The 57671-nt window shown below is 27.6% G+C and carries 54 protein-coding genes and 2 CRISPR repeat arrays (2 of these 56 only partly in view); of the genes, 13 read left to right on the top strand and 41 right to left on the bottom strand.

All coding sequences use genetic code 11. From position 1 onward, the window contains the following. The 12 genes from OC535_RS04600 to OC535_RS04545 form a co-directional block, all read right to left on the bottom strand. A protein-coding gene (locus tag OC535_RS04600; protein WP_227051706.1) for a TIGR02679 domain-containing protein crosses the window boundary here: on the bottom strand, positions 1-348 show its beginning. Its footprint begins 918 nt before the window's first position; the window shows 348 of its 1266 coding nt (coding positions 1-348); its start codon is at positions 346-348; its stop codon lies off the left edge, out of view. After that, positions 345-4352, bottom strand: a complete 4008-nt coding sequence (locus OC535_RS04595; protein ID WP_498823290.1) for a TIGR02680 family protein — start codon at positions 4350-4352, stop codon at positions 345-347. Before OC535_RS04595 ends, OC535_RS04600 begins: the two co-directional genes overlap by 4 nt. After that, entirely contained in the window at positions 4353-5477 is a 1125-nt protein-coding gene (locus OC535_RS04590) for a TIGR02678 family protein (RefSeq protein ID WP_227051710.1), read from the bottom strand. After that, a complete protein-coding gene (locus OC535_RS04585) occupies positions 5470-6957 on the bottom strand; it encodes a TIGR02677 family protein (RefSeq protein ID WP_498823289.1) in 1488 nt (495 codons plus the stop codon). Before OC535_RS04585 ends, OC535_RS04590 begins: the two co-directional genes overlap by 8 nt. 199 nt (positions 6958-7156) lie before the next feature. After that, positions 7157-7533: direct repeats of the CRISPR family, unit length 33 nt; unit sequence ATTTACATTCCATATAATGGTTAGATTATTAAT. Between the two features lie 163 nt (positions 7534-7696). After that, on the bottom strand, positions 7697-7975 hold the full coding sequence (cas2, locus tag OC535_RS04580) for a CRISPR-associated endonuclease Cas2 (RefSeq protein ID WP_227051714.1): 279 nt from the start codon (positions 7973-7975) through the stop codon (positions 7697-7699). Position 7976: 1 nt separating this feature from the next. Further along, positions 7977-8969: a type I-B CRISPR-associated endonuclease Cas1b gene (cas1b, locus tag OC535_RS04575; RefSeq protein ID WP_498823288.1), complete on the bottom strand. Its 993-nt coding sequence runs from the start codon at positions 8967-8969 to the stop codon at positions 7977-7979. A gap of 4 nt (positions 8970-8973) precedes the next feature. Continuing rightward, complete coding sequence (locus OC535_RS04570; protein WP_227051718.1) at positions 8974-9459, bottom strand: CRISPR-associated protein Cas4; 486 nt, start codon at positions 9457-9459, stop codon at positions 8974-8976. A 15-nt stretch (positions 9460-9474) separates the two neighbouring features. Beyond that, positions 9475-11622, bottom strand: coding sequence for a CRISPR-associated helicase Cas3' (cas3, locus tag OC535_RS04565; protein ID WP_227051725.1), 2148 nt, complete (start codon positions 11620-11622; stop codon positions 9475-9477). A 43-nt stretch (positions 11623-11665) separates the two neighbouring features. Next, positions 11666-12382: a type I-B CRISPR-associated protein Cas5b gene (gene cas5b, locus OC535_RS04560; RefSeq protein WP_227051728.1), complete on the bottom strand. Its 717-nt coding sequence runs from the start codon at positions 12380-12382 to the stop codon at positions 11666-11668. Further along, positions 12375-13247 carry a type I-B CRISPR-associated protein Cas7/Cst2/DevR gene (cas7i, locus tag OC535_RS04555; RefSeq protein ID WP_227051730.1) on the bottom strand — a complete coding sequence of 291 codons (873 nt, stop codon included), beginning with the start codon at positions 13245-13247 and terminating at the stop codon, positions 12375-12377. Before cas7i ends, cas5b begins: the two co-directional genes overlap by 8 nt. Beyond that, entirely contained in the window at positions 13240-14922 is a 1683-nt protein-coding gene (locus tag OC535_RS04550; protein ID WP_498823287.1) for a Cas8a1 family CRISPR/Cas system-associated protein, read from the bottom strand. The genes cas7i and OC535_RS04550 overlap by 8 nt, the downstream gene beginning before the upstream one ends. A 16-nt stretch (positions 14923-14938) precedes the next feature. Further along, on the bottom strand, positions 14939-15655 hold the full coding sequence (locus OC535_RS04545; protein WP_227051734.1) for a CRISPR-associated endoribonuclease Cas6: 717 nt from the start codon (positions 15653-15655) through the stop codon (positions 14939-14941). Positions 15656-16015: 360 nt separating this feature from the next. Next, positions 16016-16599: direct repeats of the CRISPR family, unit length 33 nt; unit sequence ATTTACATTCCATATAATGGTTAGATTATTAAC. A 392-nt stretch (positions 16600-16991) separates the two neighbouring features. On the opposite strand from OC535_RS04545, the gene OC535_RS04540 reads away from it, so the two are divergent. After that, a complete protein-coding gene (locus tag OC535_RS04540; protein WP_227051736.1) occupies positions 16992-17702 on the top strand; it encodes a hypothetical protein in 711 nt (236 codons plus the stop codon). A gap of 76 nt (positions 17703-17778) precedes the next feature. Here the strand turns inward: OC535_RS04540 and OC535_RS04535 are convergent, their stop codons facing one another. From OC535_RS04535 to OC535_RS04475, 13 genes are all read right to left on the bottom strand, one after another. Beyond that, positions 17779-18795, bottom strand: coding sequence for a hypothetical protein (locus OC535_RS04535; RefSeq protein ID WP_498823286.1), 1017 nt, complete (start codon positions 18793-18795; stop codon positions 17779-17781). Positions 18796-18877: 82 nt separating this feature from the next. Then, positions 18878-19813, bottom strand: a complete 936-nt coding sequence (locus tag OC535_RS04530; RefSeq protein ID WP_227051740.1) for a type I phosphomannose isomerase catalytic subunit — start codon at positions 19811-19813, stop codon at positions 18878-18880. Further along, positions 19794-20489 carry a deoxyribose-phosphate aldolase gene (deoC, locus tag OC535_RS04525; RefSeq protein ID WP_227051741.1) on the bottom strand — a complete coding sequence of 232 codons (696 nt, stop codon included), beginning with the start codon at positions 20487-20489 and terminating at the stop codon, positions 19794-19796. Before deoC ends, OC535_RS04530 begins: the two co-directional genes overlap by 20 nt. Before the next feature lie 58 nt (positions 20490-20547). Further along, positions 20548-21420 (bottom strand): SDR family oxidoreductase, encoded by an 873-nt coding sequence (locus OC535_RS04520; protein WP_227051743.1) that lies wholly within the window; start codon positions 21418-21420, stop codon positions 20548-20550. A 92-nt stretch (positions 21421-21512) separates the two neighbouring features. Beyond that, positions 21513-22256 carry a GntR family transcriptional regulator gene (locus OC535_RS04515; protein ID WP_227051744.1) on the bottom strand — a complete coding sequence of 248 codons (744 nt, stop codon included), beginning with the start codon at positions 22254-22256 and terminating at the stop codon, positions 21513-21515. Between the two features lie 75 nt (positions 22257-22331). After that, positions 22332-22601, bottom strand: a complete 270-nt coding sequence (locus tag OC535_RS04510) for a hypothetical protein (RefSeq protein WP_227051745.1) — start codon at positions 22599-22601, stop codon at positions 22332-22334. 626 nt (positions 22602-23227) lie between these two features. Continuing rightward, a complete protein-coding gene (locus tag OC535_RS04505; protein WP_498823285.1) occupies positions 23228-23509 on the bottom strand; it encodes a hypothetical protein in 282 nt (93 codons plus the stop codon). Between the two features lie 474 nt (positions 23510-23983). Continuing rightward, a complete protein-coding gene (locus OC535_RS04500; protein ID WP_227051750.1) occupies positions 23984-24868 on the bottom strand; it encodes a hypothetical protein in 885 nt (294 codons plus the stop codon). A gap of 318 nt (positions 24869-25186) precedes the next feature. Next, positions 25187-26131, bottom strand: a complete 945-nt coding sequence (locus OC535_RS04495; RefSeq protein WP_498823284.1) for a GTP-binding protein — start codon at positions 26129-26131, stop codon at positions 25187-25189. Positions 26132-26363: 232 nt separating this feature from the next. Continuing rightward, positions 26364-27701 carry a uracil-xanthine permease family protein gene (locus tag OC535_RS04490; RefSeq protein ID WP_498823283.1) on the bottom strand — a complete coding sequence of 446 codons (1338 nt, stop codon included), beginning with the start codon at positions 27699-27701 and terminating at the stop codon, positions 26364-26366. A gap of 26 nt (positions 27702-27727) precedes the next feature. Next, complete coding sequence (locus tag OC535_RS04485) at positions 27728-28306, bottom strand: xanthine phosphoribosyltransferase (protein ID WP_227051760.1); 579 nt, start codon at positions 28304-28306, stop codon at positions 27728-27730. A gap of 253 nt (positions 28307-28559) precedes the next feature. Further along, positions 28560-30194, bottom strand: coding sequence for an ATP-dependent DNA helicase (locus tag OC535_RS04480; RefSeq protein WP_498823282.1), 1635 nt, complete (start codon positions 30192-30194; stop codon positions 28560-28562). Positions 30195-30908: 714 nt separating this feature from the next. Further along, on the bottom strand, positions 30909-31250 hold the full coding sequence (locus OC535_RS04475; protein ID WP_498823281.1) for a hypothetical protein: 342 nt from the start codon (positions 31248-31250) through the stop codon (positions 30909-30911). A 174-nt stretch (positions 31251-31424) separates the two neighbouring features. Here OC535_RS04475 and OC535_RS04470 point away from each other — a divergent pair, with 174 nt between their 5' ends. Further along, positions 31425-32666, top strand: a complete 1242-nt coding sequence (locus tag OC535_RS04470; protein WP_498822983.1) for an IS256 family transposase — start codon at positions 31425-31427, stop codon at positions 32664-32666. Positions 32667-32841: 175 nt separating this feature from the next. Here OC535_RS04470 and OC535_RS04465 read toward each other — a convergent pair whose 3' ends face one another. From OC535_RS04465 to OC535_RS04445, 5 genes are all read right to left on the bottom strand, one after another. Beyond that, on the bottom strand, positions 32842-33519 hold the full coding sequence (locus OC535_RS04465; protein ID WP_498823280.1) for a hypothetical protein: 678 nt from the start codon (positions 33517-33519) through the stop codon (positions 32842-32844). 115 nt (positions 33520-33634) lie between these two features. Continuing rightward, entirely contained in the window at positions 33635-34768 is a 1134-nt protein-coding gene (locus OC535_RS04460; protein ID WP_498823279.1) for a hypothetical protein, read from the bottom strand. Positions 34769-34799: 31 nt separating this feature from the next. Next, a complete protein-coding gene (locus OC535_RS04455; RefSeq protein ID WP_498823278.1) occupies positions 34800-35387 on the bottom strand; it encodes a hypothetical protein in 588 nt (195 codons plus the stop codon). Between the two features lie 68 nt (positions 35388-35455). Then, positions 35456-36820 (bottom strand): SIR2 family protein, encoded by a 1365-nt coding sequence (locus OC535_RS04450; RefSeq protein ID WP_498823277.1) that lies wholly within the window; start codon positions 36818-36820, stop codon positions 35456-35458. A gap of 137 nt (positions 36821-36957) precedes the next feature. Next, the gene (locus OC535_RS04445; RefSeq protein ID WP_498823276.1) at positions 36958-37218 is read right to left on the bottom strand and encodes a DUF6664 family protein; all 261 of its coding nucleotides are present in this window, start codon (positions 37216-37218) and stop codon (positions 36958-36960) included. Here OC535_RS04445 and OC535_RS04440 point away from each other — a divergent pair. The 8 genes from OC535_RS04440 to OC535_RS04405 all read left to right on the top strand — a co-directional run bounded on the left by OC535_RS04440 (position 37197) and on the right by OC535_RS04405 (position 41634). Beyond that, a complete protein-coding gene (locus OC535_RS04440; RefSeq protein ID WP_498823275.1) occupies positions 37197-37571 on the top strand; it encodes an IS66 family transposase in 375 nt (124 codons plus the stop codon). The two genes, OC535_RS04445 and OC535_RS04440, sit on opposite strands and share 22 nt — an antisense overlap. Before the next feature lie 210 nt (positions 37572-37781). After that, the gene (locus tag OC535_RS04435; protein ID WP_498823274.1) at positions 37782-38903 is read left to right on the top strand and encodes a DUF4062 domain-containing protein; all 1122 of its coding nucleotides are present in this window, start codon (positions 37782-37784) and stop codon (positions 38901-38903) included. A 259-nt stretch (positions 38904-39162) separates the two neighbouring features. Beyond that, entirely contained in the window at positions 39163-39453 is a 291-nt protein-coding gene (locus OC535_RS04430) for a transposase (protein WP_498823273.1), read from the top strand. Continuing rightward, positions 39450-40112, top strand: coding sequence for an IS3 family transposase (locus tag OC535_RS04425; protein ID WP_498823382.1), 663 nt, complete (start codon positions 39450-39452; stop codon positions 40110-40112). Before OC535_RS04430 ends, OC535_RS04425 begins: the two co-directional genes overlap by 4 nt. A gap of 33 nt (positions 40113-40145) precedes the next feature. Then, positions 40146-40346, top strand: coding sequence for a hypothetical protein (locus OC535_RS04420; protein ID WP_498823272.1), 201 nt, complete (start codon positions 40146-40148; stop codon positions 40344-40346). A gap of 98 nt (positions 40347-40444) precedes the next feature. Next, a complete protein-coding gene (locus OC535_RS04415) occupies positions 40445-40747 on the top strand; it encodes a transposase (RefSeq protein ID WP_498823271.1) in 303 nt (100 codons plus the stop codon). Between the two features lie 17 nt (positions 40748-40764). Then, positions 40765-41520 carry an IS3 family transposase gene (locus OC535_RS04410; protein WP_498823270.1) on the top strand — a complete coding sequence of 252 codons (756 nt, stop codon included), beginning with the start codon at positions 40765-40767 and terminating at the stop codon, positions 41518-41520. A 6-nt stretch (positions 41521-41526) separates the two neighbouring features. Then, a complete protein-coding gene (locus OC535_RS04405; RefSeq protein ID WP_498823381.1) occupies positions 41527-41634 on the top strand; it encodes an IS3 family transposase in 108 nt (35 codons plus the stop codon). Here the strand turns inward: OC535_RS04405 and OC535_RS04400 are convergent. Next, positions 41631-41762, bottom strand: coding sequence for a hypothetical protein (locus tag OC535_RS04400; protein ID WP_498823269.1), 132 nt, complete (start codon positions 41760-41762; stop codon positions 41631-41633). The two genes, OC535_RS04405 and OC535_RS04400, sit on opposite strands and share 4 nt — an antisense overlap. Before the next feature lie 66 nt (positions 41763-41828). Between OC535_RS04400 and tnpB the strand changes: the two genes are divergently transcribed. Beyond that, positions 41829-42176, top strand: coding sequence for an IS66 family insertion sequence element accessory protein TnpB (tnpB, locus tag OC535_RS04395; protein ID WP_498823268.1), 348 nt, complete (start codon positions 41829-41831; stop codon positions 42174-42176). A gap of 66 nt (positions 42177-42242) precedes the next feature. Then, positions 42243-43805 (top strand): IS66 family transposase, encoded by a 1563-nt coding sequence (gene tnpC, locus OC535_RS04390; RefSeq protein ID WP_498823267.1) that lies wholly within the window; start codon positions 42243-42245, stop codon positions 43803-43805. A 71-nt stretch (positions 43806-43876) separates the two neighbouring features. Here the strand turns inward: tnpC and OC535_RS04385 are convergent, their stop codons facing one another. From OC535_RS04385 to OC535_RS04340, 10 genes are all read right to left on the bottom strand, one after another. Beyond that, positions 43877-45472 (bottom strand): hypothetical protein, encoded by a 1596-nt coding sequence (locus OC535_RS04385; RefSeq protein ID WP_498823266.1) that lies wholly within the window; start codon positions 45470-45472, stop codon positions 43877-43879. A gap of 10 nt (positions 45473-45482) precedes the next feature. Further along, positions 45483-48473, bottom strand: coding sequence for a restriction endonuclease (locus tag OC535_RS04380; RefSeq protein ID WP_498823265.1), 2991 nt, complete (start codon positions 48471-48473; stop codon positions 45483-45485). Between the two features lie 14 nt (positions 48474-48487). Continuing rightward, a complete protein-coding gene (locus OC535_RS04375; protein WP_498823264.1) occupies positions 48488-50089 on the bottom strand; it encodes a site-specific DNA-methyltransferase in 1602 nt (533 codons plus the stop codon). 58 nt (positions 50090-50147) lie between these two features. Beyond that, positions 50148-50423 (bottom strand): hypothetical protein, encoded by a 276-nt coding sequence (locus OC535_RS04370; protein ID WP_498823263.1) that lies wholly within the window; start codon positions 50421-50423, stop codon positions 50148-50150. Between the two features lie 2 nt (positions 50424-50425). Then, on the bottom strand, positions 50426-51367 hold the full coding sequence (locus OC535_RS04365; protein ID WP_498823262.1) for a DUF2971 domain-containing protein: 942 nt from the start codon (positions 51365-51367) through the stop codon (positions 50426-50428). Further along, complete coding sequence (locus OC535_RS04360; protein ID WP_498823261.1) at positions 51368-52087, bottom strand: DUF4391 domain-containing protein; 720 nt, start codon at positions 52085-52087, stop codon at positions 51368-51370. Further along, positions 52087-55314, bottom strand: coding sequence for a helicase-related protein (locus OC535_RS04355; protein ID WP_498823260.1), 3228 nt, complete (start codon positions 55312-55314; stop codon positions 52087-52089). The genes OC535_RS04360 and OC535_RS04355 overlap by 1 nt, the downstream gene beginning before the upstream one ends. A gap of 16 nt (positions 55315-55330) precedes the next feature. Beyond that, the gene (locus tag OC535_RS04350) at positions 55331-55543 is read right to left on the bottom strand and encodes a helix-turn-helix domain-containing protein (protein ID WP_498823259.1); all 213 of its coding nucleotides are present in this window, start codon (positions 55541-55543) and stop codon (positions 55331-55333) included. A gap of 128 nt (positions 55544-55671) precedes the next feature. Next, positions 55672-55800, bottom strand: coding sequence for a hypothetical protein (locus OC535_RS04345; protein ID WP_498823258.1), 129 nt, complete (start codon positions 55798-55800; stop codon positions 55672-55674). 453 nt (positions 55801-56253) lie between these two features. Next, entirely contained in the window at positions 56254-56472 is a 219-nt protein-coding gene (locus OC535_RS04340) for a hypothetical protein (protein WP_498823257.1), read from the bottom strand. A gap of 1091 nt (positions 56473-57563) precedes the next feature. Between OC535_RS04340 and OC535_RS04335 the strand changes: the two genes are divergently transcribed. Next, on the top strand, positions 57564-57671 hold the start of the coding sequence (locus OC535_RS04335) for a hypothetical protein (RefSeq protein WP_498823256.1). The gene runs 483 nt beyond the window's last position; 108 of the gene's 591 nt are visible here — the first part of the coding sequence; its start codon is at positions 57564-57566; its stop codon lies beyond the right edge, outside the window.

Genomic DNA, 57671 nt, shown 5'->3' with positions numbered 1-57671 from the left:
ATCAGCTTTAAATTGGTTAAATTGCTGGTCATGATGAGTCTTAATTTCTTTTTTAGAATAAATTTTTTGATTTTTTAAAATTTCAATAGCAGTTAGAAAATCAGCTTCCTCAAATTTTGTTGTCTTTAATCTTTGTTTAAACTGGTGATATGTAATTTCAAGTTTTCCCTGAGATAAATCACAACCTAAAAAACCACTTAAACAATGTTTTTCATTTTCATTTAAATCTAATAAACAAATTTTACCACCAAAACGCCCATGACTTTGATATTTACTTATCCAAGCATCAACAAATCTTTGAAAGCCAGTATCATTTAGATATTTAGCAAGTTCTTCGTCTATTTTCACAAAAATTTCACCTTTTTCTTATGTCCATTCCAAATATAAGCTACAACAGTTACAAAAGGAGCATTATTTGGTCTAAATAATTCATATATTGCTAGTGATGGACATGATGGATAGTCACCCCATAAAGATTGTGAATTCATTATATAATCGAAATCAAATTTAGTTATTAAAGCAAACATATTATCAATATTGTTTTCGTCAACACCTGCAAAAGCTTCATCCAAGGCAATTAAAATTGGTGCATCATCACGTGCACCTTCAAATTTTGCAGCAACTGCTGAAAATAACGGTACATACATCGATAAAGCCTTTTCTCCACCGCTATAAGCATAGAATACATGTGATGTTAATTCTTTACGATTTTCATTAGGCTTTTTAGCATATAAAGTAAAATCAAACCATTCACGATAATCCATAACTTCTTTCATTAACTGGTGAAATGATGCTGTAGTATTTTCATCTTGACTCATCTTTCTTGCTGAGGCAATCTTTGAACGGAAATGATTTGATATTTTTTGGCGATCACTTTCTTTTAAAATGCGATAATCTTTTTCCAACAATTCTACTAATTTAGAAGTATCTAGTTGTTGATCATCAATTGCCTTACGACTTTTCCATTTCAAACTTAATTGTAAACCACTACTAGTATTCATCTCATCCATATATTTTTGCATTTTTTCAACCCAGCGCCGACTTATTTGAATTTTTTCACGAATTTTCTTTCCAATTGTATTAACAAGAATCTCTTCAAAAATATGTCGATCTTCTTCCACAATCAACATTTCCTGCATCTCAATATTTTCTTGTAATACTACTAATAAGTCTAAAAAAGCAATCTTTTTACCTTGATTAATAGCTTTTAAAATTAAACGATTAGAAATATCTTCAACACTATGACATAAATCAACACTTTCTTGAACAACATTATATTGTGAAAGATAAGTAGTTTGTTCAAAATAGACTCTTTGTAGATCATTTTGATATTCAGCCATATTTTTTCTTATTCCAAATTGCTGTGACAAAGTTCTTAATTGTTTCATTAAATCTTTTTCAGTTAATTTTTCTTTGAAAATAAATTTATAATCTAATTCCTGCATTAAAATATCTTTATAAATTTTCGTAATTTCATCTTGTTTGACTTTCTCTAACTGTTCAATATTTAATGATTCTTCTAAATGTTTAATATCTTGTTTATAAGCTATGATTTTATCATTAAATTCTTGAGCTTGTTGATATAATTCGTTTAAGCGTTCTTGAATCAAAGTTGTTTTTTCAACAATATCACTATATCCTGCTTCATCTAATTGTTTTTGTAGTGAAGCTTTTTTACTTTGAGCTATTTCAATTTTTTGTTGATATGAGTCTATTTCGTATTTAAGTTCATCTAAATCAATCGTCAATTGCTCAAAGTTATCTTGTTCTAAATTTTTTAATTCAAGATTTTGTAATAATTTTGTATATCCATCTTTGAATTTTTCAAAATATATTTGATAATCTTGAAGATCTTTTTTACGTTCAATAAATGCTTCTTTTTGATTTGGTAAGTTCATTTGCATGGCAAAATCATTTAATTTTACATAAATACTTTTTACTTTTTCTTTTTCAACTAATAATTCTTTTTCAATCTCCTCTAGCTGTTTTTGTAAACTTATACAACTTGATCTTAACTTTTCAACCTGATCAAATTTAGTATTAAGTTTTTTTTCATCAATAAAACTATCATGTTCTTGATCAAGCAGTTCAAGATGTTCTTGGTATTTTTGTTGATTAATAAGCAGATTATTTTTAAAAATTTCTTTTTCTTTAATTTGTTTATCTAAATTTTCAATCATTTCTTGTTTTAATCTCATTCTACGCTTATAACCAATATATTTAGCTTTTATATTATTAGCTAAACTACCTTCAATGATTCCTGATTGAAAATAGCGATTAGTTAAAGTAATCTGTTTTGTGTTTTCTATTTTTAGCGACGTTAAAATATTTATCAATGATTCTTGTGTAATAGCATCATGAAAATAAACAGCTTCTAATGTATCAAGGGGTTTTGAAGTCCATAAATAATAGTCATGACATCCAGCTGGAGCCTCTAGTACTATTTGTTTATCATCTTGATGGACAACTAAAGCATCTAAAATATTCATTTGATTTAAAATTTCTTCAATTCGATTTTTTTCACTTTCTTCCATTTGATCGTCAAAATTTAATAATTGATAAAAAGGAATATAAGCAATATTATGTTCTTGAAGATACTGACGGTTTAAGATTTTTTCAGATGTTTTTTCGGGTTCCAAATCTTTTAACTCAACCCACTTATCTTTTTCCTTTTTTAAATCTATTATCTTTTCTTCAATTAATTTGATTTGATTAGATAGTGATAGTATTTGTTTAGTATAATTTGTTAACATCTGTTGATATCTATCATTGATCATTGTTTTTATTACAAAATAATCATGAGTTTCTTCATAATCTAAAAGATGATTTCTAAGTGTTTCCATTTCTTGATTTGATAGTTTTATCATTTGATTGGTTTCATTGTATCGATGATAAAATTCAAGATATTCTTCAATAGTTTGATGATATTCATTTTCTGCTTTTTCAATTTCTGAATTTATTTTATCAATTTCAATTTGATAGTTACTTTGTCGTTGTTTATAAAAATCTAATTTTAATTTTTGTGTATCATATTCATGCCATTTTTTTATTCCTGTTTCTATTGTATCTAGTTCTTTTTTCAAAACTTGACGAGTATAAGAAAATTCAAATTCTGTTTTTTGATTTTTAAAACAATCTTTAAGTGCAATATGTTCACTTAATGAAATATTTTCATTAATAAATTCCATTTCAGTTAAAGCATTTTGACAATTGTTTTCTTCTTCATCAATGTTATCCTGATATTGCTTAATTCTTTTTTTAGAAGCAAAATAGTTATTATCTTTTTGTTCAAATGCATTATTTTTCTTTTCTAACTGTGTGGAAAATTCTTTAACATCTTGACCTAATTTTTCAATATCAATTAACCATTTTTCAATATCATTATCTTTTAATACAAGTAATTCATTATTTTTTACTTCTGTTTCAACTTGATTACTTTTTAATTGTTGTTCTAAATTGTTAATATCTTGAAGAATATTATCTTTTTTAATACTTTTATCTTTAATTGTTTGATCAATTGCCGTTAGTTTTTGAAATTCAATAACATATTTATGCCATTTTTCTAATAAGAATGCCCGATTGTAAGTTTGATATGCTTGTTCAAGTTTTTTAGCTGCTGTTAAACTTTGTTTTAGACTCTCTAATTTATCTTGTAATGTATCCATATTTATGATTGCTTCACTCATTGGCCGGAGCTCTTCATCACTTAAAGGTTGTAATGATTTACCAAGAATTTCATTAATTCTTTGTGGTGATAAAGAATTACTTAATTTAGGAGAACGAAGCTGTAATAATAAACTTATTGCATCGCTATAATCGTCGAGACTTTCAAATCCAAATAAAGCCTGATTAACCCGCTTCATATAATCACGTTGTGATGTAATTAATTGTTCACCGATAAGATTTTTTAATTGTTTTTCAGTTAAAGTATAATGATTTTCCATCAGTGAAAAATCAATATTAATCCGGCGATTATCTTCAATTACAAAATACCAGGATTGTAACGTTTTTCCTTTTCGCGCTCGAAGTCCCATTCCAATTGTCTTGTAAAGCTCGCTATCCTGGCGTTTAAACTCTAAATAAAGATATCCAATCCGCTCTTGACGATCACTATTTTCATCAATCAAATATGTATCCATTTTCCTAGACCTAGTACCAAAAGGGTCTAATCTTTCACTACTTTTATTTCCATCTAACAATAATGGTATAAAGCTTTGCATCGTAACTGATTTACCACTTCCATTACTGCCTCTTAAAAGCATATGTCCATTTTCAAATTCAAAAACTTCATTTTCATAACACCAAAAATCCACTAACCCCATTCTATTCATGTGCCAGCGACTTACACTCATCTATTTTACCTCCTCATCAAATTCTCCTACTAACTTTGCTATAACAGGATAAATAAAAACTTTTTTGTCTTCTTCTTTTGCAAATCCAATTTCAATTAAACGATCATAGACAATTTGAACTAATTGATCAATATTCTTTTGACGATATGTTGAGGGTAAATACTGATGATGTTTTTGAATTACAATCTTGATTCGTTTTAAAATTCGTTCAATATCATCACTATATATTTCCTGATCATTAATTTTATAATCATTATTCTTGATTCCTTTTCTAAATTGACTACAACAAATAACAACTAATTCATCTAAAGCATTATTTTTAGGAAACATTTTACCAATTTTTACTTCATCATCTAAAATAAGATATGCACTTGACTGATATACTTGTAAATCACAAGGAAAAAGTTGATTAAAATCGTTTTGAATTCTTTTACGATAATGTCTAATGTATGAAAAATCATCATTCAATTCATCATTTTCACGATATATTCCACATGATAATAATAATCTTCGGTAAATTCTCTGTCTTCTAACTATCCCACGATCTTGATTATTTTCATCGATCCACTCATTTTGCATAAATTCATTAGGTTCTTCCCACTCAAAAATATCTGATGCAAAATTACGCATAAAATATCTTGACAATCCAGTGTTTTCAAACAAAGCTTCAACCTGCTGATCTTGAATAAAGCTATCTGTATTTCCATCATCTTGAACTATTAGCTGTTCTTTCATACAAAACTTTAATACATTGACTAACATCTTTCGATGAGTAAACTTCAGCCAATATTCTTCATTGACTCCAAGTTGTAATTGAACAAATTCTGTTAAATGGGATAAAATAAATTGTTCTTCAACTTCACGATCTTCTAAAAAAATCAAAATATAACAAAAAATCTGATATTCTTTAATATCCTGGAATTCTGTTATTCCCATCCATGATTCTGGTTTTCCAGGAATTTTATCTAATCTAATATATTGAGGATGAGAGACTAGAGAATATCCTGCTTTATCTTTAAATAAATTTCTTAATTCTTTTATATTATCTTTTATTTTATAATAACGATCTCGATCATCACGTTTTAATACCCATCGCTTGGATAAAAGAACTTCAATATTATTCATTTGCTCTCTCCTTAAAAACTATCTTAAAAGCAGGCATTTCAAAATCACCATCCTGACATTTTAAAACACAGCTTTTATTTTCACAACTTTTGTCAATATAATATAAATCTCCATAATCATTTTTAGCCACCAAAGATTTTTGTGCTAATCCTTTTGATAACCATGATAATAAAATTTTTCTAGTGATTGCATCAATTTCTGATAATTTAGAAAAATCTATTTCATTGTTAATAATTAATTTTTCAATTTGCTCTTTTTGTTTTGTTAATTCATTTTCCAATTCTATTTTTTGAATTTTTCTTTCGATTGTATAATCCTTTGCTGGTTTTCTAACATATTTTTTTCTAATAATTCTAGAATGAGGATCAAAACGAATAAACGAAGGTGCTTCTTGATATACTCCAGCATTAATATCCTCACTTATCCGAGGCTGAATATGCATTAAATGTAAACTATCTGCTACTCCAAAAACATATGCGCTCATACAATGCGCCTCATTAATATCTTTGCATTTCCCAAAAACTCTAGCTATATGCAAATATTGCTCTTTTCGATTAGAACCTCGGTTTATCATTTCTGATATTTGTTGTGCGTACCTAGTCATTTTACGAATAATTTCATTTGTAATGTCATAGAGTTTATCCATTTCGCTATTTCCATTTTGACCACAAAACCAATAATGAAGACTTTGCCATTTTTCTTTAAAATTATTATAAACATCTTCATAAACTAACTGACGATCAATGCGTGGTATAGAAACCTCATATTTAGCAGCTTGTTCAAAAATAATTTCTAAATCAGCATCTTTGATTTGTAATAAAATACCCGAAATTAAAGTACCTTTATCTTGCATGATCATAACAAAAGTTCGTAAATACATAATAATTTTATCTTTATAAACTAAAAAATCAGTTGTTTTCATTAATTCTTCGGCTTTAGCACTATTAAGAGTTTTAATATAATCCTGATAATTTTGATTTAGTCTCACAAAATCATTCATCAATAACTGTAACCAGCCATTTATATCAACTGCTTTTTGATCTTTGATTTTAGAAATTTCTAATAATTGTTTATATATTCTTTCTAATAACGTTGGTTCTAACGAAGCCCCAACGTTTTCTAAGTTTTCAAGCTCTAATACTAATCTTTCAATTCTTACTGTATATTCACTTAATTGATAACGATATTTTTTATTTTTAAAATCTTCAATAGTACGAACTTTATTACTATCCTGAATAGCTGTTAAATTACCCCAATTAACTAACATTTGAAGATCCTGTTGACATTGCTCAATTGTATATTCCTGGTATCCATCTAATTGATGGATTATTTCATAAACATCTTCTTTATGTAACCAATAATGTATTTTTTCATATTCTAAAAGAAAAAATCTGATGATTAATCGATACCGATCAACATTTTCAGCTCTTAAATAGTTTACTTCATATATTGGTTTTGTAAGTTTATCATATATTTCCATAACTTTTCCCTCTAATTTTAATACCTAGATTATAGCAAATCTCGACCACTTATACTAGAGTAACTAAATTAAATTTAGTTAAATTTAGTTATTATATATTATAATTATAAAATAAAAATTAATGATTAAAAATAGTGTTCCATACAATGGCTAGATTATTAATACTATCTAATTTTATTTTTAGCTTTATTCGAGCAATATTTACATTCCATATAATGGTTAGATTATTAATTTTATACAAAATATAGATATACGGATCTTTGGTTTATTTACATTCCATATAATGGTTAGATTATTAATCTTGTATCAATTTTCACTGCTTCTAATCGTTTGCTTATTTACATTCCATATAATGGTTAGATTATTAATGATAGAAGTATCTTCTGTAATTTCGATATCTGTGTAATTTACATTCCATATAATGGTTAGATTATTAATCTTGGCTCCCATATTGTACGCGTTGTGAGCCCCAGTATTTACATTCCATATAATGGTTAGATTATTAATTTTCTTTCATATCTGTTACAATGTTATAAGCTCCCTATTTACATTCCATATAATGGTTAGATTATTAATCCGTTAAAACAATAAATTATTAGAAAAACTATGTAATAAGTATATCACTTTTCCTTTATTTAAACTACTTATATACAAAAATACAAAATTAATTACTATATTTTCAAAATATTTCTGTCGATTCCTGGGTATTTTTACAGAATGGAGATCGACTAAAATCAATTTATAGAAATTGATCATCATCTTCTAACCTTTTTGTTATAAACTCCTTTTTCATCCAAATATTATTTCTTCCATAAAAAACTAGACATGAATCTATATCTTTTAATAAATATTTATTCAATTCTGTTGTTAAAGAGATATATTGTGCTCTATCTAATTCACCTTCAAATACAGAATTTTGGATATGTTTAAGATATTTTTTACATGTTTTAAAAACATATCTCTGTCTTTTAGCATAATTTTCTTCTTGTTTTATATCATATACTATTATTAAATACATATTACCACCATATTTTAAATCCGTCATACACTTTTTCATCAATTAAATGTTTGATAAGTTTGTATAGTTCTAATCGAATTAAATGCTTATAAGATACATTGCGATTTAAATCTTTATGTTTAATTGATCTTGTTAATGTATTTTCTAATGCTTTTATAATAATTTTTGTTGTTGATTCTTTCATTCTATAATAGCCATCATCATCTTTATAAAAATTATCTTCATTAATCATATTCTTATTTAATAATGAAAATATAGTTCTATCAACAATTAGAGGTTTAAAAACTTCTGAAATATCTAAACAAAGAGAAAATCTTTTATCTGATGGCTCATGTAAATAACTAATAGTAGGATTTAATTGCGTTTTATATATTTCTGATAAAGTCTTTGTATAAATAATGGTATTCATAAAAGATATAAGCGTATTAATTAAATTGTCTGGGGGTCTTTTAACTCTTTTTTCAAATTCAATTTTCTGATTAATGATAATCGGCCAAGCTTCATAATATACTTTTCTTATATTTCCTTCTAAGCCCATTAACTGTTCTATATCTTTAGTTAAAATAATTTGTTTTCTAAAAAATTCTATTTTATTTATATATCCTGATAAATCTTTATCACGATTATTATAATATTTTAAATTTCTTAAAATATTATAACTAGCTGCTTCAATAAATTTTTGTGCTATAAATAATCGTTCGTTCAAATCTTGATATTTTTCTACTTGTTTAACTAATAAATTTCCTGATACTAATGTTTCTTTAGGATAAAAAGAACCAATATAAAAATCATAATAATTATAAAAATGTAAACATATTTTCTTTTGTGATAGAAAAGATAATAATGTTGTATTAATAGATACTGTTCCAAATATATAAATGTCATAAACACGTTCAATTGGTATGTATTTTTTATTTTCATTATTTATTAATATAAGTGAATCATCCTTGCGATGAAGTTCTCCACCAGAAAAAATATAATATGACTGTTCCATATTTTTAAATATAGCACAATTCAAAATATGCGCATTTCTTACAAAATTTTTGATTAATTGTTTGAGGTGGAATAACTTTATTACAAATTTCTTTGATATTTTCAAGCTGTCTTTCAATAGTTTTTATATCTTTTTCTTCTAAAATTACTATTTCTTTTAAATTTTCTTTAGGTATTAGTAATTCACCATGAGCATCTACATTTTTATGTTTTAATATATATAAATAATATTTTAATTGTTCAATTGCCATGTCTTTTTTTGCCGAGCTTTTTTTAATTTCACAAATTACATTATCTCTAACAATATCAATACAAACCAAATCATCTAAATATAAATGTTTTTTATCACGTTTATAACTTTCCTCATCAATAATTTTACCAATCATTACATTTTCATTCGTATCTTCCATTACTATATCTTTTGTATAAAACCATAATTTACGATTACACAAAAAACTATATGAATACATAGTTCCATTTATTCGTTTCATTCATTTCATTTCCTTTCATATATACTGTTCCTCCTCATCTTGTTTTTTACCAATTATTAAACCATTACCTAATAGCATTAATTCATCAAAATCATATAAAGAACTTGTTTTATAAATATTCATTCCATCAATTAAACTAGTATGGTCAAACCATTTGTATTCTTTTAGCGATTTATATATAACATAATTAATACAATACTCATCTAATTCTTGTAATAATTTAAACTTCTTTATATTATCTTTTTTTAAACTGTTTTCCTTTATTTGATCAATTAATTCTTCTAAATTATATCGTTCATATATAATGTCTGGAATTAATTTAACACTATGAATATTTCTAAATTTATCATTTGAATATTCTAAGCTGCATGTTAATGGATGAATATTTTCTAGATTTTTTAATTTAATAGTATATGCTTGAAAATAATTTGTATCTTTGATCTCATCTTTTTTATATATTTGATCCATACAATTTATCTTATCTTCTTCTGTGAAGATTTTTTCATTATATTCATCTAAATATCTTAATGTTCTTTCAAAAATCTCTTTATCATATACACTTCCAATTCCATTTTTTTCAGTATACACATAAACATTTGTTTTTTTCTGTATATTTTCTCTATTTCTAAAAACTCTTCCCATTCTTTGAATTAGACTATCAATTGATGATAAATAGGTATATAAAATATCAAAATCAATATCTAAGCTTGCTTCAACAATTTGTGTAGAAATACATATACCAGGATTATTCCTTTTAGCAAAATTTATAATTTGCTCTTCTAATAAATTACGATGTTTTTTTATAAAACGTGCATGTAGTAAATAAACATTAACTGTACTATCAGCTAACAAGTTATATACATTTTGAGCTTTAGCTACAGTATTACATATAACCAAAACTTTTTGATATTTACCTGCCTCTTTAATATATTCTATATCCTCTATTAAATCTTTATTTATTACTTTTATTTTATGACGATTGAGATTATCATTTGTAAAAGTTTCAAACTTTATATTACAATCTTTTAAATCATTTAATACAAATTTTGGTAATGTTGCTGTAATAATTGCAAATTTACCACCAATTTTATGAATCAAGTTAAGTGAATAAACAATAGTAGCTAAAAGCTCTGGTGAATATGATTGTAATTCATCGATAATAACTTTGCTATAATGCATTGTTGCTAATAAATGTTCTGTGCCAAAAGATTTATATGCAAATTTAAAAATTTGATCAATAGTGCAAACAGTCAATGGATAAGATAGATTTTTTGCAAATTGATAATTTAACGTATCATCTTCTTTTTCTTGATAGTTTCTATTTTCTTCATAAAATTGATAACAATCACTATGTAAAATTGCAACATTTTTTAAATATTTCTTTTTAATTCGATCATAGATAGAATTAGCTGATACTTTCATTGGTAGTGTAAAAAATCCTTTTTCTTCATTTAGCCATAACAAAGCACCTTCTGTTTTACCACTACCTGTACTCCCTATCACAATAATATTTTTATCACTATTATTTTTCATAAACTCTTGTAATGGTCTAAGACTATCAAATTCTTTTATAATATTATTGCATATAGATTGTTCTGGCTTAAATTCGACTGGTAAGTTTCCACTTGCATTCCAATCGCATTTGTTTAGTATTCCTTTAACTAAGGCATATTGGTACCAAAATTTAATATCCATATTATAGTTAAACTCATGATTATAAATATCAATTAAATTTGTTGTTTGTAATTTAACTTCTTTTTGAAAATAAATATTAGCGTTTTTTTGTAAATATTTCATACTATAATCTTTTATTTCAATATCTTTAAAGTCATCTCTTCGATGATGATAATAAATAGCATTTAAAACAACCTTAAACATCTCTTTATTTTTAATTTGTTCTTTATAATCTTTCCAATTAATTAATAATATACTTAAATATCCATGAGGAATTTGTTTTTCTGTTTTTTTATTATTTATACAATCTTGAAAAACTTGATTTATTTTACCAATATCATGATAATGACAAGCCATTTTAATCATTTTAATTTCATCATCATTAAAATATTCATTTTTTAAATCTAATAAATCATTAAATTTATCTTCTACCATTTTGGTATGTTCATCTAATTTTATTTTAGGTGCTGATTTTGCATAAAATTCCATTTTTTTTCCTACCTTTTTTAATAAAAAGCTCCTTTTTGGAGCTTTACGCTAAAAATATAGTATAACCATTTTGATCACATACAATTAAATGCCTATTTTCTCTAACTATAGCACCTTGGGGTATAAGCTTAACAGGTACTCGATTAATCCAAACTCTTTTTCCATTCTTTTTAATTGCATATTCTTTAGATAAATTATATTGAGTTGATGCGTTGGGACCAAAATCAACTTCATCAAGATATTTCATCGGAACATACTGATCAAACTGGATATTTATCTCGTCAACTTCTTTTAAATCAACTATCTTAACTTCATCAATATTCAGTAAGTCTTCATGCCTACCCAAAGATAAATAATATTTAGGATATTTTAAACCTTTATATACAATCTCAAAATCATCATCATTAGGGATAATATGTATGACTAATTCAAGTTTTGATATTAATTCACTATGAGCAATTCCTTTAACAATACCATATCTCATATCATCTAATTCAAACCATATATTATGTCTTGAAGCCTCATATTTTGTATTTTGATTAAATGCATAACGAGTATATAAATCAGAAATATGTGGTCCAGCATTCCCTTGAATACTAATTTTCATATCATGATATTCTTTAAAACCACATGCAGTATGAATCATTCCAATAACAGTAGAATAAGGTGGTAATGGATAAGTTTCTTTAATCAATAGTGATGTAGGCTTTTTAAAATTAACCAATTCTTGTTTACACTTAATACGTATAGCTTTATTCATAAGTTTTTTTCATATCCGCTATAATAGATTCAAAAGCTTCCCCAACACTACTTGCATCTAATTGTGATTGAATCTTGTCTTCATTTGCAAAAATTCCTTTGATTAAACCAGTTTTAACAAACTTAGCATCTTCACCCATCATAGAAATAATACTTTTTATAGAATCGGTATTGATTTTACCATCATTTAAAGAAATTGCATTAGAAAAGAACGGATTTTTTCTTGTAAACACACCACCAACAACAAATAATGGTGATAAATTTTCTCTTCTTCCTTTAATATCACGATACAAAAACATTACCGTCCTCAACAAATTTTCAACCCGCAAAATTTTTTCTTCTTTTGGTAAAGAGATTTCACCATCTTCTCCAACTCGATCTAAGTCAACCGTAATTGTATAAGCATAAAACGATTTATGAATTTCACTTTGAGCAATTGCATTATTATTAACCCCAATTCGTTTCGCCAAACCCATATTAGTCAAAAAATCCAAATCAGAATTAAATGTTTCTAAAGATACGGCATTACTCAATCTTACAACAGCACAACGAGATGATGAACCACCTGCATTATTATCTTTTTTTGAAAATGTTTTCATATAACCAAATAAATCAACCTCAGGATATTTATCAATAGAAGCATCAGCTGCAAACTGTACTACACCAGATTCATTTGAAACTGGTGTATTATCCCAGCCTAATTGTTGAATAATATTATATCGTAATGCTTGTCTTGAAATATAAGTATACTGATTGTTATCACCTCTTGAATATTTTTTCAATACTGTTAAATTTCCTATTCCTTCACCAAAATTTGCACTCTCAGCAGCAAAAATCATTGTTAAAGTTAAGCCATTTCTATTCATTTATTTCTCCCTCACTTTCTTTAGGATCATAATAAGATCCCTTTAATCCCAACAAAAATGCATATGCAATATCTTTTCCTTTTTCTTTATCATTTTTTATTGATGCAATTGATGATGGCATCTTTAAATTTAAAGTTATATACATCCGTAAAATAATATCAACAAATTTATCTCTATTATCAACACGTAATGCATTTGTAAGCTGATAAAACATTCCTCTATAATTTTCATCAACATCAATTTTATCATATTGTGGCAATTTTCTTCTTAATGAAGCTCCATCTTTAGTCACTCTATATAAATAATTCATATTTTCACCTCTATTAACTATATATTGAATATTTAATATTTTTCTTGCGTAAGCAATATAATAATTATTTTTAGAATTTATTAAACTTTGTTTTATTAATAAAATAATCACATCATACAAATTCAATTTATTCATTAATCGCTTAAGTATTTCTTCAAATAGATTAATAAATTCTTCATTTATTTTAATCACATTAATTGATATAAAATAATTTAATTCTTTTGTCACTTTTGAATTTGATAAAATTTCAATTAAAAAATCATCCATTATATCAAATTCATACTTTACCTCATCATTCTGTATCCTTCTAGTAATAACTTGAATATTTTTATACTGCGCTGTACGTTCTTTACAAAGCCTATTATATTGGATCATTTGATAAATTTTATAATATTTTCCTTCTAATTTTTCATTTTCTCTAATTTCATTTATATTATTCAGTCCATATATTGAATTTTCACTACATAAATTATCAATACTATCATTTTCATTAAAAAATAAAAAATCCTGATTATATTTAATAAAACCTAACGGGGTCAAAGCATATAAAAATGTACATATTGGGCATAAATTCATATCTACATTAAAATTATATAGTGCTGATTTTTTTCTAGCTAAATCATCTGCAAAATCTTTCATAAATGAAATTGGAACGCCTTTTTTAATTGGTTCACCGCATTCAATACATTGATCTTTCATCTTACTAATATCTTGATCAAGATAATTCAGTAACGGTAAAACAAAATCATCATTAAAGCATTTCTTCATATCTTTTTTAGCATTATTTCTTAGCAAAAAACTTCTTTCCCAAAATTTATTAATAAATTTGTAAATTATATTTTTAAAACAGAGTGTTTCATGAACAATAGGCTGTGCTAAAAATTTTTGAAGTCGCATTAAATTATTATAAGCACCTGTATCAATATCCTGATTTTTAAACATTTTACTAACAGCCTCATAATAAATCTCAACATCATCAATTTTTTCTTTAATAATATCTATTCCTGTTTCAAAACTTGCAGAGCCTAATTTTTCAGACACAAATTTAAGATTATTTTGCCATTCATCTATAGCATTTGATTCAACTAATACATCATATTTTTCAATTAAATAGCTAATTTTTTTATTAATAGTAAACAAAACAGTATCATTATAAAATCTATTTATCATACTATTAAAATACAATTGTGTTAAATCTACTTTTTTTAAATACTCTCTTTTTATACTTAATTTATTTGCATCAATAAAATAATGTTCACCTTCAATAGCATTTTCATCATCTTTTAACAATGTTACAAAACCCACTATACCTGCATTTTTTAGAAAATCACCTGTTAATATTTGGATAAAATCATCATTTTGCACTAACACTCCCTCCTCTCTAACCAACAATTTTAAATTTACCCAATCCTGCGGCTCGTCTACTACCAATACCAGTTTGTAATAATACTGATATAATGTTTGGATCACCTACTATTTTTAAATATCCTAGAGTTGCTGTAGCTTTATGTCTAAATAAATTTGTTACTGTTTTTTTACCTTTTACTATAGATATCTTTAAATCAAAATCTGTATAACCTAAATCTAAAAGCATTTGTTTAGTGATTTTGTTTAACACATCTTCAAAACAATTATTATCAATTCCAAGATATTTATCTTGACCTGTATATGCATACCGAACAACCAATGGACTTTCCATTTTAACTATAACTTCATTATCCAAAACTTTATTAAGTTTTTTCATTGAAACCTTTACTAACTTCATAGAATTTCTATTCATTGAAAAACTTGATCTATTATTTTTATAATTTATAAATGCATTATAAAATGCTAATAATTCAGAAAAATCTGCATCAGTAAACTCTACAGAAATTGTATTATTAGCCAAATACACTAATCCATCTTTATATTGTATAGAACGCATTTTAACACAATAAGTATATTGTCTGACTTTTCTGTTTTTCAATTCATATAACTTTTCATATAAAATTTCATTATCTGTTTGTAAAGCATGTTTGATCCAACTTGCAACTATGATATTAATCTTATCTGGAATAATATTATTTTCTAAAATAAAATCTAATTTGATACTATACACTTTTTCACCACCTTTCTTATGCTATATCTAAATTTTATAATTAATTTTGTCAAAAATCAATCATAAATAATAAATACGGTTTATAAAATACTAAAAATAAATTTATAAATTATTTTTTTACTTTTTTTCTTAAAAATTTATGATAAAATAAGGAGGTCAACGGAATGTAAATTATTTTTTATTTATGATTTCTTAATAATCTAACCGTGACTCGGAATGCTATACATTATATCTTTAATACATTATCTTGATGATAACAAGATAATGTATTTTTCTTATAAGCTACTTTCTTTTCAACATATTATAACTTTAAAATTATAAACCATTACATAATTTTTATAACCTATAGATAAAGCACTAATTTACATTCCATATAATGGTTAGATTATTAACACTAATTTCATTTTTACTTCTGTAAATACTACCTACATTTACATTCCATATAATGGTTAGATTATTAACCTTGATACTTGCTATATAAAAGCCATTGCTTTGATATTTACATTCCATATAATGGTTAGATTATTAACTAGCAGCTGCTACTGGTACAGCGTAGAATTCGATGAATTTACATTCCATATAATGGTTAGATTATTAACTTTGTAACATTGCCTTTGGCACCTTTTTTAACAGTATTTACATTCCATATAATGGTTAGATTATTAACTTTGTAACATTGCCTTTGGCACCTTTTTTAACAGTATTTACATTCCATATAATGGTTAGATTATTAACGCCCTAAGTTTGAATTTTACATATTTATTGTTAATAATTTACATTCCATATAATGGTTAGATTATTAACTATCTTTTTCCTGATCATGCAGCGCCGGATAAAGATAATTTACATTCCATATAATGGTTAGATTATTAACCTGTAATGTAGACACTTCTTGTTTCAATTTTAATAATATTTACATTCCATATAATGGTTAGATTATTAACCCCGTAAAATTGTAATTTACTTTACCAATTACATAATAAGTATAACATTTAAATTAAATTTAAACTATTAAATATAGTAATTTTGTAAAAAATACAAATACAATTATATTATTTACCTAAATCAATCTGTCGAACTTGTACTATTTTTACATAATAACAATCGACAGACAATATTTATATCTACGTTTAAATAACAATTAAGTATTTTAAAAGTATAAAATATGTTTATAAATATTAAAACAATATTAATACCATTATACCACACAATTTGACAGTTAATAGTAATTAGCCTACAATTACAATTAATTATAATTGATAAAAAAATAATTATAATGGAGACTTTTAGAAGCGTTTACACTATTTTCATAAAAAGGAAGGGATGGATAAAAAGAATGAATCGAATTAGAGTTTTTACAAGTGGTTTATTGTTTTTATTTTCAATTTATTGTCTTATTAATGATCCTAATCTACCGTTTTCTCTTCCTCCATGGATATATATAATTGCAACAATATACTTTGCTATATTTCCTATTAAAGATATGATTGCTTCATGTAATTCAACATTGTATAAGGGTCGCCAATTTTCTAAAAACTATGAACCTGAAACTAATCTTGATAAAATTTATTTTGAAAAAATAAAAAAAGAATATAACAGAAGAGCTCTTCATGCACTTCTATTCTGGATTATATTTTTATTAATTCCTGGTTTTCTTTATTTAACTGGTAAAATTGATCGAATTTGGATATTCTTATTCTTTGCATTATCTAATTTTTCTGTATTTTTTGCAATCTTTGGATGGTGTCCATTTAATTCTATCTTTATTAAACCAGATTGCTGTATGGAATGCCGAATATATAATTGGGATTCATTTTTTCAATACAGCTTTCTTGTTTTCATACCTTGCTTCTACACAATAATTTTATTTTGTTTAGGGATGCTTTCAATGATAGAATGGGAATATATGCATTATAAATACCCTGAACATTTTTATAAAATTAGTAATAGACATATTAGCTGTAAAAATTGTGATCTTGATGCTTGTCGGAAACATAAAAAGAAATTATTTCACAAAACTCTTAAATCTGAATGGAAAGATGACTAATAATGAAAAAATACAGGAAATATTTATATTATTATAATAAAATAAAACAAGCATTTTTTGTGCTTGTTTATAATCTTTATAGATAATCAGAATAACTCTTATTTGTAGTTTTCAAAATATATATTGCTTTTATTCCTTGGTTTTGAATATCATCCATAATTTCCTGATCAGTTAGTGATTGAAGATACACGTAAGCTGTATCACCATCAAAATAAACTGCATAGTTAACATCTGGATCATTTTTTTGTACAATATTATAACAGTTTTCCATCTCACGTTTTTCAAATGTAATTGTTGTGTTAGATTCATATCCTTTTCTTTCAATATTATATATACCAAAATCAGCAGATAAAGAATCTTCACTTATTTTTAAAAAGGTTATCAATGAAAATCCTTTTGCATTGATATCTATTTCTGAATAATAATCAGTAGTAGTTGATGTTTCTTCACTAATATTATCTAATGCTGGAATGTCAAGATCTTTTGATAATTCTGGTAAATTAATAAAATCATATTCACGGTAATATAGATTGAATTCTTGTTGAAAATCATTAATTAAAGTAAGATATGCATCCATTGCTTCCTTTAATAAAGGAACGTTATCATATGTTATTTTATTATCATTTCCAATCTGTAATTTTCCTTTAGCTTCTTTGCCATCATGATAATTTTCATTTTGATATTCTTCATAACTATATGTGATTTCATATTCGTGATATGATTCATCAACTGATTTAATTGTTACAGTTTGATCATAACGATTATAATCTTCAGTTTGACTTTTTTTGTAAATATATGAAATTGTTTTAGTGTTATTTAGATTTTGTAAAGAAAACATAGTTGTCTTGGTTGTATTTTCTTCTTCAAAAACCTCACGAATTGTCAAAGATCTATGTTCTTCATCTTCAACTTGAGATTTATCCTGTACTCCAATTTGCCAATGTCCTTTGTTATAGCTATTGTTTTCTAATTTATCTTCTAATACATTTATAGTAGCTGACCAAAAATCTTTATTTTTTTCTTCGCTATTACTACAGCCTGTTATGCCTAATAGCATTATCATAGCTAATAATGCTATTTTTTTAATTTTCATAATACCTAGATACCTCCTTGCATTATATTATAACTAGATATTATGAGATTAACAAGCTTATAAAATTTCTATAAATAAAGTTTTAATCAACATAGCTTATGATTATTCTTGTTTTTCCTTTAAAAGTAATTGCTGAACAATCAGCAGGAACTAAAATATTTTCTGTATAACGAAAATCTATAATTTGATTATCGTAAATTATTTGGCAATCATTAGAAACATTAGTTAAACAATAAAATGTTTCCCCATTTGGATAAAGAGTATATTCACCATTTATATCAATTAACTTTATTGTAAATTCTTTTCTTTGGTATACTATTGTTTCTTGCTGATTTTTAAATGGAAATGAAAATTTTTGGCCCTTCTTTGAAAAATCAACCACATCAAAACATTTATCTAAATGAAGTTCTCTTTCATTACCGTTTGCATCCTTACGATGAAAGTCATAGAAACGATATGTTACATCACTATTTTGACTGATTTCTAATCCTAATAGACCTCCCCCAAAAGCATGTAACTGCCCTGATTCAATACAAATAAAATCTCCTTCATTCATCTCTATTCTATTGACATAATTTTCGATTTTTCCATCTTTAATAGCCTGTTTAATGAGTTGTCTATCATCAGTGGTTGTTCCTGCAATTAAATTACTATTAGGATTTGCTTTTAAAATATACCAGGCTTCTACTTTTCCTTCGTCATTTTCATGTTTACGTGCGTAATTATCATCAGGATGGACCTGAATCGATAATGACTCTTTTGCATCTAAAAATGAGATTCTCAACATTTGATTTCTTTTCTTTTTTCCTAAAATTTGTTTAGGATATAAATCTAGCAAATTTGATAAAGTTTGCCCTTTATATTTACCATTAGCAATAAGATTATCTGCATGTGGATGCGCACTTATTTCCCAACTTGATCCAATTATTTCATTCTCACCACGAATCCTAGCAAACCTTGTGTTTCCCCAAACGGTTTCTACATAAATTGGTTCAAATTTAAACGGATACATGCTCATCATCAAATCCTTTCAAAATAGCAAATGATGAACTTGTCCCAATTCGAGTGGCGCCAGCTTCAATCATTTTTTTACATGTTGCCCAATCTCTTATTCCTCCTGCTGCTTTAACTTGAACCTCATCACCAACTACTTCTTTCATTAATTTAACATCTTCTACTAGTGCTCCACCAGTTCCAAAACCAGTACTAGTTTTTATAAAATCTGGTTTTACTACTTTAGCAATTTCAGCTAATTTTTTTATTTCGTCTTTTTCTAAATAACAGTTTTCAAAAATCACCTTTGATAAAACATCATTTTCTTTACAAAGAGCTACAACACTTTCCATTTCTTTTTGGATGTAATCCCAGTCTTTCATTTTAACCTTTCCAATATTTACTACATAGTCGATTTCATCAGCACCATCAACAATTGCCTTCTTTGTTTCTGCTAATTTTACTTCTAAAATAGTTTGTCCTAAAGGAAATGAAATTGCTGCACCAACATGAACTGAGGAATCTTTTAATTGTTCTTTACAAAAACGAACTGGAGCACTATTGATTGCTACCATGGCAGCATTAATTTCTTTTGCTTCTTTACATAATTTAATAAAATCTTCTTTAGTTGCATAAGCTTTTAAAAATGTATGGTCAAACATTCTAGCTAATTGTTCTCTTGTTAAATCTTCAATTTTCATTTTTATTTTATCTAATCAACTTAGAGATAAATCCAAGTTTATTTCCTTTCTATATTTTTTATTTAATAATTCCAAATTCTTCTAAACAATTTTTAATTGCTTCTTTTGATGAAGCAAAAATTAAACCAGCTTGAGTAGCTTTTGTTGTATCTAAACGTAAATCTCGGGGATTATCTTTAGTATAATGACTATCATCACTAATTAATTTATCTTCAATGATCTGTTGATCAACATTTAATAATTCCATAATATACTTTACTACATCATAACGTCCTAAATCATTGACAGACCCAAAATGATATATTCCATATGGTAAAGAAAATAATTTTTCTAAGTTAATACATATTTCTTTAATATCGCTCATTCCTCGATATTCATAGTGAGTAGTTGTAATTGTTTTACCCTGGATTAAACTTTGAACTGTATCCCATAAAATATTACTTCCTGAAACACAATTTCTTTCTGGTAAACCAAATAGCCATGTAAAACGGACAATCCAGCATTCTTGAATAATAGCAGGTAGTTTATTTTCTACTTCTAACTTATTTTCTCCATAGACAGTATTTGGGCATGGCTCACTTTCTTCATTGTATGGTCCTGCTTCTTTTGAACCATTAAAAATTTGTTCAGTAGAAATAAAAACTAATTTAGCATTAATTTTCTTGCATGCTTTAGCCACATTTATTGCTCCATCAACATTAACAGCTCTTGCCCTTTGAGGATGTTCAATGCAATATTGTTGATTAGGAATTGCTGCTGCATGAATAACATAATCTGGTCTCTCTTTTAATAAATATTCATTGACCACTTTTTCATTTGTTACATCTAATTCTTTTGATCCAGGCGTTAAAACCTGATACTTCCTTTCCCACATTTTTTGAAAGCGGGAACCAAAAAAACCTTTTCCACCAGTTATAACGATTTTTTTCATCTTTACACTCCTTTGTTATATTGTAATTACAATATAACATTGTTTTTAAATAAAATCAATAGAATAAAAAAAATCTATCTCAAAGATAGATTCTAATCATTTAATTGTAAATCAATTTGGAATTGAGCAATGGCTCCATTATATCTAGCAAGCGAATATTCAACTGGTTTTCCATTTTTATCTTTTCCAATCGTTTGACTATATAATATCGGTTCTCCAGTTTCTATCTCCAAGTAAGTAGCAACTTCTTTGCTACTTTTACTAGCTTTGATTATTCTTCTAACACTTTCTACAGGCTGTCCTATTTTTTTCATTGACTCATATAAAGATTCTTTTTCTAAATCATAAGCAAATAAATCTTTATAATTATCATATGGTATGTATGTATCGATATAAACTAAAGGTGTGTTATCACTATAACGTAACCTTATCAAATGAATTAATTTGTCTGTCTTTAACACTTCGCTAGCTTTTTGATCTTTAATAATTTCAAATTGTAAAACTTTTGTTTTAACTTCCATATCTTCAGCACTTAATTCATTATAATAATTGGTTAATTCTGATAAAAACTTACTTAAAACTTTAGGCTTTGTTACTACCGTTCCTTTTGATCTTTTTCTTTGAATATAACCTTTAGTTGATAATTCTTTATATGCTTGACGAATTGTTGGTCTACTAATTTTAAGAAGCTTTACAAGTTCATCTTCTGGAGGTAAACGATCTCCTTCTACAAGTTTGTTTTCTTTAATTAGTTTTTCAATATAAGTATATAATTGATAGTATAAAGGAATAGCTGAATTTTTATCAATAATATTACTTTGAAATAAATCATTCATCTTATTTACCTCCTATTGTTATTACAATTTTACTATATTTTTAATAATTAAACAAACTCAATTTAATAAATTCTTTTATTTATTAAAAGGATTTTGATCAAATTTTAAATAATCTAACGCTTCTATTCCAAATGTAGCTTTCATAAAACTGTTACCATCATAACTATTATTTAAAAAATTAATCTCATTCCATTTAATCATTGTCTTCAATGGTAGAAACCAATATTGATTACTTAATGATAAACCATAATTATTCATTATTAATTTATTAATATTGTCTTGTTTTAGAGTATCTAATAAATATTTTAAATTATCACGAAAAGAAGAAATTTTTCGATCATTCAATCATTTATACATTACTTTATCAATTAAATCAGTAGCACAGCTTTTTAATGATAAAGGAGCATAAGCAAGATTAATTACCTCTTTTATACCTAAATATGATTATATTCAAAAACTAAAACTTCTTTATTATTCATCAATGTAAATAACAACTTCCCCACCTCCTAATACATATAACATTCTTTAAAATATTTTTAACTATGCTAAATAATAATTATAATTCCTCTTTGCATACGATTAATATAATATGATAAACAAATTAATGATTATTCTGCTTCTAACATCTCTAAATAGAAATCTAATCGCTTATGCCAATATATTATTTTTCACATGATACTCATCAAATGCATTATAATAAGCAACTCGATCTGCAAATTTAATATCAATTGGCAGATATCCTACTTTCATCAACACCAGATTCACCAATAACCTTCCTGCTTTTCCATTTCGTTAATAAAAAGATAAACTCCTTTAAATTCAATATGAAAACGTGCTAATCGTGTAACTATATGTTCTTAACTATTTTGACAACTTTCCAGTAATTGTTCCATTTTCGGTTGAATCAAATACGGCTGAACTAGCTCATGGTTTGCTCCCATTATTCTTACAGGTACCCGTCTACAAACACCTCAATCATCTCTTTTATCAGCTAACACTAAATAATTTATTTGTTTAATAACGCGCTCTAAAATTGGTGTACTTTCTTTTACCAACTCTCTTACAAAATCAAAAGCTTCTTTATGTCCTACGGCCTCCATATGATCGTTGAGCGATTTTTTATCAATCGTCAATCCCCGCAATACCATATCTGTTTCCCAAAAAGTAAGAGTATTACCTTCAATTGCATTGGAATTATAAGTGTATTCAACGACAAACTCCTCAGCAAATTGCTCAATCTCACCTTCTGTCAAAGGTCTTCTAGCATCAAGCTCAATTTTTTTCTATCAATAATATCCCATATATTTTCTGTTGTTTTAATTCGGCAATCTTTCGGCTTCTTCGCATCTATAGGAATTTTCCAACTACGTCCTTCACGAATAACGCCTGATATTTTCCTTTGAGAGCACAATGTACGTACTCTCCTATCTGAAATCCCCCATTTTTTTTAAAGTATGTTTAACTGTAATGTACACAAATTTATACCTCTCTTTACAACATAGTATATCTTCTTATCGGAACAATACAAAAACAAGAATCAAATTATTAACTAACTTTTTCATTCATCTTTCTACATTTACAACAAAGCCTAAATATCCTGGCTATATGGCATTTTTTCTACTTATCGTAATATATGTGCTTACTTGAAATCAAGGTATATTAAAATAAATTTTATGAAAAAAAAGAAATAATATTTCTATTATTTCCCTTTTTGTCTAATTATATAATTATTTAATTAATTGTAAAGTTTCTGTATTAGTTGAAAACTTAGTTAAAAAATCATCATACCACTTTTTCATTTCTTGCATTTCAGCATATTGTTCAAGTGTTGGTGTTCCCTGTAAGATTGTATCATCACTGTACTGATAAACAATTAATGTTTCTCCATTAGCTGAATAACCACATGTTCCTTGACTTGGAATATACATATAACCAGTCTTATTATCAAGATCAAATTCAGCATCTAAAACCATACATAAATTATTCATAACAACTATTTGATAAGCTTCGTTCGAACTAATAATTTGTCGCCCAAGACTATCTTTTTCATAGTTATAACCATTTTTCTGAATCGTTTCTAGTACTTTACTTGCTTCTGCTTTAGCATCTTTAATTAAATTAGTACGTGTTTCCTCATTAAAATATCTTACAGCCCATTGACCAAATAAGTCTGCTGACAATCCCAATCCTTCAAAATTTTCTTGATATGCTTCATAAGCCTCTTTTCGTCCTTTATCACTAAATTCTTCAAGATCATCTTCATCTACAGCAAATTCACCATCTTGTAATCGAAGATATAGCCATTGACCACCTACATCTTTGTTTGGTTTTACCTCAATACTTTTAATATCTTCAGCAGACAAAATTTTATTCACATAATAATCTTTTGGAGTTTCTTCAATATCAAAAATCACACTAAAACTCATATCAGCAAAACTAAACTTCCAAAATAATCCAATATTATCAAAACCATTATCTTTTAAATCATTTTCTTTAACAATTTTTTCAACATCATCAATTGTTTTAGCCATTTCAACCTTTTTATTATCACCGCACGCAGTTAAACTAAGACACATAATACATACTAATAATACTTTAATAAATTTTTTCATCATAATATCCTTTCCCTCTTTATCAATTAACTAATTATATTTGTTTAAATCTAAATATAGCTTTTTATTAACAAAATATTTTTATTTTCCCTTTATTCCATTTATCTAATTTTAGATATAACAAAATTAATTATTTGATAACATATTATTTATTTACTAATGCTTTTTTAGAATAATTTCCCTTTCATTTTTACTCTAAAATCAATATTATATTACGATTTAATAATTCTATAATCACCCTTTCTAGTCTTGATACTGGATAACTCTAATATTATTATGTCATATTATTAATATGCATGCAACTACAATATTATTTAATTAGACTTTCTGCTTATTCCAATAATTCTCTATATTTTTTTCTCTTAATCCTTCGCCTATAACAATTATAATATCTTGCCCTACTTTGATTGGTTTAATAGAAATATCATGATGTGTTGCATTTAATTCAATCCATTCATTATTTGATAATTGCATAAATCCCTTGATTCTAAATATTTTTCCACATGAAGCATCATTCATTAACTTTTTAACTGTATCATATAATCTCTCTTTGGATATATGCACATTCATAAAATAAAGAGATGTGAATGCTTTACTTTGTTCAAAACTCAACTTCACATAATTTTCAGATACATATCCACAAGATAATATATCATTAAAATCTTCTTCAATCATATTATCCCAATTTTTACATATAATTTCATTTTTAAGCTGTCGCTTACATTGAACATTCTTTAATGCATCATTTATATGATCAATTGTATTTTTAATGTCATCTTTTGATGCTTCCTGACTTCTACTTAAAATAATACGACCTGCACTAGCTACCTGTGATGCCAATAAATAATCGGATTCTTTAGATAAATTATTTTCCAATTTAGCATCTACAATTGCCATAACATTACCTATTTCATACCATTTATCTAGTGGTTCTTCATAAAGAACATCAAAAAATTCATCTACATCATATATACCTGATGGTTCAATTAAAATGCGATCATAACCTAACATTCCCATTGAAATCAACTTAGTTTTAAATCTTCTTCGATGAGTTTCTTGATCACATCCTCCAGATATCATCTCTAGTTCACATTTATCCCCCATCACATCTTGAAGAAGCATCATATCAACATTAACAGCTCCAAAGTCATTTTCAATGATACCTATTTTATAACCTTTTTCGATTAGATAATTAGCATATTTTTTTATAAATGTAGTTTTGCCTGAGCCTAAAAATCCCGTAATTAAATCTATTTTTATCATTGTTGTGTCCTTTCATAAATTTAGTATTTAAAATTATTCTTAATCCTTTTTTAGTTTAAACCTTCTTTATCAAAATAACAATGATTATACTAAACCCTTGTTATTTTTAGTATATATTTTGATAAAAAAAGATTCCCATTCTTTTGTTATAGATTTTTTTAAATAACTATTTCACATTTATTACAACAGCATAAAAGTGTCATTGGAAATGACACTTTTAAATTATTTTAAACTACTGATTTTCTGTTGCCACTGGTGCTGCTTCCATATTTTTTGGTAATACAAGATTAAGAATGATTGCCACCAGAAATACTACCGCAACACAATTTTCAGCAAAAATATTTTGAATCAATTGTGGGAAAATATTAAATATCTCAGGAACTTGAGTGAAACCAATACCAGTACTTAAAGATAGGGCTGCTATTGTTATATTTCTTTGCGAATAACCACATTTACTGATCATCTGTAATCCACTTACGACAATAGTTCCAAACATCATAATCGTACAACCGCCTAATACAGCATCTGGTAAAGTTGCAAGCAGGACCCCAAATACTGGAAATACTCCTGCAAGAATCATAATTAAGGCCCCTAATGCAATAGTAAAACGATTGACAACTTTTGTCATTGCTACAAGTCCAACATTTTGGCTAAATGATGTAATTGGTAAGCACCCAAAAACAGAAGACAAAGCACTAATAAAACCATCACATGCAAGAGAACCAGAAATTTCCTTTGTAGTAACATCTCGGTTAAGACCAGAAGTCGCTAGTGCAGATGTATCACCTATAGTTTCTGTAGCTGATACTAAGAAAATAAGCACTACAGATAAAATAGCATCAGCATTAAATTCTGGTTTAAATGGCATTATTGATGGTAAGGCAATAATAGAAGCATCCTTAAACCCTGAAAAATCTACTACTCCCATGCAAGCAGCTACAATATATCCTACTACTAGTCCAAATAGAACCGACAATTGCTTCCAATAGGATTTTGCAAAAATATTAAATAGAATACAGCAAAGTAATGTTATTGTTCCAAGAATCCAGTTTGTCGCAGAACCAAAGTTACTACTTCCACTACCTCCACCAAAAGAAGCGGCCCCTACTGATAAAAGAGAAAATCCAATAGCAGTAACAACGCTGGCTGATACAATTGGCGTAATCAGCTTGATCCAGTATTTTGCAAATAATCCTAAAATACCTTCAATAATTCCACCAACTAAAACTGCACCAACAATTGCATTATATCCATATGTTGGTCCTAAATAACAAAAAACAGAAACAAATGTAAAACTAATTCCCATAACTATAGGAAGTCCTGAACCAATTTTCCAGAGAGGAAAGAGTTGAATCAAGGTTCCAATTCCAGCTATAATCATGGCACTTTGAATCAACATAGCACTATCTTTAGAATCAAGTCCACTGGCTCCTGCTACAATGATAATCGGTGCAATATTAGCTACAAACATCGCTAATATATGCTGTAGACCAAATGGAATTGCCTTACCAACAGGAACTTTTCCATCAAGCTTATAAATATTATCAACACTTCCTGATTTATTACTCATAATATTTCATACCTTTCTTTTATATTTTACTTTCTAAAAATAATTTTTCCCGTTTTAGGATCCATACTTTCTACGATAGCAAGAGATTCTAAACGATATCCAAGATTTCTAATTACCCGTCCCCCTGACTGGAATCCTTTTTCAATCGCAATACCGATTCCTTCTACTGAAGCTCCAGCTTGTGATACAATAGAAATCAATCCCTGTAAAGCACAGCCATTTGCTAGAAAGTCATCAATAATTAAAACATGGTCATCAGGGCCTAAAAACTTTTTAGAAACAATGACTTGATTTTTACATTTATGTGTAAAAGATTCAACTTCAGCTATATACATATCGCCTTCAATATTAATACTTTTTGATTTCTTAGCAAAAACAACTGGTGCATTAAAATATTCAGATGCAATACATGCAATTCCTATTCCTGATGCTTCGATAGTCAATATTTTATTGATATGTACATCAGCAAAACGCTTTTTCCATTCCTCTCCCATCTGTTTAAAAAGCTCAATATCCATCTGATGATTTAAAAAACTATCAACCTTAAGAACGTTTCCCTCTTTTACAATACCATCTTTTTGTATTCTTTCTTCTAAACAATTCATCCTTTTCCACCCCTTTAATATGTTCATAAATGCATAAAATATTAAATTTGTAATTTAACATTTTATTGAATATTTGAATTAACAGTATAAGTAAAAAATAATTTCTTATATTCTATTGCACAAAAAATAGTATCAAATTGATATTATCATTTCAACAATTTTCTATTTAAAATGACATAAATTTAAATAGAATTATAAAATATCTGTATTTAATAATACTTCAATTAATTTCATTTTAATTAGTATTTTTGTATTAATAATCAATTGATAAACAGCCTGATTTCTTTATATTTTGTACAAGTTCTTTCAATTCACTTGGAAAGTCTTTATCATCCATGGTTAAAACTTTCTTGCCTAACTGATAAATAATTTCTTTTTGTTTTAAAAAATAATCAGTTTGGTAAAACTTTTTTACTTCTTGACTGCAAATCAAATTTTCTTGCCTCATTTGATTAATTAAACAAAAACAATCTAGAGATTTTACACGACTTAATGCTACATACAATTGTCCACAATCAAATGAATAGGGAATCAAATTTACTTTTTCGTATGTTTGGCCCTGGCTTTTATGTATTGTTATAGCATAAGCTAATTTTAATGGGATTTGTAAAAATGAGCCAATTTTCTTTTTACTAAGTTTATGATCTTCAATTTCACCATCATCATTTTTTGTAAGAATATAATCTTCTATTACCCATTCGTAATAACCGAATTTAACTTTTACATGATTTTTATCTAAACAAACCGTGACACTTTCTTTATCTAATTTTTCAATTTTTCCAAATGATCCATTTTGATAAAGATTCTCTTCTGTATCATTGATCAACACCATCACTCTTGCACCTACTTTTAAACGTAATTCATCTTGTGTTGGTTTATCACTATCTTTGACATCACCGATTATTATTGATTTATAAACTTTTGCTTGAGAAGGAATTTTATTTAATCTTTCATGATTAATTTTATTAGCAACTTTATTAGTTGCAGTTAAAATAATGCCATCATCTATCATTTGATGTTTTGCATGACGATTAAAATAAGCAATACCAGATACATCACCAACCCGAATTTTATTAAGTTCATAAACAAATTCTGGATTACTTTGCCTTACTACTTCTTTTAATTCGATCATATGAAAATCCAAATCTTTCCAATTTGTAGACTCAAAAGCATACCCATTATTATATTCAGGATACAGTTTCTCTAAAACTTTTTTATCATTAAGTTTCGTAACAGGTGGTAGTTGAAAGAAATCACCTACAACAACTATCTGTTTTCTTGCTAAACATTTTTCCTCTGCTTTCATTATAGTTCTTACAACAAAATCAAATAAATCAATACGACACATACTAATTTCATCAATAATGATAATGTCACTTTCTTTAACAACCTGAGGAACTCTTTTAATATTATGAACAACTTGCGGTTCTGGTGACGCTTGAAAGCAACGATGAATAGTTACACCTTTAATGTTGATGGCAGCAATTCCTGTAGGAGCACAAACTAAAACATTTTTTCCTTGTTTTTCCACTGTTTCAATAAACTTTTTAAGTACAAATGATTTACCTGTTCCTGCCCCTCCTGTTAAAAAAATATTTTCTTTCGACATCATATACTCATATGCTTTTTTTTGATCGTTAGTCAATGAATAATTAGATTGTTTTAATGATTTTGGTTTTATCTGCTTTACTGATTCAAGACAGTTTATTTTTTGAGACTTTTCAGCTTTTATCTTATTTTCACCATTTAAATATTTTTTTGCTTCATCTTCAAAAATAAAACTTTTATACTCTGCTCCCTTATATTTATCTACTTGAACTTTACATTCTTCCCATGATTGATATATTCCCGTTTTTCTTCCTTTTTTTACAGCATAATATTTTCCCATAATAATCTCACCCTCCTTGATAACAGTAAAATTGAAAATAACTCTAAAATTATGCAATTATTTTTAATTTTTAAACATTAACAAAAAATATGCTTTATTTATCAATATTGTAAAGATTTAATCTATTATTCTCTTTTTTTGTATTTATTACATTGTCTCATTTCTTATCTTGTTTGTAAGCGTCAAATATGGTACTATGTCAAGAAAGGAACTTGTTTATCATCCTGCAAGATATGAAGTTATTGAACATGTTCAGTATGTCTATACCTGTGGCAGACGAAAAGTATTTTTATCATATCTTTAAAATTCCTTGTATTTGCTGTATTTCCTTGATTTATCGGCTTTTCCTGTCGTTTGTAATTTCCCTTTGTTCTTGGCATATCGTAGTCTAAATTGGCATATCTTTTACCTCAAAAGTAGTAAAAAAAGTAGTAAATTGAGAGTAATTATATCATTTTACTACTCAGCTTTTGCCATCCGTTCTAACTCCTCTTTCGCATCATCGTAACCGATGTGCGTATAGGTATTCAATGTTACTCCAATATCAGAATGTCCCATAAGGTACTGAAGTGTTTTCGGATTCAATGGCGGCTTCAAACAGATGCACGGTATCTGTCGGCACTCTCGAAGATAATCCCCTCGGCGATACATTCCTGTATGAGAGAATAATCAATGCCACGCCCGAAAAGATACTCCGTCACCCTGTCGCAGTTCTTATTCTTTGGCGGCAGAAGAAGCACTTTCGACTCGCCTTTTTTCACGGTAGGGGGCGACGGTTTCCAGTCCGCCATCGTCCTGCCCCGTGAGGATTTCCACGGCTTCCACAAAGCCGTATTCTTTGACTTTCATCAGATAGTCAAGGGCAGAATAGTCGCCGAAGCCCCTCGACCACCAGTACCATTTACCATTGGAAATCTTTAGGCTGTCATGCTCGGCGGTACAGTACACGTTTGTTGTGCCTTTGACCTTTACCAGATTGCTCGGCTCATAGCTTCTAAGATAGGGTGACAAGTCTATCTGCCTTGCCCGCTCAAGCACGTCTGGGTCAATCTGCACATAGGGTCTGCTGCTTCTCAATAAATAAAATCACCTCCCGAAAATGAAATACGCCGAGGGATTTTCGTTAATGAAGGGAGTGTAAAATAAAGTGTGTAAGTAAGTAATATGTGTTATATTACTGCTACACACTTTTCTTATTATCAAAATTAAAAATATGGAGGTTAATGAAATATGGCAAGAATAAAAAGAGATCCAAAAACAGTAGCTTTGGCTCAACAAATTATTGATACTTATAATCCACAATCAGCACAGGATATGGATGAAGCTTTAAAAGATATTTTTGGACCATTATTTGAATCAATGCTTCAGGGAGAAATGAACAACCATCTTGGTTATGCATCTAACAGTAAAGAAGAAAAAAAGACATTAAACAGAAGAAATGGTTATTCTCCTAAAAAAATAAAAACATCAAGAGGAGAATTAGATATTAATATACCTAGAGACAGGGAGGCATCTTTTGAACCGCAAATTATTCCTAAGAGAACGAGAGATGTTTCGGACATTGAAAATAAAGTCATCTCAATGTATGCAAAAGGAATGTCTCAAAGAGATATATCAACCACAATTGAAGATATCTATGGATTTTCGGTTTCTCATGAAATGATTTCCGATATAACCGATGCTATCATTCCTGAACTGGAAAACTGGCAAAACCGACCACTATCTCAATGTTATGCATTCTTGTTTGTTGACTGTTTATATGTGACAGTAAGAAATGATTATGAGGTAAAGGAATATGCTGTATATGCTGTTTTAGGCTATGACATCAATGGAAACAAGGAAATACTGGGGTTATGGTTAAACGAGACAGAAAGCAAGCATAAATGGATGCAGATTTTTGATGAAATCAAAGCGAGAGGTGTGGAAGATGTTTTCTTTATATCTATGGATGGTGTTAGTGGACTTGAAGATGGTGCGAAAGCAATATTTCCCAATGTTGTGGTACAAAGATGTATTGTCCACCTTATAAGGAATTCTATTAAATATGTCCCAAGCAAGGATTATAAGCGATTTACACAATCATTGAAAAAAGTTTATGGAGCTCCTAGTTTAAAGGCGGCCAAAAACGCATTTGAAACATTCAAGAATGAGTGGAAACAATATCCGGGAGCAGTTGATGTATGGGAAAGGAACATTCATCATGTAGAACAGCTGTTTGATTATGGATCAGCCATCAGAAAAGTTATGTATACAACCAATGCAATTGAAAGTGTCAATTCAAGTTTTAGAAAGGTCATAAAAAAAGGAGCATTTCCAAATGAGACAGCGGTATTAAAAGTGTTATATTTAAGAGTTCTTGAATTATCGAAAAAATGGTCAGGTGGGCGTGTATCAAATTGGGCAATGGTTATGAATCAATTAATGATGGATGATAGATTTTCAACAAGAATCCAAAAATATTTAGAAAAATAAAATGACCTATATATACTCGATATAAGTCATTTCTATAGTTCTTTGACAATTTAATAAAATTACTTACACAAATTTCTTGACATTCCCTTAATGAAAACCTCTCGGCTATGTAATAAGGCTTTATATGTTCATTTATGGCTCAATAAAATCTAAGTCTATTTCTTAAATATTGTGTTTATTTGCTATTTTCTTGTATAATCTGTTTTGCTGTGTCAATTTCAAACTTTCTTAAACTTGTTTGAGCATTAGTGTAGTTTTCAAAGCGTTCTGTGTTAATAGGGTCAATTAAGTCATATACTCTTTTTAATGCTTCTTCCAACACATTGGAATCTGCTCCTTGTTCCAATGCAACATTATATAAAGAAATTTTAGCTCTTAAAGCCCCTAAGAGTTTTGCTATATCTTGATGTAAAGAAACATCCCCAACCAAATCCTTTATATTATTATCAATATGCGGATATACTCCTTTAATACGATATTCTTTGTCCTTTGGATTTGCGATATTATTAAGGTAGTGTAATTCATTCAAAAGGCTGTCATAGAACACCATTTCTTTTATAAGTTCTTCATAAAATCTATTTGTTTCTGCCTTCAATTTATCATTAGCTTTTTCTAAATTAGCTTTTCTTTGTTCTTCTCGTAATTGCTCTATCTTTTCATCATATTCTTTTTGTGATTGTTCCATCTGTACAAAAAATTGTTTTCTTGATTCCTCAAGTTGTTTTTCTTGAATTTCTCTATTTTTCTTTGCTATTCTTAATTGAAAGATACCCGCTATTATTGCAACAATAACAGCACTTCCAAATCCTATAAATGCACTAATAATATATTGAATTTGTACTATGTTCTCCATAAGTCATCCCCAAAATCTTCGTCATTAAAATCTCCTTGACAATCGTTTTTTGTATGAGTTTTTATTTTAATAGTAATCGTAATATGATGCCATTTCCGTTTCATAATCTTTAATTTCACTTAGCATCCAAAAAATTGCATAGTTCTTCAAAGCAAGAAGCCACATTCTCTATGTCTAATACCTTTTCTTCCGAAAAGTAAACCTGCAAGTTTTTATTACATGGATACCTAAACAAATCAGAACTTTGGTCAAAATCATGAAACGCTTGAATATACTGTGTTGTATCATTTAAAGTAGTGTCATCATCTGGTGCATTGGAATATTTGTCAACTTCATCGACAATACTGTTCCAAAGTCCAAATATGCTATGTTTTTTTCGTCGAAGTATCTTCAATGCCTTTGTTCTTTCTATGTGGCTATCTTCAATGATTATCCTTTTTAAACCAAGTTCAACTGCATTACGATACATATAGCACATTGGCATAAACAATTCTTTTTTATTGTCATTCACGATTTTTTCTTTTAAAAAATTCCCTACTTCTTCATACGAGGAATAGTAAGGATAAAACGAATGTTGAGCATATTTATAACCGACAACGCTCTGCTGGTAGTAATGTCCACCTTCAATAACCAACTGTGGTGAATATGCTTCATATTCCTGCTCTGTAAAATTCCCCGTCTTATATAGCTCACTCAAAATATTAAAGGCTTTATTCATATTATCATGAGTTGCCACCAAAGAAATATGCGTCTGTTTATCAAATAAAACATTAAGATTATTACCAAAAGGATAACGGAACATATCGGATTCTTTATCAATCCTTGAAATGTCTGCTAGATATTTCCATAACCAATTAGCATTATCTGTATATTCTAAATCCCTTAACTCCAAAAGTTTATCATACCCTTGTTTAAGGTCATGTCGTATGTCACCGATTATTGACTTTCTATCACTTTCCGAATTAACAGTCTTAAATATATTTGCTTTCAATAGAAGCTCAAGGCTTTGCCTATACAAATAGACCATTACAAAATACCATAAATCAAGCTTTGCTATATCACCATTTTTTGCTGCATCTTCGCCCAAATAATGAATCACAATCTCTGCCGCATTAAAGAAATTTTTCGCATAATTATTAAAATCCGTTGCCAAATCTCCACTGTTTAGTAATGATATTGGATACAGACAATTCTTATCCACATAATATAATGATATATTGGGACGAATCCATTTAAAGTCATAATTCATAATAATATAACTCCTTTATAAAATGTACCAACTACATTTTTGTCGCTTCATACTGTTGTTTTCTCCACTCCCTTTCAAGCAGACAAGATATACTATCAAAAATTTTTCCTTGATATTCATCTAAAATCAAACATCGTAATTCATGCATCCTTTTCCGTGCTTGAATAACAATATCCAAATCCTCAATTTCTGTTTTATTACTACTAAAAAGCCCTTTATTTTTTTCATATTGAGAAATGATAATATTATTCTGGTCTACAATTTCAAAAGCCCTACTTCTCAAAGCACTCATGTTGTTATGCAAATCTTTATCCTGCTCAAATAATAATAAAATAATAGCAAAGTGATAATGTGTTAATTCATTGTAAATATCTCCTAGATTATTTTCTTGTCCGCTACATAACCTAGCAATTTGAGTAAAATATAAAGAAGAATTTTCTCTTAAAGAATTTGACCACCTATCACGACTTGCAGTAATTGTATTTAGATACCCCGACCTTTTTGCCGCTTTATTGGAGCATCGTAATGATATTATAGAAACAATAACTGCCGCCATTGATGCCAAAAAAGTAAAACCTATTCCAACTGCTGAAAACACATTAAACATTTCGTCAGACATTTAAATTCCTCCCTTTTTAAATAATGTTTGTTCATTAAGATTAAAAGCATCTATTTTTATATGCATTATCACGTTGCAATACTGAATAATATACTCGGTATTTCTGAAAAATCGGAACACCAAATAACATTTAATCCAAGCGAATTTGCATCTTGTTCAAAAAGCATGGTAGCAATTTCATCCGTTCTATTTTTTTGAGGTGCTTTTTTCATAATAATATAATGCTTACATCTTTGATTTCGCCTCCACGATATATCCAATAATCGTCTTAAATTGGGGTCGGATAAACTTAATCCTACAAATAAACATATATTTGTAGAGAATGTGTTAAGTTGAATTAAATTTGACCAACTATATGGGTCAATAAATTGTGTGTGGTATGATTCTTCGCTAAAGACTAAATTGGGAGTATCTACTTCTCTTTGATTTGGCAAAAAACCATGTACATGGAAGACAGGTAACGCATCCATACCACATGTTTGACCCTCTTTCCATATTGAACAATATTCAATTTTATGTTTTGACAATGCACATTCTATTAAATCATCAAAATTAAAAGTAATTATAGATTCTAATCGTTTACCTCTCCTCTTGGGGCGAGCAAGTTCGACTATTGCTTTCATCATATTGGTTTCTAATGCATAATTGATTATCTCATGACCTTGCACTATCGTTGATAATTCACAATCTCGGTCTTGATTATAGTATAAGTACAGATGTTTTTGTACAACTTTTTCGAAATCTTCTTTTAATACCAATCTTAAATACTTTCCTAAAATTAAATTCGACTGTGGCATTAGCGATAGTAAATCCTCTGCTAAAACCTTAGATTCTGGAACGTTTGAATCATTATTAAAAAATGTTTCATTAAGGATATTAACAAGTAAATCATTCCAATCTGGTATTGATGAATCTCTCGATACACCTGCTCCGCATACCAAAGTAAGCTGATTATCAATTAAAGCTTCTTTCAGTAAAGTTATTTTTCCTTCTATATCTTTTTTTTCCGATTGGGCGTTACTATGCTTGTGAAAAAGAGTTGAATCACTCCCAATCTTTCCTAATTGAGCAATATCACTCAATACAGTCTTTGTAACATCTTTTCCAGAATTTACTTTTCTGTATTGAAATTGTATCAAAAAATTAGGTACAAATATATCGCCCACTACAACTGGCAGAATACAAATATTATTAGTGCCTAATACAACTGAACTTAATTCTGCCTGTGCCCACGATGAGTTTAAAAAATTCTCCGTTATAATTGCAATAAGAACATCTGAATCACTTAAAGCAACTTTGATTTTTTCAACTACATTTTCTCCAACATTCACTTCATTAACATTGAAAATTATATGCCCTTTTTCTTTTAAAGCGTTAGCAAGTTCATTATATATTTCTATATCACGACTAGAATGACTTATAAATATTTTCATTTAAACCTCCTCATATTCGCAATAATTCATTTCTTCATCTGTAATTATACATCAAAAAACATTTTTTTCACCTATCAACTTATATAAAAAGATGGCATCAACTTCATGCCAACGCCACCTTTTCCTCGGTCAGTACATTATAAAATCCCTGTCTTTTTCAGATAACCCACGCCGTCATAGCATCCTCTGAAATAGACCGATTCCATCTGCATATCGTAGAGTTTATTACGAAGCTCCACAACCTCTATCAGAGCCTTGCACTCCTGCACCGATAAATCGTCTGCTTTCTCCGTGTCAAGAGCCGCCAACACTTTCGGATATTCCCTATAAATATCCTCTATCTTTTCCTGTATGGTTTTGTATTCTGGGTTTTCTTTTGGCAGCAGTTGGTCAAACAAAACTCAGCAAGGCCCTGACTTACAGCATCAATCAGGAAGAAAGTTTAAGATTCTATCTTGAAGATGGGCGTGTTGAAATATCTAACAATCGTGCAGAAAATTCAATACGACCATTCTGTGTAGGTCGCCGCAACTGGTTATTTTCGAATACCATCAAAGGAGCAGAAGCAAGCGCATCAATCTATTCACTTCTTGAAACAGCCAAAGCAAATCAACTCAAACCATATGATTATTTTGAATATCTTTTAACAGCATTAACAGAAATAGATATTAATGATGATAAAGAACTTGAAAAAATCATGCCATGGTCAAAAACATTACCAGAAAATGTATATCTGACAAAAAAATCGTAGAGATACGATCTTTTCGTCGTCAAGTTAAATCCAATAAATAATTACAGCCCTATTATAGTTTAATTAGCACTAATCATAGGGCTTTTTGGTTTGACGCTTACCTTTTTTACGTAAAAAGCTTTTTTTAGTGATATTTGAAAATTATAGGCGGGAGTTAATGTGATATAATAACTATATAATTATATAAATATAAAAAGGGGAGATTTTATAATGGAGAATAAAAAATATCAAATATTTATAAGCTCAACATATAATGATTTAAAAAAAGAAAGAAGAAAAGTCCAAGATACTATATTATCAATGTATCATTTTCCAATAGGAATGGAAATGTTTAGTGCAGCTGATGAAGAACAATGGGAAATTATTAAAGATACCATAGATAGTTCTGATTATTATATTCTCATCATAGGAAATAGGTATGGAACAACTATAAAAGATGGAAAAGATAAAGGAATGAGTTATACAGAGAAAGAATATAGATATGCAAAAAGTAAGAATATTCCAATATTAGTTTTTATTATCGATGAATCAGTTCCAAGGCAAGAATATCAACGTGAATCAAAATTGAAATATCAAAAGAAACTTCAAAATTTTATAGATGAAGTAAAAAAGGACAGAATGATTGAATGGTGGAAAAATAGTGATGAGTTAGCATTTAAAGTTATGAATGCATTAAATAAACAATTCATTAAAGGGAAGAGACCTGGATGGGTAAGAGCAAATAATTATATCAATAATAAAGAACTAGAAAAAGCAGAAAAAAATATACAAGAATTGCAAAAAATAAATGAAGAATTGAGAAAAAAATCATATGAACTTCCATCGATGTATTTAAATGCACTAGATTTAAGAAACATGAAATGTTATATTTCTCAATATAATATGAGATATAATCTTATTATATTAGAAAAAAAGTTTGATTATAATCCAAATGGATATATTATTTATTTCAATAATAACAATATAGAAAGAATGAAAATACTTAAAGATGAATTTATTATGCTGGCATATACTTTTCTAGAAAATCAAAATTGGGTAAAATACTATTATAATGATTATGGATTATTTTTCTCTGTTAGAGGCTCTAAAAATATAAATCATGTACAAATAGAAATTAAAGAAAAAAATACAAGTTTAATATGTGTTTTGTATAAGAAGTTTGATATTGAAGAAAATAGAAAGGATTATTTTATACGTTTGAGAGATTGCGATATTAGAAAACTTTCTAATATCAGAGAAATATGTTTTACAATTTATAATGATTTTTATAATGATGTTGGAGAATGTGAATTTGAAGTTTGTGATATATGGCTAAAACAATTGGATAGGTAAAATAAACGAGACCCTGCTTTTGCCACAGAATCAGTCTATTTAATTCTTCTCTCATAGTTTTTTATAATGAGCTTTGATGCTAGAATAAAAAACGAACAAGTAAAATAGAAGAAAATAATATCATATGGTACAATGTCATACAGTTAATTACAATTATTGATGCTAGAATAAAAAACGAACAAGTTAAATAGAAGAAAATAATATCATATGGTACAATGTCATACAGTTAATTACAATTATATGAAAGAGGTATATGACAATGAGTAAACCAACATTTACAGATGAATTTAAACAAGGAGTAGTACAGTATGTTGCTGATCATCCTGACGAATCTAAACTTTCTATCGCTAAGCGCTTTGGCATTGCTGACAGTACTGTTCATAAGTGGCTTAAAGATGCCGCCGATAATAATGGTACTATCAGTAGTCGAGGTAGTGGCAACTATTCCAGTGATGAAGCTAAAGAAATCGCCAGATTAAGAAAAGAACTTAAAGATACACAGGATGCTTTAGATGTGCTAAAAAAGGCTATTGGCATACTGGGAAAATAACAAAACAGGAAATTTACAGACGGATCGAACAAAAAAGCAAAAAAAGTAAAATTTCTGTAGCCAGTGTGCTGGAAAAATTAAATGTAAGTAAATCTGGATATTATGATTATTTAAAAAGAGTTCCATGCAAAACAAAAATAAGAAAGGCAGTATTAACATCAGAAATAAAGAAAATTCATGAAGAGTCAAAACAAATTTATGGAGCGCCTAAGATAACTGTAAAGTTAAGGCAGGCAGGACATAGAGTTAGCGAACGCCATGTTGGAAAGATCATGAGAGAAAATGGGATAAGAGCCCAGTATATAAAACCGCATACAAAAACAACAAAAGACTGCGATTTTTCAAACAAACTGACAAATGTATTAGAACGTGATTTTAATCCTAAAAAGCCAAATGCAGCATGGTGTACAGATATAACATATATTCATACATATGATGATGGGTTTGTCTATTTAACAAGTATAATGGATTTATATTCAAGAAAAATAATAAGCTGGACATTAAGTAAAACAATGGAAACAGAAGAAGTATTAAGATGTTTAGAGGAGGCGAAAGAAAAAAGGAACAATGAAAATCCAATAATACTGCAAAGTATAAATGCTAACATAAGAATGTACATAAATGATCATTTAAAAATGTACAAAAAGATATATAATTGACTGGCAATATCAATAATGAAGGGAGTTATAAAAATGATATTAGCTTGTCAGTTAAACACAAATATTCAAATTAATGTTTTGGAAGATCTCAATAAATTAAAGGATTTGATAGATCATAATCATCTTAAGGTCAATGTTTCTCAAATAGCCAGAGAATTGGGCAAGGATAGAAGAACTGTCAAAAAGTATATTCATGGTTATGATGCTAGTATATATTTAGGTCCAGTTAAATAGAGAAATGTTAGTAAAGTGACAACGGTATTGATTAATACAGATAATAGATGTAATCTATATTAATCAATAATCTAATTATAAATAAGAGGTAAAGTTATATGAGTAAAAAGAAACAAATCGATAAACAATTTAAAATTGATGCTGTTAATTACAAGAAGAATCATCCTGAACTTACTATGGCAGAAGCAGCAAATAATCTTGGAATCTCATTAAGTTCTATTCATCGCTGGATCAAAGAATATTCATCAAACAATGATGATGAAAGTAAGGTGTTTAGAGGTTCTGGTAATTATTCCAGTGATGATGCAAAAGAACTGGCAAGATTAAAAAAAGAAAACAGGGATTTAAGAGATGCTGTTGAAATATTAAAAAAAGCTATGAACATTCTCAACAGCCAGTAAGTATTCTTTATAGAGCATTGAGTGAATATATTGAAAAAACAGCAGATTCAGATAAAGTTTCGATTAGAGCAGTAACCAAAATATTAAATATTTCCAGAAGCGGTTTTAAATCATGGAAACATCGTAAAAAGTCCCATCAGCAATTGCATAAAGAACGAATCAAAGAAATGATTCTAACTGTTTATCACGAAAACAAGGAAATATATGGGGCACCAAAAATCACCCATATCCTGCGACAAAAAGGAATAAAGATAAGCATGAAAACGGTTAGTAATTATATGCGTGAAATGGGGATAAAAGCCTGCTATATAAAACACTGGACAAAAACAACAGTTTCCAAAGATTTCACTGCAAATCTAAAAAACCTGCTCAAGCGAGAATTCAATCCAGATAGACCAAATGCTTTTTGGTGTACAGACATAACCTATATCTGGACCTATGATGAAGGTTTTGTTTATTTAACAAGTGTGATGGATCTATATTCAAGGAAAATCATATCATGGGTATTAACTAAAGATATAAAAGCTGAATCAGTAGTAGAAGCAATAAATATTGCAAAAGCGAGAAGAAATATTGAAAAACCACTTGTGATCCATTCAGACAGAGGAGTACAGTTTACGAGTGAAGAATATCAAAAAATAACGATGAAAATGGAAAGAAGTTATTCACAAAAGGGAACACCATGGGATAATGCATGTATAGAATCATTTCATGCACTGATAAAAAGGGAATGGTTGGAAAGATTCAAAATAATGGATTATAGGCAAGCATAACAATTAATATTTGAATATATTGAGACATTTTATAACACAGTAAGAATTCATAATCATTGCGGTTATATGAGTCCAAATAATTATGAATCTGCATTTTTCAAATGTAGAAGTTAAATAGAAAAAATTTCTATTTTACTGGTACTTTTTCTTGACATAGTACCACTCAATGATGAACATCCTGAAGATATTGGATTTACACCTGTTACTGTTGTTGACCATGCTTTTTCTGATGAGATTTCCATCTGTATAGATGGTCATACCCTTCAGTTCAATCCTCAGCTTCTTGACAGGATTATTGGTGCTCTCAAATGATCATCAATACTGATGAAATCAAGAATATCTATATTTCAAGTCATTACGTTGATATGAGAAAGTCAATTGATGGCCTGACATTGATTGTTCATTCACAGTTTCAGATGAATGTACTTGATCATAGTCTATTTATTTTTACAAACAAAGCTAGAAACAGAATCAAGATTCTTTACTATGAAAGCAATGGTTTCTGGCTGTTTATCAAGAGACTTGAGCATGGCAAATTCAAAATCAAGGAATATGATAATTCCAATACAAGATCCATAACTCCCACTCAGCTCAACTGGCTTCTGGAAGGTCTGGAATTTGAAGAAAAACTGAAAGAAAAACAGCTTCTTATCTAATAATTTATTTTGATTTGTGGTATAATACAGCTTGTTGAATTATTGGAATATGGAGTGAGTTAAGCAATGGATTTGAGAAATCTAAGTCAGGAAGAACTTATCAAAATGATAAATGAAAAAGACAGAAAAATTGAAGTTTTAACTGAACAGTTAAACTGGTACAGTCAGCAGGTCAAACTTCAGCAGAAGAAACTTTTTGGTTCATCATCAGAAAAAACGGTTCTTCCTGATCAGATTTCTCTTTTTGATGAAATCGAGCTTGAATCAACGCCAATCAAGACAGAACCAAAACTTGAAGAAATAACATATAAGCGTAAAAAGAAAAATAATAAACGAGGTCTTGATATTTCATCATTGCCTACTACAACAAAGATTTATGATATTGAAGACAAAAACTGTCCTGAATGTGGTGCACCATTAAGAAAGATTGGTGAAAATACAAGAAAGGAACTTGTTTATCATCCTGCAAGATATGAAGTTATTGAACATGTTCAGTATGTCTATACCTGTGATAAATGCGAAGATGGTTCAATTAAATCAAAAATGTACAAAGCAGATATGAAAGATTCTATTATTTATAAAAGTTTTGCTTCTCCATCACTTTTATCATATATTATTGATAATAAATTTAATAAAGCATTGCCTTTATATAGACAGGAAGTTATGTTCAGCCAGATAGGATTGAAATTATCAAGACAAACGATGGCCAACTGGATGATCAAACTTCATAATGAATATTTCAAAAAAATGACTGATTATATGCATAAGGTTCTTCTTCAAAGTGAATATCTGCATGCAGATGAAACAACAAATCAGGTGCTGAATGTTCCCAACCAAAAGCCAACCATAAAATCCTATATGTGGGTATATCAATCAGGAAGAAGTGAAGATAAGCAAATTGCTCACTTTATTTATGAAAATACAAGAGGTCATGAACATGTCAAGAAACACCTTGAAGGATATCATCATATACTTCAAAGTGATGGATATCAGGCATATGATAACCTTGATGATATCAAGCATATGGGGTGCTGGGCCCATTGTCGACGAAAATATTCAGAGGCACTTGAAAGTGCACCAGCTGGTACAGATCTAAAAGGTACTGCAAGCTACAGGCTGCTTCATAAGATCAATAAGCTTTTTACACTTGAAAAGAAATTAGCCGGCAAAAGCTATGAAGAAATCAAAGAAATCAGACAAAAAGAGGCTAAGCCAATCGTTGATGATTTCTTCAATGATGTCAGAGAATGCGCGAAAGTAGCAGTTGGTCAAACAAAACTCAGCAAGGCCCTGACTTACAGCATCAATCAGGAAGAAAGTTTAAGATTCTATCTTGAAGATGGACGCGTTGAAGTATCTAACAATCGTGCAGAAAATTCAATACGACCATTTTGTGTAGGTCGCCGCAACTGGTTGTTTTCGAACAGCATCAAGGGAGCAGAGGCAAGTGCATCAATCTATTCACTTCTTGAAACAGCCAAAGTTAATCATCTAAAACCATATGATTATTTTGAATATCTTTTAACAATATTAACAGAAATAGATATTAATGATGATAAAGAACTCGAAAAAATCATGCCATGGTCAAAAACATTACCAAAAAATGTATATCTGATTAAAAAATCGTAGAAATACGATCTTTTAGTCGTTGAATTAAATCCAATAAATAATTACAGTCCTATTATAGTGCTTGATTAGCACTAATCATAGGGCTTTTTTATTTGACGCTTACAGTTTTTCTTAATCCATAGGTTTTCTCCAATATCAATCTCATATGCTGCAAAGTATTTATCGCATATTTCTTCCAATTCACCATCTCCTGTAATAGGCAATGAATAGAAACGTTCTCTATATGATAATTTATAACGATCTTCAAATACATATGGTCTAGAAAGAAACACAAACTTTATTCTTGAAAATTTTCTTTTGAATGCAGTAGTCTCTTCAATCTTTTCTTTCCAAAACTTCCAAGATATTGCTTCATCTATTCCATCAACAAAAATTACACACTGTGGTTCAACAGGAAATTCTATATTGTCTTTCTTTCTAATCAAAGCTGCATTTTGTAAAGCTCCAAGAAGATCCATTTCATTCCATTCATAACTAAGTCCCAATGTTTTTATTATCATGGATGCCCAAGTTTCGCCTTCAGAATACTCTTTCGCATGAATAATTACTGGTAAATGAACACCATTTTGTAAAAACAATGATGCCTCAGCAATCATTCCAGCTGTTTTCCCTGTACCCTGCATTCCTAAAAAAAGAATTTTATTGCTGTCACAATCTTCTAATAAACGTCTCAGATTAAAAAAATCGTCTTCTATACCATCTAATAATTGCTCTGCCTCACTAAAATGAAAATATTTGCCAAAGTGTAATGGTGAATCTTTTATATCACGTACTGAGCAACTTAACCCCAATGATTCAGTTATGCTACCTATTCTTCCACCATCTCCAATGATAGTTTTGCTTGATTCTAGGATATCCACCCATCTTTTTATAATTGACAAATCTTTTTCAATTTTGGCTTCTAATTCTTTCGCTGTCTCTGGAATACCCAATTCCAATAAATCTTCATATGCTCGTAATAATGCTTTAAGTCTATGTATAAACTTGCATATTTCTTCAAAACGATGTTTAGTTAACTCAACACTTCCAAGAAAATATTCTAATTTGTTATGAATATAACCAGTTGTATGAATCTCAGGAATATACTTTAATTTAGCCCATCCATTAACAGTTTTCTCATATGATAGTTTAAACAGATTATCAAAAATGATCGTGTTCTCAAACCAATATTTATAAATACCTTGTGTTTCAGGCTTTGTTAAACTTTCTTGTAAAGTTGTTTCATCCCAAAGAATAATTTCCACATTCGGATTAGATGATTTACAATTCAGAACCATCTGTTTCCATCTTTCATATTCTGTATTTCTGGCAACTACTCCTCTCTTAACCATCTTCTTTGATCCTAAGTCTCGCGGAATACAAACGATGTATTTTGTTATGCTTGGGCGTACTTTTATCGCAGTCTTAAATGAATTGTTTATCTGCCTTATTTGCTCATCACCTATTTTTTCAGGAAACCATTTAGATTGTACACCAATTATATTTCCATTTGCTAAAACACCATATGCTTCAACTCCACCATCGCCTCCAGCACCATTAACAAATGCAAATTGAACTAACTGATCTTTATAACTTTCCTTACACCATGACTCAAAAAGTAAATTACACATAACTTCAAATGCATGATTATTTGATTCGCCATGATTACTAAACTTCGTCCAATCCATATAATCCTCCTCAAATTTTAATGTTTTTTAATTCTTTAACTACCTCATATTTAATTCCTGTATCAATAACTTCAAAATGCTTTCTACCACAAAGAATCTTTTTCTTTTCAGGACCTTTTAAATCATTAATATTTTCTGTTCCTTTTGTTTCAGCAACAAAATAAAGTTTTTTACCATCATCAGTATTTAGTACAACAACCCAATCAGGATTATATCCTCCTATTGGTGTATCAATTTTAAAAGTACTTGGTAATTTCGCATAAAGAATAACATCATCATCATTTTCAGCATCCATTGCAAAAGTTTTTTCAATTTCAGAATCATAAATAACATGATCAAATACATTTTTCTTTGCAGTTAATTCTAGTAAATTTTTATTTCTATATCCGTATAGTTCTTCATCATTAAATATAAAATCTTGTTGATAATATTCGTCTATCTTTTGATACTTAATACCTTCAGTTAAATTTTCCTTTTTTACTGCTAAAAGTATTTTAGATACTTGTTTTATAAATTCTTCAGGATTTTTATAAAAGTCTTTTAATCTTCCAGATTTAGCTATAACCTCTATAATTGTTTTTCGCAATAATTGAGTAGAATCTTGTAATCTTCTTATAAAATCAGGATATGTCATTTTTCCAAATTCATAAATTTCTCCTAATTCTCGTACTTGATGTCCAATATCTTGAACTCCCTGTTTATTAATGTCAATTTTTGTCAATTGACTATCAATTCTATCAGGTTTAATTTTAGGCATATTTTTAATTTGTTCTATTGCTTCATCTTTGAGTTTATCTATATCCATATTAATTGTATAAACTGTCTTCTGTTTTATTTTATTCCATAATTCTTCAAATTCAGGAGATAATTGAACTTCTTTATTAATCCTAACAGGAACTTTTTCATTAAAATTTTTGATTTCAATTTCTCTAGAAAGATTATCAATTCGTTTAATAACCTTGGACGTAAAGGATTCAAACTCATCAGGTAATATAAAATCACCATTTTGTTTCTCAAAGTGATATTTATTGCTAATCTTTCCTTGTTTTGTCATATATTCATTTTTAATTAAATAATCAAATATCTTTTGAGAATCTTCTTGTGTTAACTCCTTAACAGAACCATCGTATTGAGTTACACAAATGCCAGTAAAACTAATAGGTTCTATAATACCAAACTTAAAATTATCAGTTTCTAATTCTTTTTGTAAAGTTGAAGCAAAATCTTTATAAGACTCATTAGCAACAACACTTAAAGTATTATATCTGTTATCAAGTACTCTATTTCCATCTTGATCAACACAAATTCTTAACCCACGTCCTACTTTTTGACGTTTTGTCATTGTATCTTTAGTTTCAATTAACGTACAAACTTGAAATACATTAGGATTATCCCATCCTTCTTTTAAAGCTGAATGTGAGAAAATAAAACGAATAGGTTCATCAAAACTTAAAAGTTGTTCCTTATTTTTCATTATTAAATGAAACGTAGACTCATCATCTTTACTTGAAGCAGATGCATTTGAATTTTTCATTCTTCCTTTACCATCTTTAGAAAAATATCCATCATGCACTTCTTCAGCATTTAATGATATTTTATTTGAATATTTTTCTCTTAATACTTTATATTTAGGTAATTTAACAAGACGATTATACTCTTCTTCAAACCATATAGCATAATCTCCTTTTTCATCTTCTCTATCATAATTACGATATTTAGCAACCTCATCAATAAAGAACAAGCTTAACACTTTAATTCCTTTTTTTACATAATGAAGTTCTTTATTTAAATGTAATTCAATTGTCTGTCTTATTTGTGCTCTTTTTATAACTTGATCATCAACTTCTCCAATTGCTTCCCCAATATATAAAGATTCACCATTAGATAAAGAAATAGATTCTTCTCCCACAAAACAATCAATATTATCAATGATATAGCCTTCACCTTGATAATAATCTACTTCATTAGATAATTCCCATAAATCATCATTTGTTTTTGCTGTAACTGCTTTTTTCTCAATAACACCTGTTTTTTTGTTTTTAACATATATTTCTAATTTTGCAAAATATGTATTATTTTTATTACTAACATCCTTTAATTTGATATATGGTTCTGTACTAGCTTCATTACTTGTTATTGAAGCCACTTCAATATGTTTAACTAAATTTTCTTGATAAGCATCTACAGGTGTTAATCTATACATAAGGTTATATAATTGTTTATGAGTTGCTGAATATCTTAATGTACAAATTGGATTAAGTGATGCTATTGCTTCTTTTGATTTTTTTGTATTATCAACTGACTGTGGTTCATCGATAATAACAATTGGATTTGTACTAGCAATTAAATCAATAGGTTTGTTTCCACTTAATCTATCACTTTCTCTATGTATCAAGTTAGCTTTTGTTTCTTTTTCTGGATTGGTGAAACTTTTTCTAAAAGCATCTATATTAATAATCATGATTTCAATATTTGTACTAGTAGCAAAATCTCTTATTTTTTCTAAATGACCAGAATCATAAACAAAATAATTATATACTACATTATCATACTTTTCTTTAAAATGTTCTTCTGTTGCTTGAAATGAGCTAAAAACACCTTCTTTAATAGCAATACTAGGAACAACAACGATAAATTTGGTAAAACCATATCTTTTATTTAATTCTAAAATTGTTTTTGTATAAACATACGTTTTTCCAGTCCCTGTTTCCATTTCAACAGTAAAATTTCTACCTTGTATATCTTTTGATCTTTGAATATCATTTTCTTCTTGTATTCTTTGAACATTTTCTAACATTTGATAATCATCTATTGACAATCTATTTGAATGCCCTAAAAAATAACTAACCCCTTCTCCAGAAAGAAATTCTCGATTAAAAAATTTATCGTTAGTCGCATCAATCGTAAATAATGAGTCTTTAATTTCACACCCTTCAAATATATCACATATAGCATTAACAGCATCTGTTTGATAAGGCTGGTCTATAAATTTAAGTTTCATTTACAAACACCACCTTAAATACATTTAATATCTTCAACACCAGCTTTTTCTAAATTATACACTGCGTTGATTTTATCATTATCATTTTGAAAACCAGATTCTTTAAATACAACTGTTTTAGGAGAAAGATTTGCAATTGCTTGTATATCCTCATTTGTTATATCATCTTCTAAGCACACAATCATATATCTTTTCCCTACTCTATACATAATCTTTCCATTAACTTCTATCTCATTAGCAGGCATATCGAAAATACCATATTTAAGCATGATTTCATAAAAAACATCTTCTTTCGTTCTATCTTCTTTAAATATATCACCATAATCAAATATTGATTTTTCATCTAATTCATTTTCATTGTCCCAAGATTTTATATTTGTAGAATCTAATTTAAATACTTTGAAACCTATATCAAAAGGAAATTCTTTTTGTTCATCTGCAAATAAGCCTTCTCCTTGATTATCTTTTAACCATTCTTTCTTGATTTTTTTACCAGCCCAACAAATGCGTTCTATTCCTATTTCACAGATATTTTTATATCCCGCTTTAAAAGATTCTGATTTTTCATCACATAATTCAGGTAATTGAACCATAATAAATTTACGATTCATATTATCTTCTTTATTTAATTGCATAACTGCATCAGCAGTTGTAGAAGAACCAGAAAAGAAATCTAAAATGATATCATTTTCATTTGTGCACATTTGAATTAATTGTTTAATCAATCTAACTGGCTTTTTCCCATTTGAAAAAACCACATTTCCTTCTTTAGATACATTACCCATGTCTAAATAAAATTCTTTCCACCAATCTCCTCGTATTTTTCTTAATCCAAATGAAGTTTTAAAATCATCACATTTACCATAAGATTCAGAAAGACGCAGTAATTGTCTTAACTTTTTTCCATTGTTAATAATCAAATATTCTTTATTGTTTCTTTTAATATTATAAATTTTTCCACATTCAAAATCTTTAATATTAAAACCAGTAACCTTGTCATCTGCGACTATTTCATTTAAATTATTATTTATAATATTTTTAAATATTTTACTTTTTTTATATAAGCCACCTAGACTTTCATTTATAAATTCCTTTTCTATTTTAGAGTTCACATAATCCTTTAGTGAAAATAATTCATCATTAATAATTATTTTATTATAATGTTCATCATAATCAGGTCTAGAATCATATAATAAATGAGAAACTATATTCTTACTTCCATCTTTACTGTAAACTAATATATATTCTGCATTTTTCACAATATTTCCATTTTGGGCAGCCTTAATTTTCATTCCTTGGGTTGTTGATAATTCAACATGTATTGTTGTAACAAATGAATTTTCTCCAAATATCTCATCACAAATTTTTTTCAAATTACTTTGCTCTTTATCATTTATACTTATAAAAATAACGCCACGCTTCTCTAATAAATTTTTTGATAATAATAATCTTGGGTACATCATATTTAACCAATCTGTATGATATCTACCATTAGTCTCAGGGTTAGAAGACATAAATTGTTTTGTCTGTTTTTTATAATTTTCTATACTATCTATAAAATCATCTCTATATATAAAATCACTACCTGTATTATATGGAGGATCAATATAAATCATCTTAATTTTCCCATAATAAGTTTTTTGAAGCTGTTTCAATACTTCTAAGTTATCACCTTCAATATATATTTTCTGTAGTATCCCAATCTTTAGATGATTTTTTATCAGGTCGAAGTGTTGATGATGAAGGAGTTTGAGCTAATTTAATTGCATTACTTTTTCCTTTCCAAGTAAATTGATATTTTTCTCTACTATCATCTACTTCGCCACCTAATACAGCTCTAAGAACATCGAAATTAATTTTTCCTTCTGTTACAACATTAGGAAACAATTCTTTAAGTTTCTCAATATTAATTTTTTTAATATCTAAACTTTTATCATCAATTCTTTTCATTATTACTCTACCTCCTCTATCTCCTCTATCTCTACATGTATCTTACCAGATAATTTCCTTAATACCTTCTTATCCTCACTAGGCATTTGTTTTTTATAATAAATTTTACTTGGAGCATAATTTATTTTTTTATTTGTATAAAAATCTCCATTGCCATACCCTATTATTATTCTATATTCATTCTCTTGTTCCCAATTTTGACTTTTCCCATTATTATCAACATCTTTTTTCAATTTAGTATATAAATTAGCAATAAATAAATCTTTCAATATATTTTTACGATACTTTCCTATATCTAAATTATGAATTTTATAAACTAATTGATCTGTATAACTTTTATCATCAACATATATAACTTTTTTCATATAATCTTTTAAATGACTATTTCTTTCATCGTTCATATCTATTTCAATACAAACTGCTGATTCATTTCTTCCATATTCATCCCACATATGTTTTGTCTTTGAATCATTACTTATTGGTGAATTACTAGTCAAACAATTTATGATAAAATTGTCTCTCAACTTTTCATAATCATTAAGTAAAATACCATCATCTTTATGCTTTCTCTTTAATTCTTCAATACTTTTCAAAATTAATATATTAAATTCCTTTGAATCATTGATATCATTTTTTACATCTCTTAAATGCAATAATTCATTTTTTAAGCAACAAATTATGCTATCTCTTTTATCACAATTTAATGTTTGATAGACATACAATTCATTTGGAATGTTTAATATATCCAATCGAGAATTTATTTTATGATTAAATGCATAATATTCATTAAATACACTTGTAGATAAATCATTATGCATTTTGCTTAATTTCCATAACAAATCTTTTTTTTCTTTTGTATCTTCTCCATATTTAACCCAATTTATAACGTCAATTATTTCATCCACACATTTATCAATTTCTTCTATGGTTTTATGCTTTATCATTTAGAATTCTCTCCTTAAATTGTTAATCAAATTATTTAATAATATTTCTTTCTCATAAATTTCATTATCAATTCTCATCTTTTCTGCTTTCATAGTTACATTTTTATATTTTTCTTTCAGTACATTTAATTCAGAATTTAATTTTTCATATTCTTTGATAACATTTTTGAAATCAATATTATCAATAGGAAAGACATTAATAATACTATAAACTTTACATTTATAAATCAATTTCATAATACTTTCATAATATTCCTTTAAATTTGACTCAATTAATTTATTAAAATCTAAATATTCTAATGTATCATTATTAATGGTAATTTTTGATAATACTGTATCCTCAATTACTGTTTTTGTTTTATCTAATTTATTTATACGTTTACTTGCTCCAGAAATATATTGTTTTCTCTTATAATCAAACAATAAAATAGTAGACTCTGGAAAAGCTGAATGAATCAAAGTTGATAATGACATTAAATTATCACTTTTTTTTAAATTTATTTTAAATACATATATTGCTTGAAAACTATATATTTCATCTTTAAATGCACGTATTCTTATTGTTTGTTCATTTAATAAGCTAACCAAATACATTGATTGTATATGGGTTTCTAATATTTTTTTATCTGAAGTTGTTGACTGTAGTTGTTCAATTAGCATTTTAACTGGTATTCTTTGTTGTTGACACAATGGTATATTGATAGCATCTAATAATTCCATTATTTGATAACCAAGAATGATATTAATTCAAAATCATTCAATCCTGTAACAGTATTTTCAAATAAAGTTGCTTGTCCTATTTGAAATAAAGATTGAATACCTTTTTGTTCAACAACACCTTTAATATCAAAAACAGCCTTTTCTAACAACTCAGTATATTTATCCATTTTATTTCCATTCTTTGTTTCTTTATTAAATCCTTTAACTAATCTTTCAATTGGTTTTGTTTTACCCTCACATAAAACTTTATATAAATCTAATATCTTTTTAGGATTTGTGTTTTTAATATGTATTTCACCATCTTCTCTTACATACACCAGAAAAAATGGATACAAAGAAGTAGCACCCTCTTGAACTTCTGTATAACGTTTTTGTTTTAAACAATAAATGACACCTTTTTTGCATTCCTCTGTTACTCTATCTGTTATATCAGTTACAGCATAGACACCAGTAGGATATTTTTCTAAAACATGAGAATTCTCTTTCATATATCTATCTAATGACATAATAAAATCATCTAGTGTTAAATCAGTGATAGAAATACCACCTTGTAATTCTTCTACATCTAATACTTCATTTTGTAATTGTTTTAATTGTTTCTTTCTATACTCTAAGTCCTTGCTTTCTACATTTAGTAAATCATCTTCACCTGTAGCTGACAAATCCAACATTATCATTCTATTTTTAACTCTATTTTCAAGATTAATATATTCATCTAGTTCCATATTTGGCCAAAAATTAACTAATTGAATTTGTTTGTTCATTGATCCAATACGATCAATACGACCAAATCTTTGAATGATACGAACAGGATTCCAATGAATATCGTAATTGATTAAATAATCACAATCTTGTAAATTTTGACCTTCACTAATACAATCAGTAGCAATCAAAATATCTATTTGTGTATTATTGCTATCTAAATGATTTGATTTTGGTGAAAAACGAGTAAGTATAGACTCAAACGTATTGGACACATTTTTTAGATTCGTTTTAGTTCCTGAACTTCCTGTAACAACTCCACTATATAATCCATGTTCATTTAATAACCATTCATTTATATTTTTATACAGATAATCTGCTGTATCAGAAAATGATGTAAATATAATAATCTTTTTATTATTATCATTAATTGGCTGATTAATTTTATCCGTAATATGATTTTTTAAATCAATCAATTTTGCATCTCTTGATACATCTACTCTTCTTGCATATTCAAGAAGATACATTAAAGTTTCTTCATCTTCTAATAAATCTTGCTTAATTCTAATCACATCTAAATCCTTAACTCTAACCTTTATTTTTCCACCAATTTCAACATCTTCATCTAATTCATCAGAGTCAAAAGAATTATCATCAATATTATATTCATTTCCTGATTCAATTAAATCAAGCATCATAGTAATTTGTTTCATAATTCTATCTAAAGTTAAGGTAAAAGAATTGACTGAACTTTCTAATCTTTTAAAGATATTCACTCTCATTAAATTAACAATATTTTTTTCACGGTCAACTTGTTTAAAACTTCCTTTACCTTCTTTAACTTCTTGATCATATAATTCTTCATAATATTTTATTCTATTAGGAAGAATATATAGCATTGGTGAATAAATTGCTAAATGGAGACTAGCTATCATACTATTGACTTTAGATAATGTAGGAAATTCATTTTGAGTATCTATATCTGATTTTATTGATATAGGTAGTAAACGTTTTGGGAATTCTCCTATATCTTTTGTATCGTAATATGTCTGTATATGTTTTCTACTTCTAGCAATAGTTACTGTATTTAGTAAATTAAAAAAATTATAATCTAACATAGGTAATAAGTTCTTGGTAGTTTGTTCATCTTGTGGTAATTTAGACCATTCATTAAATCTTGTTTGAGCAATTCTTAATGTTGTTTCAATACTATCTATATTAGCATTATCTTTAAAAGCATTGTCATTGCCTTCTGTAATAAACATAATCTGGTTCTTTAAATCTGCTAATCTATTATTAACTGGTGTAGCTGATAAAAGTAAAACTTTAGTCTTAACACCTTTTTTAATGATATTGTCCATCAACTTCTGATATCTTGTAATTCTATCTTTTCGTGGTGCATTATTTCTAAAATTATGAGACTCATCAATGACTAATAAATCATAATTTCCCCAATTGATTGTTTCAAGATTAATATCTCCAGAATATCCTTTATCTCTAGATAAATCTGTATGATTTAAAACATCATAATTAAAACGATCTTCAGCAAGTATATTTGTTGTACTATTTTCTTTAAATCCTGTCCAATTGTTTCTTAATTTTTTTGGAGCCAATACCAGAACTCGATCATTTCTTAGTTCGTAATACTTAATAATGGCTAATGCTTCAAATGTTTTCCCTAATCCAACTGAATCTGCAATAATACATCCATTATATAATTCTAACTTCTTTATTGCTCCTACAACTGCATCATGTTGAAAATTATATAAAGAATTCCATATTTTAGTTTGATTTATTCCAGTACGTTCCTTAACTCTAGCCATATCATCAAGATTTAATAATTTTTCACCAAAGATATTATATAAAGTTAAGTAATATAATAATTCAGGTGAATTTTCTTTATATAAATTTGATAAATGTTTTAATAATTCTTCTTTTACATCTTCAACAACTTCTTTATTAGAAAAAATCGAATCAAAAAAATGCTCATATTGTTTGATAATCCCTTTTTCATCATTAACTGTATTAAAATCAAATCTAATAGTGTTTGTATATCCTAATCCATCTTTTGAAAAAGAAATATGACTTCCATTTATCAAGTAACTGTTTGATATTGGATTTTTAATATAAATATTATTTGGTGTAACAGTACCTGATTTTACTACTGATTTTAATTCACCTTTTTCCTTAATAAAATTATAACATTTACTTGCTATTTGATTTTGATCTAGATTGTTTTTTAATCCAATCTCTAATGCAAATTCAGATACATTTCTTTCTCTTTGTTGCATTTGTAATTCAAATTCTTTTACTTCTTTTTCATTGGCGATAATCTTTCTTATAAAAGTAGGTTCGTTAAAAAGAAACCTGAATTTATCACTTTTTTCTAATACTTTTCTTAATTCTTCAAATGCAAAAATTGTAAACATGGGAGAAGAAACATTAATAACTGCTTTTTCATCAGTATGATTTTTTATATATTCTCCTACAGCACCAATTTTAGTAGAATCTAATACTTCTGGCATAATACTTCACCACTTTCTATTTATTATCCAAAGGCAAAATTTCCATAATATCATTAGGAGTACAATTTAACCCTCTACAAATTTTAACAAGTACTTCCATTGATACAAATTCATTTCTAGATAATTTTGCTAATGTATTTTGGCTAATACCTACCATTTTAGCAAATTCTGTTTTTCGTAAACTTTTGTCAATTAACATTTTAAATAATTTATTATAACAAACATCCATACTATTTATATCCTTTTTTTCTTTATCTATTATTATATAATATAATTCTCTTAAAACAAACATATTTCTTTGTATATAAACATTTTTCTAATAAAAAAAGTAAAAAACTAATCTTTTTAAAATTCATTCTAGTTTTCTCTAATAAAATTGGAAATTTCTTTACTTAATTTTCCTGCTAATCCTACATTATCATTAACAGTCTTTTTACTAACAACAAAGCTTTCACAACAAATATCTATTCTTATAAAACTAATCATGTGCATTAATATCCTTTTTCTAATCTATAATGAAGTTTTACAATATTCATCTTCATTTCTAATAATAGAATCTGCTTGAACATTATGATGTGGACAACCTAAATTTATTAAAGATTTTTCTAAATGAACAAATTCATCCTGTATATCGTTCTTTTGATTATGAAAAACCATTGTAATTATGTAATATGATAAATAATAATCATATTACCCAAAATCTCCCAATTCATCTTATAAAAATATTTAATTCACTCATCTCGTCTTTTCTTGTAAGAAAACAGCGGGTGTCATACCCGCTGTTTGATGGACCTAGGTCTTACGACCAGCCCAATTAATAGAACTTTTCTACATGTAGTAGTATATCATAATTAACAAAATTTAAAATTTATTTGTTAGTTGGGATAATAGCTTTTAAAAATCTTTTTTAAATATAAAAAAGTAATTTCTGTAATAAATTTAACAATCATCTATAATTCCAAGCTCTTCATGAAAATATTTAAGAGTAGAATATTTATATTTTCTTTCAAATTGTTTAATATGTAATAACATATGTCCATTAACATGTTCTACATAGTCATGTATATACTTTTCTAAATTCTTATGAATATGATCTTCTTGTTTTTCAAATTCTTTATATTCATCAATATCAATAGTAGAACTTTCACCAAATGGCACACAAACATAACAATCTTTTAAATAATCTATCTCAAATAAAACAACATCATAACTTCTTCCTTCTTTTGTTAAAATTTCTTGATATTAATCATGAGAATAATCTTTATAAAATTACTCACTCAACCTTTTAATTTCATAATCATGCATCTTATTTATCCTTTTCTCTAAAAAAATAAGAGGAACCTGCTATAGATTCCTCTATCTTGCATCCTTGAGCCATTTTTTATTTTACCGATGTGTCGTTGCTCTCACACATCATCATCGCTCAGTCATTTTTTATTTTACCGACGAGTCAGAACCGTCACTCGTCATCATAGGATGCCTTGAGGTTGAACACCTCATTATTAATATGCACCAAATATGCATTTATATTATACACATTCAAATAAAAAAGTCTATAATTTTTAAATCTAATAATTAAACATAAATAACATAAATGAAGTTACTATTCACCGATAAAATAAAGAATAACTTTGTGCAACACAAAAAGAGAGCGCTAATTAGAAAACATTTCATCTAGCTTTTCTAATGTATTCTCCTTTATACTATATGACACTTTTTTATGTCATAAATATGCAATATATATTTATAAATGTTATAATAAGTAAAGAAAAAAGTACAAAAGTGAGTAACTACGGCGAGTATATAAAAAAAGAATGCTAGTTTTCAATGAATATATGCTCAAAAGAATAAGTAATACTTCAAATGTAAATTCTTATTATTCAAATCAAGATATGTACACAAATGCATTAGATTTAACATATAAATTATTTACTTGCGATGATGTTTTCCCATTTAAATTCTAAAAAGATTCAGATGATCGCTGGATTCAATTTGATCAAATTTTTTCGGTATGATAAAAAACAATAAATTCATAGTAAAATATCACGAAAACATCTAAAATGCAGTAAATAAAATTTTTTTAATTCTACCTTATTTTTGAAATATTTCATAAAAAACACTTTTTTATATAGTCAAATTTAAATCAGTTTTTACTTTACATATAGTAAATCATATACTTAAATACTATTGATAACTTATAAAATGACACGCAATATTAATAACTTTTAAATAATAAGGGGTGAAAATCAATGGAATGGCTTATTGCTGTAAATAATAAAAAATATGATCATAATAAAGCTTTTAAAGAATTACCTTATATTGATTGGAAACAATCTGTTAATTATAACATTGGTGAT

It is taken from the genome of Clostridium sp. Marseille-Q5894 (genome assembly GCF_946902305.1).
GTDB lineage: Bacteria > Bacillota_I > Bacilli_A > Erysipelotrichales > Coprobacillaceae > Thomasclavelia.
This window is presented reverse-complemented; position numbering and strand designations above follow the sequence as displayed.

Bases quoted from the DNA above. Each gene is read 5' to 3' on its own strand.
- OC535_RS04360 (WP_498823261.1), bottom strand. From the start codon at position 52,087: ATGGAATTATTAGATGCTATCAATATACCATTGTGTCAACAACAAAGA.
- cas7i (WP_227051730.1), bottom strand. From the start codon at position 13,247: ATGAATAGAAATGGCTTAACTTTAACAATGATTTTTGCTGCTGAGAGT.
- deoC (WP_227051741.1), bottom strand. From the start codon at position 20,489: ATGAAAATTGAAGATTTAACAAGAGAACAATTAGCTAGAATGTTTGAC.
- cas5b (WP_227051728.1), bottom strand. From the start codon at position 12,382: ATGAATAAAGCTATACGTATTAAGTGTAAACAAGAATTGGTTAATTTT.
- OC535_RS04535 (WP_498823286.1), bottom strand. From the start codon at position 18,795: ATGAAAATTAAAAAAATAGCATTATTAGCTATGATAATGCTATTAGGC.
- tnpB (WP_498823268.1), top strand. From the start codon at position 41,829: ATGATCATCAATACTGATGAAATCAAGAATATCTATATTTCAAGTCAT.
- OC535_RS04585 (WP_498823289.1), bottom strand. From the start codon at position 6,957: ATGGAAATATATGATAAACTTACAAAACCAATATATGAAGTAAACTAT.
- OC535_RS04380 (WP_498823265.1), bottom strand. From the start codon at position 48,473: ATGAAACTTAAATTTATAGACCAGCCTTATCAAACAGATGCTGTTAAT.
- OC535_RS04430 (WP_498823273.1), top strand. From the start codon at position 39,163: ATGAGTAAACCAACATTTACAGATGAATTTAAACAAGGAGTAGTACAG.
- OC535_RS04530 (WP_227051740.1), bottom strand. From the start codon at position 19,813: ATGAGCATGTATCCGTTTAAATTTGAACCAATTTATGTAGAAACCGTT.
- OC535_RS04455 (WP_498823278.1), bottom strand. From the start codon at position 35,387: ATGTCTGACGAAATGTTTAATGTGTTTTCAGCAGTTGGAATAGGTTTT.
- OC535_RS04485 (WP_227051760.1), bottom strand. From the start codon at position 28,306: ATGAATTGTTTAGAAGAAAGAATACAAAAAGATGGTATTGTAAAAGAG.
- OC535_RS04480 (WP_498823282.1), bottom strand. From the start codon at position 30,194: ATGGGAAAATATTATGCTGTAAAAAAAGGAAGAAAAACGGGAATATAT.
- OC535_RS04365 (WP_498823262.1), bottom strand. From the start codon at position 51,367: ATGATAAAGCATAAAACCATAGAAGAAATTGATAAATGTGTGGATGAA.
- OC535_RS04500 (WP_227051750.1), bottom strand. From the start codon at position 24,868: ATGAAAAAATTTATTAAAGTATTATTAGTATGTATTATGTGTCTTAGT.
- OC535_RS04490 (WP_498823283.1), bottom strand. From the start codon at position 27,701: ATGAGTAATAAATCAGGAAGTGTTGATAATATTTATAAGCTTGATGGA.
- OC535_RS04345 (WP_498823258.1), bottom strand. From the start codon at position 55,800: ATGATTAGTTTTATAAGAATAGATATTTGTTGTGAAAGCTTTGTTGTT.
- OC535_RS04350 (WP_498823259.1), bottom strand. From the start codon at position 55,543: ATGGATGTTTGTTATAATAAATTATTTAAAATGTTAATTGACAAAAGT.
- OC535_RS04570 (WP_227051718.1), bottom strand. From the start codon at position 9,459: ATGAAACGAATAAATGGAACTATGTATTCATATAGTTTTTTGTGTAAT.
- OC535_RS04400 (WP_498823269.1), bottom strand. From the start codon at position 41,762: ATGGAAATCTCATCAGAAAAAGCATGGTCAACAACAGTAACAGGTGTA.
- cas3 (WP_227051725.1), bottom strand. From the start codon at position 11,622: ATGGAATTTTATGCAAAATCAGCACCTAAAATAAAATTAGATGAACAT.
- OC535_RS04460 (WP_498823279.1), bottom strand. From the start codon at position 34,768: ATGAATTATGACTTTAAATGGATTCGTCCCAATATATCATTATATTAT.
- OC535_RS04415 (WP_498823271.1), top strand. From the start codon at position 40,445: ATGAGTAAAAAGAAACAAATCGATAAACAATTTAAAATTGATGCTGTT.
- cas1b (WP_498823288.1), bottom strand. From the start codon at position 8,969: ATGGAACAGTCATATTATATTTTTTCTGGTGGAGAACTTCATCGCAAG.
- OC535_RS04355 (WP_498823260.1), bottom strand. From the start codon at position 55,314: ATGCCAGAAGTATTAGATTCTACTAAAATTGGTGCTGTAGGAGAATAT.
- OC535_RS04540 (WP_227051736.1), top strand. From the start codon at position 16,992: ATGAATCGAATTAGAGTTTTTACAAGTGGTTTATTGTTTTTATTTTCA.
- OC535_RS04385 (WP_498823266.1), bottom strand. From the start codon at position 45,472: ATGGATTGGACGAAGTTTAGTAATCATGGCGAATCAAATAATCATGCA.
- cas2 (WP_227051714.1), bottom strand. From the start codon at position 7,975: ATGTATTTAATAATAGTATATGATATAAAACAAGAAGAAAATTATGCT.
- OC535_RS04470 (WP_498822983.1), top strand. From the start codon at position 31,425: ATGGCAAGAATAAAAAGAGATCCAAAAACAGTAGCTTTGGCTCAACAA.
- OC535_RS04420 (WP_498823272.1), top strand. From the start codon at position 40,146: ATGATATTAGCTTGTCAGTTAAACACAAATATTCAAATTAATGTTTTG.
- OC535_RS04520 (WP_227051743.1), bottom strand. From the start codon at position 21,420: ATGAAAAAAATCGTTATAACTGGTGGAAAAGGTTTTTTTGGTTCCCGC.
- OC535_RS04370 (WP_498823263.1), bottom strand. From the start codon at position 50,423: ATGAAAAGAATTGATGATAAAAGTTTAGATATTAAAAAAATTAATATT.
- OC535_RS04595 (WP_498823290.1), bottom strand. From the start codon at position 4,352: ATGAGTGTAAGTCGCTGGCACATGAATAGAATGGGGTTAGTGGATTTT.
- tnpC (WP_498823267.1), top strand. From the start codon at position 42,243: ATGGATTTGAGAAATCTAAGTCAGGAAGAACTTATCAAAATGATAAAT.
- OC535_RS04515 (WP_227051744.1), bottom strand. From the start codon at position 22,256: ATGAATGATTTATTTCAAAGTAATATTATTGATAAAAATTCAGCTATT.
- OC535_RS04465 (WP_498823280.1), bottom strand. From the start codon at position 33,519: ATGGAGAACATAGTACAAATTCAATATATTATTAGTGCATTTATAGGA.
- OC535_RS04495 (WP_498823284.1), bottom strand. From the start codon at position 26,131: ATGATAAAAATAGATTTAATTACGGGATTTTTAGGCTCAGGCAAAACT.
- OC535_RS04435 (WP_498823274.1), top strand. From the start codon at position 37,782: ATGGAGAATAAAAAATATCAAATATTTATAAGCTCAACATATAATGAT.
- OC535_RS04590 (WP_227051710.1), bottom strand. From the start codon at position 5,477: ATGAATAATATTGAAGTTCTTTTATCCAAGCGATGGGTATTAAAACGT.
- OC535_RS04450 (WP_498823277.1), bottom strand. From the start codon at position 36,820: ATGAAAATATTTATAAGTCATTCTAGTCGTGATATAGAAATATATAAT.
- OC535_RS04375 (WP_498823264.1), bottom strand. From the start codon at position 50,089: ATGATTTATATTGATCCTCCATATAATACAGGTAGTGATTTTATATAT.